Below are 55,639 nucleotides of genomic sequence, written 5' to 3' on the forward strand. Positions count from 1 at the left end.
AGGCGCCAGCTACTGGGTGACGGGGCTTCGCCGCGGCCAGTCCGGCAACCGGGCAGCGACACCCTTTGCCGAAGCGGATGCTGAGCGCGGCCTCATCAAGATCAATCCGCTCGCCGACTGGGACATCGAAACCATCCGCAGTTACGTCACTGCCAACGCCGTTCCTGTGAACCCGCTGCATGCCCGCGGTTATCCCTCGATCGGCTGCGAACCCTGCACCCGCGCCATCAAGCCGGGCGAGCCCGAACGGGCCGGCCGCTGGTGGTGGGAAAACGACGAGAAGCGCGAATGCGGGCTTCACGTCCCAGAGACCGCCAGTTCCATCATCCCGACTTCGAGCAGCGCCGCCTGAGGGCTGGCGCGCTCCTCCCAAGACAAAGATCCTCCCGGAGACTGAAATGCCTCTTACCCATCCGGAAACGGAACTGCACAATCCGCAGAGCACCAAGCCGCCGCTTGACCCGCATTTGAAGGCGCTCGAAAACGAAGCGATCCACATCTTCCGCGAAGTGGCCACCGAGTTTGAACGCCCTGTCATGCTCTACTCGATCGGCAAGGATTCCTCGGTGCTGCTGCACCTGGCGCGCAAGGCCTTCTATCCCGGCCGCGTTCCCTTTCCGCTGCTGCACGTCAACACCGGCTGGAAGTTTGCCGAGATGATCACGTTTCGCGACGAGATCGTGAAGCGCTACGACCTCGACCTGATCGAGCACGTTAATCCGCGCGGCGCTCAGGAGAACGTCACGCCGTTCAGCCACGGTTCGGCGCTCTACACCGACATCATGAAGACCGAGGCGCTGCGCCAGGCGCTCGACGCCGGCCAGTATGACGCCGCTTTCGGCGGCGCGCGCCGCGACGAAGAGGCCTCGCGCGCCAAGGAGCGCATCTACTCCTTCCGCACCCCAGACCACCGCTGGGATCCACGCAACCAGCGTCCCGAGCTTTGGAACGTCTATAACGGCATGGTGCGCAAGGGCGAGAGCGTGCGCGCCTTCCCGCTGTCGAACTGGACCGAGGTCGACATCTGGCGCTACATCCAGGCCGAAGACATTCCGATCGTGCCGCTTTATTTCGCCAAGAAACGGCCGGTCGTCGAACGCGACGGCATGATGATCCTTGCCGAAGACCCGCGTCTCGAACTGCTGCCGGGTGAGGCCAAGCGCGAGGAAGTGATCCGCTTCCGTACGCTCGGATGCTTCCCGCTGACCGGCGCCATCCGCTCCGACGCCACGTCGCTCGACGACATCATCTCCGAACTTGAAACCGCGACCGTATCCGAACGCCAGGGCCGCGCCATCGACCGTGACCAATCCGGTTCGATGGAAAAGAAAAAACGCGAAGGATATTTCTGATGACCGCACCAGCAACCGCGAATGCCGTTCAGGAAGACGCAGCCGCTCACGTTCTGGCGTTTCCGGCGTCCGAATCGGTCCGCGCAACGCGCGACAGCCGCCCCCTTCGCCTCATCACCTGCGGCTCGGTCGACGACGGGAAATCGACGCTGATCGGTCGACTGCTTTGGGATACCAAGGCGGTCAAGGAAGATCAGGCGGCGACGCTGCGGCGTGATTCCAACGGCAAGCAGAACGATCTCGGCCTGCCGGACTTCGCGCTCCTGCTCGACGGCCTGCAGGCCGAGCGCGAACAGGGCATCACCATCGACGTCGCCTATCGGTATTTCTCCACCGACAAGCGCTCCTTCATCGTCGCCGACACACCCGGCCATGAGCAATATACCCGCAACATGGCAACCGGCGCGTCGACGGCCGACCTCGCGGTGTTGCTGGTCGACGCCCGCGTCGGCCTGCTCGAGCAGACTCGGCGGCACGCGACGATCGCGACCCTGATGGGCATCAAGCAGTTCGTTCTGGCGGTCAACAAGATCGACCTGACGGACTATGACCGCGCCCGGTTCGACCAGATCAGCCACGAGTTTCGTGAGCTGGCGCTATCGCTCGGCGTGCGCCAGGTCACGGCAATTCCGCTTTCGGCACTGAAGGGCGAGAACGTCGTTTACGACGGCCGCGCTTCGATGCCCTGGTACGATGGCCCGACACTGGTCGAAGTGCTTGAACTGGCGACGACACGCTCCTCCCAGACCGTCGGCTTCCGCCTGCCGGTGCAGCGCGTCTCGCGCCCGGGCGAAAGCTTCCGCGGCTACCAGGGAACGGTTGCCGGCGGCGCGGTCAAGCCCGGCGACAGCGTCGTGATCCTGCCCTCGGGCATGGTTGCCAACGTCACCAAGATCGTCACCTTCGACCTCGTGCGCAACGCTGCGGTCGCCGGCGATGCCATCACCCTGGTGCTCGACCGCCAGGTCGACGTTTCGCGCGGCGACATGATCGTCGCCATCGACAGCCAGCCGCTGACGGGCCTTGCCTTCGACGCCCAGATCGTTGCGCTGCAGCCTGATGGCATCCAGCCGGGCAAGCGCTACTGGCTGAAAAGCGGCAGCCGCCGCCAGCGTGTGCAGGTGCAGCCGGCAAGCCAGCTGGACCTGAAGACGGGCAAGTGGGAGCACGCAGACCAGTTGCCGATGAACGCCATCGGCAAGGTTCACCTTGCCTTCGACGAACAGGCGATCTTCGACCCTTATGAGCAGAATCGGACGACCGGCGCCTTCATCCTGATCGATCCCGACACCAACAACACGGTGGCCGGCGGCATGATCACGGCCAAGCGCTCGGCGCTCGGCGGCATCCATACGGAAGACGCCCGCGTGATCCTGTCGCTGCCCGCCGATCTCGCCGACCAGCTGATGGCAACCGAGCTGTTTGCGGGTCGTCGCGAGGATGCAGAAGTGCGTCGCGTCAGCGCTGGCCGCGCGAGCGAGATCATCGACACGATCGACGGCTGATCGCCACTCCCCCAAGATCAGAAAGGGCCCACGAGGGCCCTTTTTCCGTTTCTGCTGATCTATTTTTGATGCCTCGCCAGATTGCTCCTACCGCCTCTTCCCGAAACGACCTGCCGCACTACTTCCAAAGAACCGGGAAGGAGGAGCAGCCATGATGCTGGACCATGAACGGGAGGACGTGCCGCGCCGAAGCTTTCTTGGGCGGGCCGTGACGATCGAGGCCTTTGCGCGAAAGTACCGGTTGGACGCTGAGGAAACAAAACGGCTTCAGAGCCAGTTTGGTCCGACGGCCGGTGAGATCGAGTTATTGCAGGCCGCGCGGCGCAACGGAATGCCTGAGGAGTAGCGTTTCGCGCCGCGCCGGATTGCCTTTAAATTACGACCGCTGCTCGATGCTCGGAAGCACCATCGTCAGCGGCGCGGGATCTGTGTGCTGCCAAAGCTGGTATCCGACGACGCTGCCGAGGATGGCAGACCATATGGCGATCTCGCGGAATGTGAATATCGGTTCCTTCAACATCTGAGCCTCACTGGGAGAACGATTGTTGAAGATAATATCGCGCTTATTGTTCACCCTGATAAGACGCCATTCGATGAACAGGCCGTTTCCAATTGAACAATAACGTGACCCGACGTAGGCGGGTGCGGCGTTGGAGACTGCCCCTCACCCGCAGCTTCTGCCACCGCTAGAACGATCGGAAAATGGCCGCACGCGTGACGCCCAAGATGCGATCGTCCCAAAATGGGACACTTGTCGACATTGCTTCACCTTGATTGGCGGTCGCGAATTACTTGGGTTCAAATTCACCGGGGCATTTGTAATTTGGCGCGTCGATCATGATGATCGATAGGGCTGTTTCACCGTTTCCAAACGCCGTGGGACAGTCCGCCTGGCTATGCACCTTGCAGGCTTTGGCCGTGCAACAAGAAAGGGCCCTTGCGAGCCCTCTCCTGTCATTCGAAGCTGCTGCATGTTTCCTTAAATCCTATTCGATTTAACGATAAAAACATGCAGCCATTCAAAGTGCTACAGCGACCTTTGCGCGTCTAATAAGACGCGCGGCGCTGTAGTTCCCGATCAGCGTGTGATGACCACGGGCTCGACGTTTTCGTCTTCCGTGCGGCTTGCGAAGTAGTTGGCAAGCAGCGCGCCGGAAATGTTGTGCCAGACGCTGAAGATCGCGCTCGGCACGGCAGCCACGGGCGAGAAATAGGCATTGGCCAGAGCCGCGCCGAGACCGCTGTTCTGCATGCCGACCTCGATGGCGATCGCCTTGCGCTTGGCAAGTGACAGGCCGGCGGCCTTGGCGGCGAAGAAGCCGAGCAGATAGCCGAGGCCATTGTGCAGAACGACGACCGCGAAGATCAGCAGGCCGGAGCTGGCGATAGCGCCCTTGCTGGCGCCGACGACGGCGGCAACGATCAACACGATGCCCGCAACGCTGACCAGCGGCAATGCCGGCACCGCGGCCTTGACCAGGCCCGGCAGCAGCTTCTGCAAAAGAAAGCCCAACGCCAGCGGCACCAGCACGACCTTGACGATGCTCATGAACATCGCCATCGCATCAACCGGCAGATACTGGCTGGCAAAGGTCCAGACGAGAAACGGCGTGACGACCGGGGCCAGAAGCGTGGTGACGCTAGTGCAGGCCACCGACAGCGCGACATCGCCCTTCGAGAGGTATGTCATGACGTTGCTCGAGGTGCCGCCCGGGCAGCAGCCGACGAGAATGACACCGGCGGCCACTTCCGGCGACATCGGGATGATGGCCGTCAGCAACACGGCCAGCAAGGGCATGATCAGAAACTGTGAGATGACGCCGATGCCGACCTCGAACGGGCGCTTGGCGACTTCCTTGAAATCGTCGAGCGAAATGGTGAGGCCCATGCCGAACATGATAATGCCAAGCAGCGTAACGATATAGGGCGTGATCTGCTTGAAAATATCCGGGAAGACAAAGCCGAGAACGGCGAAGAGAATGACCCAGAGCGCGAATGTGCGCCCGACGAACGCGGAAAACGATGCGACAGCCTTCAAAATTTTACTCCTTGGCGTGATGAGGGCTGTCTAGGCGCCACAACCGGCGGCTTCAACACGCTTCGAACAAAAAACCGTCAGATATCGCAACTTTGTTTCTATCACGTCACGATAGCCGACATAAACCAGACGTCTATGGACATGGACCGCGTCATGCGGATATCAGGCATTGCCCACGCGGCGGCGCGCAGGATCTCAAGGAGACGAAGATGACCACGGATAAAAAACCGGAGACGACCGTGACCGTCGAGAAGCGCATGAACGGCAAATGGTGCTTCGTCGTCAAGTATCGCGGCGTCACCCATCCGGCTCAGGGCAACTTCTCCTCGATGCTGCAAGCGCAGGCAATCGGCCAATCCGTGCTGAAGGCTTTGGAAAAACAACGCTGAAGACGCGGGGGCCGTCGTGCCCCCCACCCAGCGGCACAGTTCGCTTCCAGCTTGTACTTGATCGCGCCACGGCAGCGAGCCCCGCATGGCTGTGCGGCCGTCATCCCGACTGGTGTTTGGCCGCACCGCGCAAACGAACGGCCAGCAGCCGCCTGCGACTACTCCGTCGCCGAGCGAACGATGTTGCAGAGACCGTCGCGCACGATGTCCTTGGAGGTCACCTGTCCGGCCTGGATGTCGAAGATGGCATCGACGCGCGTGCCGGCACCGCGCTTGCGAGCAACGACCCGCAGCGTCTGGATGCGTCCTGAACCGGTCGTTTCCTGGAATGCGTCGACAGTGCCGAGCGACTTGTTGACCTTGATGCCCGAGAACCCTTCGGCGGCAACGCCCTGGGCAAGCCGCTGCAAGGCCGTGTCGGGTTTCAGCTTGGAAAATTCCTGCCAGGTCTTGTAGCTGATGGCCGTCACCAGCGGCACACCGGATACCTTGAAGTTTTTCTCGCAGCTCTGCGCCTGCGCCAGTCCGTGGCTCGCCAGAACCAGCGCCGATGCGACTATTATCCGCCTAAACAACATTCCCTATCCTCTCGACAACGACAATGTAGTTGCCGAGACTACAACCCTTAGTTATCGACCAACAAGTCGAACATCCACCAATGCACCGTTATTCGACGAACGGCGCGTTCACGCCTGCGAAACGCGCACCAGAGGGAATCACGCGCCGCAATAGAACTTCGAGGAGATGTCGAACACGGAGGAGAATGGATAAGCGGCCAGCGCCAAATTAAGGCGGGCCAATCCGTATGCGGAGACGAACTTCACAAGCCCACGACTTGCGTTACCCTGAAGGCGCCCGCAATCGGTCCGCACTCAAAAACGGGCCGAACAGAAAACGAATTAAGGGATTGATTTAGCTGGTCGGAGTGAGAGGATTCGAACCTCCGACCCCCACGTCCCGAACGTGGTGCGCTACCAGACTGCGCTACACTCCGTGACCAGCGGCGCCTCTATAGAACAGGCATTTGGATTGCACAAGCGCCTATTTCGAAAAACCTTCTCGGTCTCGCCAAAAAAGCCGGTACAGTGGAAAACCCCGGCCGAAACCGCGTTCCGCCTCTTGTCCGACACACCCGTCAGGCACACCAGCAATCGACCAGGACAGAAGGCGATTGCTCGTGCTTGAGGCCGCCCCTTGACGGGGATGGCCCGTGTCGATTGTCTGCTGTGTCCGCTTTTTTGCCCGCCATTGCCAAGGAGTGCTGCCGTGTCGCCCATCATCCGTCCCGTGTCGCTTGCCGCAATGATCCTTGCCGGTCTCTTGGCTGGCCCGGCTGGTGCCGATATTGCCGGACCCTGGGGCTTTGAAGTGGATCTTTCCTTCTCGCAGGCCGCCGCGAGCAAACTTCAGGCGCTGAAGGAAGGGGTCGTGATCGCGGCCTATTATTCCGGCGAGCCGGCGGCGGGCGCAGAAGAGCATGCTGATCAGATCGGCATGATCGATCTCGGCGAGGACAGGACCGAGCGCGATGGCGAACCGGCCGTGGTGGCGATCCCCGGCAAGGGCGACATCGAGACGCGGCTGCATTGGGTCAAGGACGGCGAACCTCTCGTCAACATCAACGTCCATTCCGCCCGTCGCAGCGGCCCGGACAACCTGCTCGATTGCGATGTCTATGACGGTCCGCTGAAGGCGATCGCCGGGAGCGCCACCAAGATCGGCTGCAAGCTGATCGGGGAGTAGACCCACAGGAGCCGCCCCTGACCGACACAGCGGAGCGGACAATGCCTGCGCACCGACGAAACTCTAGCGCTTTCGCGTCTCGGCGAAGACCGCGCCCACCAGAAGCCCTCCCGCGGAGCGATTCGCATCGAAATGGAGCAACGGTTTCCCATGCCCGCAGCGGCGGGCGAAGGGACCAGAAACGACTGCAACCGATCACGTTGCGGTGAGGTTTCCGGGGCCAGATAGGGACTTTCTGCAACGCTTCGCATTTTCCTTAGATAGAATGCAGACAGCGGATTTTCTTTGCCGGCTTTTGGCGCTAGAGGCTCAGCGGAAAGCGCGCAAACTCAGGGGATTGGGGCGCGCGCGCCACGCCTACTTCCGAACGAGAGCCAAAGGGACGAAAACATGAACTTCCGCATGATGACGGTGGCAGGCCTCGCGCTTGTGCTCGCAGGCTGCACCACGACGACGGCGATTTCCAGAAACGCAGTTGAATCGCGTTGGCTCGGTCAGCCGGCCGGCGGCTTCTTCGCCCAGTATGGTCCTCCGCTCTCCGACGTCGAAAGCGGCAGTTCCACCGTCTACAACTGGAAGGGCGGCTATAAGACCCGCAAGACCCCGGCCCAGTACGAAACCGGCAAGGACGGCAAGCGCGGCAAGCGTATCTCCTCGGCCCGCACGGAATATCTGAGCTGCTCGGTGCAGCTGACCGTCTCTTCGGACTATGTCATCCGCTCGATCCGCCTGGTCGGTGACCACAAGCGCGCCGACGGCCCGAGCTGGTGCGAAGAATTCCTCGGCGGCGCCAAGGCGGAAAAGCCGGCTGCACCGGCAAGCTGATAACCGGCGCATCAAGGGGCAGACATTTGAAACCCGCCAGCGTCAGTTGGCGGGTTTTCTGCTTCCTTGGAATAGTCCGCCGAAGCCAGCCGCCCTCGGTTATTGCTTCAGGCAGCCGGACTGGCTGCATTTGCCGGCTGAGCAACCTCTGCCGGCCCAGCGGTCAGCGGCATATCCGCAGCCACGACCCGGTCGCGCCCCTCGCGCTTGGCGCGATAAAGCCTTGCATCGGCGCGCGCGCTGAACGCCTGGAAACGTTCACTGCCATCGCGTTGCGCCAGACCGAAACTCGCGGTCACGCTTTCTGTCGCGCCAAGAACAGGAAAACGGTGAATTGCCAGCCGCTCGCGAATACACTCGGCAACCGCCATCGCCGCATCCACGTCCATCCCAGGTAGGAGGATTGCGAACTCCTCGCCGCCAATCCGCGCGACAAGATCTGCTTCACGCACGCTGTCGCGCAATACGCCCGCAAACGTCGCCAGCACTCTGTCACCGGCCGCATGTCCATGGGCGTCGTTGATCGCCTTGAAATGATCGATATCGCAGAGGATCAGGCTGAGCGGTGCACCCGCATTGCGAAACAGCCTTGCCACTCGCTCCTCCAGCCCCCGACGATTGAGGACACCCGTCAGCGGGTCGACATCGCGCTCGCGCCTGAGATCGTCCATGACATCCGTCAGCGCCGCCGCAAGCAGCGCGAAGGCAAGCGCTGTACCCGCCGCCGCGATCAGCAACTGCATCATGTTCCAGAAGAGCGACGCGCCGAAAGCCTCGATGCTGGCGGTCGCGTCAGTGCCAAATGTCAGCCAGGTGCGCGGGAAGAAGTGGATCGCAACGACAGCCACAACCCAGAACAGGACGCGGTCTACAAGGCGACCATGTCGCAGAGCCCGAATGCGCCAGGCGGCGGCCGCAAGGATCAACCCATACCCAAAAGCCTGCACGTAGATCCGCACCAGAAGGTTCGGCCTGATATAGTAGAAGTACCAAAGCAGAGCGGTTATCACACCGATTGCCCCGAGTGCCGCCTTCCAGCCCATGCCGCGACCTGAACGACGCAGGATGGCCTCCGCGGCAGCAAGCACCGCAAGCGTATAGAGCAGGCCAGTCGGGATGGTATTGGCGCCGATATCGAGGGGCAGCAGCATGATCTGCATAAACGCCGCTGTCGCAAACAATAGGCAGGCGGCAGTCAGAAGCAGCAGATAGTGCCGCTTCTTCTCAATCGACCACGCCCATCCAAAGGCAAGGCCGAATAGCACGAACAGTCCCGGCCATGCCGAAGCGATCGCCGATGCCGCCAGAGGTCCATTCATTTTCCGGCTGTTTCCTCCCTGGCAACCAACGCCTCTCACGCGACGTGAAGACGTGCATCCAGACGTTGCGTGCATGAATGCGGCAGACAGATGGAGGAAAGATGAAAGACGCCCCTAGAATTTTAAGGAGACTCGAGGACCGGGCATACACGGCAACGCGACAGCCATCGTCAAGCGCGACGCCGAACTTGGCATCCGGGACGTTGAGAGGACAGAACGCTTGAAAGAAAAATGTGGCTGGGGCGCCTGGATTCGAACCAGGGGATGGCGGTACCAAAAACCGCTGCCTTACCGCTTGGCTACGCCCCAACGAAATTGGCGAGAAATAGTTTCGCCAAATCGAGCGCCTGATTAGCAAAGCTCGTGCCGCGTCACAATGATTAAGTTTGTGGTTCGAGCGGTTTTGTTGGGCTTTGTTCGCCAGCATACACTTCGCCCTCGGCGAAACGCCAGTGCCCGATGCCGCACCGCCCTTCCCTTCCCGACCGTCACCTCCTATTCTCCGGCGCGAATGGAGACCCCAATGAGCCAGTTTCGCGCCCGTCCGCCCGCCGTGCCCAGCATTCTTGTCGATGACGCGGTCGTGCGCATTACTAGGTGGGACTTCGAACCCGGTGCCGATACCGGCCATCATGTCCACGGTCTCGGTTATGTCGTCGTGCCGATGACCGATTGCCGGTTCCTGCTGGAGGAGGAAGGCGGCAGCCGCCGGGTGGATATCGCCAAGGGAGCGGCCTACCGGCGCGAGGCCGGCATGGCGCACAACGTCGTCAATGCCGGCAGCGAACCGATGTCCTTCATCGAGATCGAATACAAGTGAAGGCCAGGAAACGACGCATGCAGGGCCCCGACTTCGATCTCGACTTCAAGCCGGCACATGGCGAGGCCGTGACCGTTGCCGACGGCGTGCAGCGCATCACCGTCAACAATCCCGGCCCTTTCACCTTTCACGGCACCAACAGCTATATCGTCGGTAATCGCTCGGTGGCGGTGATCGATCCGGGCCCGGAGGACGAAGCGCATTTTCAGGCGTTGATGTCGGCGCTTAGGGGCCGCGAGGTGACCCACATCGCCGTCAGCCACACCCACCGCGACCACTCGCCGCTGGCGCGGCGACTGAAGGCCGCGACGGGCGCGGCAATCGTCGGCGAAGGGCCTCACCGTGCCGCCAGACCTTTGCATGAAGGCGAGATCAACCCCTTCGCCGAGAGTTCCGATATGGACTTCTCGCCCGACATCATCCTTGCCGATGGCGGACGGATCGAAGGCGACGGCTGGGCGCTGACGGGGCTCGCCACCCCCGGCCACACCGCCAACCACATGGCATTTGCGCTCGACGGCACCGGCACGGTCTTTTCCGCAGACCACGTCATGGCCTGGGCGACGACGATCGTCGCACCGCCGGATGGCGCCATGGCAGACTACATGGCCTCGCTGGAAAAGCTGCTGATGCGTGACGACCGGCTCTATCTGCCCGGCCACGGCGGGCCTGTCATCGAGCCGGCTTCATTCCTCAGGGGCCTGCGCGCCCACCGGCGCATGCGTGAGCGCGCCGTGCTTGAGCGCGTCCGCGCCGGCGACGGCAAGATCCCCGACATGGTCAAGGTGATCTATGCCTCCACCGACACACGACTGCATGGCGCAGCAGCCCTCTCCGTGCTGGCGCATCTTGAAGACCTGGTCGAACAGGGACGTGTTGAGACCGATGGACCGCCGTCCCTTTTCGGCGACTATCGCCTGGCGCCGGGAGGGGCTGGCTGAGGATGCGGCGGCAAGCGCACAGCTACCGCGAGGACCCGTCGGTGCCGCGCTTTCCCGACGATCGGCCGGTGATCGTCTTTGACGGCGAATGCATCTTCTGCTCGGGCTGGGTGCGCTTCATGCTGCGCCATGACCGGCAAGCGCGCTATCGTTACCTGACGGCGCAATCGCCGCTCGGCCAGGCGCTCTACCGGCACTATGGCCTCGATACAGAGAACTATGAAAGCAACATCCTGATCGAGAACGGTATTGCGCGCTTCAAATCGGACGGATCGATTCGCACGCTTGCAGGATTGGGCCTGCCATGGTCGCTGGTGAATATCTGCCGCATTTTGCCTGCTGCCCTTCGCGATCCGCTCTACGATCTCGTTGCAAGGAACCGCTACCGCATCGCCGGGCGCCGCCAGACCTGCATGGTTCCGACCGCCGACGAGCGCGGGCGTTTCATCGCGTGAAGGACGCAGCGGAAAGTGGCATGGTCCGTCAGCAAAGCCTCTACCGACGAGTTCTCGGCGCTGAATGGGATCGCTTGCCCACGGCGATCCGCACTCTGCATGAGACGTCGGATGGGCAAGCCATTTTCAGGGGGCGTGCGACCATCGAGCGTGGCAAGGGGTCATGGGGCCGCCTCACCGCCTCTGTCTTCGGCTTTCCCGTGGCCGGCGAGAATGTGCCGGTCGAGATCCGTTTCGAGTGCGCCAATGGTCGCGAGATCTGGACGCGGCGGTTTGGAGAGAAGGTTTTGCGCAGCTCCCAGCAAAAAGCCGAGAACCGGAAGGAACGATTGCTTGCCGAGGGTTTCGGGCCGTTCCGGATCCTGTGCGCCTTGGAGCCTGTGGGAAACCGCCTGCATCTCAGGGTTCGCGGCTGGTCCTTCCTCGGCCTCCCGCTTCCAGCGTTGCTGGCGCCAGGTGGCCGGACGTTCGAGGAAGATCGCGATGGCCTGTTCCACTTCCACGTCCAGGTCGAAAGCCCATTGACCGGCTTGATTGTGCGCTATCGCGGCTGGCTCAAGGCGGACGACGAGGCACCATCGCCGATCGCAAACGTGCGAGACCAAAAGCTGCCTCATGGATCTGGTGGCCACGACGCCCTCATGCAGGACTGAAGCGTCTGCCGGTATTCTGCGGATCAATCGCCGGCGATGCCGAGCAGCTCCGCATCGAGCGCCCGCAGGAACTGGTCGGCGAAGGCGGCGCCGATGCCGAGGTCGTGCTGGCCGTAGCGAGACGCGACGCGCAGGTCGACGAACGTCGTTTCCGCTTCTTCGCGCAGGCGGATCAGCACATCGAAACGAAAGCCGGCAATCAGCGTCCGCCATTCTCCCTGAAGCACGACGTCACTGGAACGCCGCCCTGGAAGGGCGCCCTCCAAAGCCAGCTCCGGTCGGGATTCCGGCACGGGTATGTTCTCCGGCTCGGCGGCGGCGTCCGCCCCGGCATTCGGCCGCACCGCCAGATCCTCGAGATCGGCGCGGGCGTTTTCGACGCCGAGTTCCTGCGTGACGCCGACGCGCGTTTTCTCGACGACATTGCGCACACCTTGGAAAACGCGGTCGAGCGCACCGTCGTATCGTCGTCCGGTCAGGCCGGGATAGGCGATAATCTGCGCTTCGCGGTCCTCGGGCGTCACAGCCGGATTGCGCTTCAGCCAGCTTTCCTCCGTCTGCGGCACCTTCAGCCAAGGCGGCGGCGTCACTGTGTCGGTGCTGACATCATAGATCGCCGGCCGGGTCAGGTACTGCGCGATGCCGAAACCGATGAAACCGAGCGTGGGCGCCGCATAGACAAGGGCCGAGGCGGAGGCGATGCCACCGATCGCGGCCACCTGCCAAAGCCGCGCGAGCCCGACTACGGCAAGCAGGACGCCGAGCAGTGCAAAAGCACCGGAGAGCCCGACCAATCCAAGGAAATGCGGCGTCGTCAACGGGCCGAACCGGTGCGCCAGCAGGGACAGCGCGAAGATCGCAAAGGCTATGCGGGCAAAGCGGCGCGCCCAGTGGGCGGCATAGGAATAGGGGCGCTCGTACCGGACCATCATATAACGGAATCAATCCCCTGCATCGAAACAGACCAGCATTCTTAGACCATGGCCGGGGCCGTGAAAACAGGCAATAGGATGCGGCTGGAGACCTGGGCCGCGCGCCTGCAGCCACTTGCCGCAAAATCGCCATTCTCGTTAACCACCTATCAGAAACTGGAAATATGCCCGTACGCCGGCAAAAGTCGTCGCGAATCGTCAATCGGGGGGCAAGGGCCGACGCTGGGAACGCATCCGGCACGGCAAGATGGAGAGACATCATGGTCGCATCGCAAGCAGCCGTGGCAACAGCCACCCACGCAGCACCGCCTCCGCCGGCTGACGCCCGCATTCCCATGGCGCTGCTGGAGCTGGAGCTTTCGCTCGACGGTTTCTCCGGAAGCAAGGACGATTTCACCGCCTTCATCCGCACGGTTGCCGACAACGTCGGCGGCGAGTTTCTCTTTGCCTTGCCCGCTTCCGGCCTGGTCGACGATTGCCTGAGCATCGCGGTCCTTCGGCTCGGCGGGACCGAGGGCGACGCGTCGCCAATCCTGTTTGTCTGCCTCGAAGAAGAGGGCTCGACGATCCGGCTCGAGCACCCCGGCGAGAACACCCAGGATCTGAAAAGCTTTGCCGAATCCTTTGTCGGCGTGCTTGAGCGCATGTGACCATCCGGACTTGCCGAAAACGGATTGACGGTCGCCCAACGGCTGCCCCATCATGTCTTCATGCGATCGAATCGTGAATGCAAAATCCGTGTTGTGCGTTTCTGCCCTTGGCTTGTAGCTGCGCCGAAGCCTCGGCCCTCGATTGCACGATCCACCCTACCGATCTTTACAGCCATACCCGAAAAAATCAGGGTGGACACGACGGCCCGCCATGCGGCAGAGCTCTGTCCTGCAGGCGGCGGTAAAGACCTGAGCGACCGGTGTACCCAACAGCCTTCTGACAAAAGCTGAGGTTCGGGCACAAGCAAAGCCGGTCTTTCGCCGAGCCGATCTGCATCCGCTCAGGAGGCATGAATACGATGAAGACCAAACTGCTGACCCTTGCCGCCATCGGGCTCTTGCTTGCGGCCTGCCAGACGATGACGCCGGAAGAGCGGCGCGCCGCCGACGGCAACACCTGCGCCTCCTACGGCTTTCGGCGCGGCACCGATGCATTCGCCACCTGCCTGCAACGCATCGAGCTCGACCGCCGCGCCGAGCGGCGCAGCTACCGCTATGACAATGATGTGATGATGTGGGGTTGGAACCGGCCGGTCGTCATTGCACGCCCGGTTATCGTGCAGTCTAAGTAGCTCTGAAACGAGATGCCTACAGCGCCGCGCGTCTTGATAGACGCGCAAAGGTCGCTGTAGCACTTTGAATTACTGCATGTTTTTGTCCTTAAATCGAATAGGATTTAAGGAAACATGCAGTCGCCCCGGGCACCCTTGACCGGGGCGTTGAGGTTATGGCCGGTATCGATGCCGCCTCACGCCTTGCCGTTGATCGCCGCCTGTGCGGCGGCGAGCCGGGCTATCGGCACGCGGAAGGGCGAACAGGAGACATAGTCGAGGCCCGCTTCTTCGCAAAAGCGGATCGAGGCCGGATCGCCGCCATGTTCGCCGCAGATGCCGAGCTTGAGGCCGTTCTTGGTCCGGCGTCCGCGCTCCGTGGCGATCTGGATCAGTTCGCCGACACCGTCGAAATCGAGCGAGACGAAGGGATCCTGCTCGATGATGCCCTTCTGCTGATAGGTCGCCAGGAACTGCGAGGCGTCGTCGCGTGAAATGCCGAATGTCGTCTGGGTCAAGTCGTTGGTGCCAAACGAGAAGAAGTCGGCGGCTTCCGCAATCACATGGGCGCGAAGTGCCGCGCGCGGCAGCTCGATCATGGTGCCGACGAGATAGTCGATGTCGATGCCGGCTTCGCCGATCACCGCCTTTGCCACCGCATCGATGCGCTCCTTGACGTAGTCGAGTTCGGCGCGCAGGCCGACGAGCGGCACCATGATCTCAGGCACGACGGCAGCGCCGGTTTCGCGCGCGGCTTCGACCGCCGCCTCGAAGATGGCGCGAGCCTGCATCTCGGCGATCTCCGGATAGGAGATGGCCAGACGGCAGCCACGATGGCCGAGCATCGGGTTGAACTCGTGCAGCTGGTCGACGCGCTGACGCAGGGCTGACGGATCCAGTGACAAAACACCGGCAACATCAGCGATTTCCTCATCCGTCTTCGGCAGAAATTCGTGCAGCGGCGGGTCGAGCAGACGGATTGTCACCGGCAGCCCGTGCATGATGGAAAAGAGTTCGACGAAGTCCGAACGCTGCATCGGCAGCAGCTTGGCGAGCGCCAGCCGCCGCCCGGCTTCGTCTTCCGCCAGGATCATCTCGCGCATGACATTGATGCGGCCATCCTCGAAGAACATGTGCTCGGTACGGCAAAGGCCGATGCCCTCGGCACCAAAAGAGCGGGCGGCGCGCGCGTCGGCCGGCGTTTCGGCGTTTGTGCGCACGGTCATGCGGCGGCTGGCGTCCGCCCAGGCCATGATCTTTCCAAAATCGCCCGAAAGCTCCGGCTGGAGCATGGCGATCGCGCCCTTCAGCACTTGGCCGGACGAGCCGTCGATGGTGATGATGTCGCCCTTCTTCAGCGTCACGCTCGGCGTGATCAGCAATTCGTTGCGCAGATCGACGCGGATGCCGCCCGCACCGGAAACGCAAGGGGTGCCCATGCCGCGCGCAACCACCGCGGCGTGACTGGTCATGCCGCCGCGCGTGGTCAGAATGCCTTCGGCGGCGTGCATGCCGTGAATGTCTTCCGGACTGGTTTCGATGCGCACGAGGATGACCTTGCGGCCTTCCTTGTCGGCCTGGACGGCCTCTTCCGAGGTGAAGACCATTTCGCCGGTTGCAGCCCCCGGCGAAGCCGGAAGGCCGGAGCCGATGATATCGCGGCGCGCGTGCGGATCGATCGTCGGATGCAGCAACTGATCGAGCGAAGCCGGATCGATGCGGGCGACCGCTTCGTTCTTCGAGATCAGCCCCTCGTCCGCCATGTCGACGGCGATCTTCAGGGCGGCCTTGGCCGTCCGCTTGCCGGAGCGCGTCTGCAGCATCCAGAGCGTGCCGCGCTCGATGGTGAATTCGAGGTCCTGCATGTCGCGATAATGCCGCTCGAGCTTGTCGCAGATCGTGCGGAACTCGGCAAAGGCCTCCGGCATCAGCTTTTCAAGCGATGGCTTGTCGGAGCCGGACGCAATGCGGGCCGCCTCGGTGATGTTTTGCGGCGTGCGGATGCCGGCAACCACGTCTTCGCCCTGGGCATTGACGAGGAACTCGCCGTAAAGCTCGTTCTCTCCGGTCGAGGGGTTGCGGGTAAACGCAACGCCGGTCGCCGACGAATTGCCGAGATTGCCGAAAACCATCGCCTGGACGTTGACCGCGGTGCCCCAGGCCGCCGGGATGCTGTGCAGATGGCGGTAGGTGATGGCGCGCGGGTTCATCCAGCTGGAGAACACGGCGCCGATGGCGCCCCAGAGCTGGATTTCCGGATCCTGCGGAAACGGCTCGCCGAGCGTTTCCTCGATCGCGTCCTTGTAGCGTGTGATGACATGTTGCCATTCGACCGCGGAAAGTTCGGTATCCTGCTCGTGGCCGAGGCGGGCCTTCTCGTCTTCAAGGATCTCCTCGAAGATATCGTGGTCGACGCCCATGACGACGTCGCCATACATCTGTATGAAGCGGCGGTAGCTGTCCCAGGCAAACCGCGCATCGCCGGCGTCGTGACCGAGCGCATGCACGGACTGATCGTTGAGGCCGAGATTGAGGACAGTGTCCATCATCCCCGGCATCGAGGCGCGGGCGCCGGAACGCACGGAAAGCAGCAGCGGACGGTTGGTGTCGCCAAAAACCCGGCCGGTGACTTCCTCCATCCGGCGAATGCCTTCGCGGACCTGGTCGTGCAGGCCCTCGGGTATTTCGCGGCTATTGTCGAAATAGCTGTTGCAGGCATCGGTGATGATGGTCAGCCCCGGCGGCACCGGCAGGCCCAGACTGCACATTTCCGCAAGGTTTGCACCCTTGCCGCCCAGCCTGTCACGATCACCCGCACGCCCTTCGGCCTTGCCCCCACCGAAGGTGTAAACCCATTTCATCATGCCTGATCTCCACCCAAAAACAGTCTTTTATGACGATTTACAGTATATGCTTCAGCCTGGAAATGCACCCGCCGAAGATTTATGCTGCATTGCATCATTTTTCCGACTGTCGAACGCACTGCGGCGGACTTCGAGGCTCAGCGGATCGTCGCGCGCACCATCTCCCCCTTGATGCAAATCAGAGGCCTGGCGCCGGGGATCGCCGTTCGCGAACTGTCGACCCAGGAGGCCGTCGCCATCACCCGATAATCAATGAAACTTGCCGCATCGAATCCGAGGTGAATGTCGAGTGCCTTGCCGGAGATCTCCACGGTCTCGGACTGCGAGGTCTTCTCATAGATCAGCCGCGCCCGCAGGGCGTCGACATCGAGCCTCACCTGTCCGACGTGCCCCTCGATCGAAACATCAGCTGCCTTGCCCTTGAGCGCCACACTCGAAAACTCCCCCTCAAGCGCGGCTTGGAACGCCGGTTGCTCCACAGAGATTGACGCTCCCTTTTTCAGGTTGGCGCGAAATGCGGTCCTGCACTCCTCCAATTCCGGCCAGGAGGGCGCTGCCACAACGATGTAAAGGGTCGAACCTTCGACGCGCATACGGGTCTCCGATACGCAATCGCTGTAGAACCAGCTGGAATAGAAGGGGGCAAACCAGCCGGACCGCCTGCTCTCGACCGAGGCGCTGAAGGGCAAAGTCTCATCGCTGGTGAGTTCGATTGCGCTTGCGTCGCCGGTGGCGACGATCGCCGTGACGCCGGTGATATCGATGTCCCTCGCCGATGTCTCGGCATTGCTCGCCAGGGCGAGGAGAAGGATGGGGGCGAGAACCATTGCTGGCGGTCCGATCAACATTTGACGCTCCATTCGTGCGGTCTGGCACCATCGCCGGACCGGAATAGCTCGCCTGAAATCGAACGCAGTCGCGACCTTGATCGCGTTTCGGGTCGACCCTGAACGCAATCAAGGGCATCATCCTGCTATCCGCCCACCTCCCTCCCGAAGAATTCTTCCGCTCATGCTGTTTGTACCGCTCCCCTTCGTCGTTTCCCTGCTGCTGATGATCGTGATTGTCCGGATGTTTTGGCAGCGCGGCGAGGCCATGACCTTCGAGCAACGCCTGTTCCTGCTGCTCGTGTGCGCTTATGCACTGCAATCCGTGCTGATCGGCATCCGATGGGGCTACGAAATCCGTACCATCCTCTTGGCACAGGCGATGCTTGCGACGTTCAACGCGGCGCTGGCATGGGTTTGCTTCAGCAGCCTTGCGAGCGATGGTCCGCCACGCCTGGGGCAAATCGCCTGGCACCTCCTGCCCCCGCTCATCGTCGGGGTCATGATGTTTGCCTGGCGCGATGCGGTCGGCACGGCGATCACCCTGTTCTTTCTCGGCTACGGGTTTGCCTTGCTCTGGCTTGCGCGGCGGGGCCCGAACGCACTGGTCGCCTCGCGGCTCGACGGCGTGCTTCGCTCATACCGATCGCTCAAGTTCACCGGGTGGGCGCTGATCGCCTCAGCGCTTAGCGACGTCGCCATCGGCTTCGACCAGCTGCGCAATGGAGGTGCCTATTCCGGCGCGATCGTTGCGGCAGGCAACGTACTCGCCCTGCTCATTCTCGGCACCGCCGCCTCGATCGCCAGCTTCGACACATCGACAGACAGCGGACGGGGGGACGCAGCGCCTTTGCCGCAAGAGCGCACTGCGACTGAAGAAGATGCCGAGATCGTGCGAAGCATCGACGACCTGATGCGCAGGAAAGCGCTCTACAAGGATCTCGAGCTCAACCTCTCGCGGATCGCCCGCAAGCTCGGCGTGCCGGCCCGGCGGATTTCCAATGCCATCAACCGGATCCACGGCATCAGCGTCTCGCAATATGTCAACAACTACCGGGTGGAGGAAGCCTGCCGGCTGCTTTCGGCGACCGACGAGGCAATCACGCAGATCGCCTTCGAGGCCGGCTTCCTGACGAAATCGAACTTCAACCGCGAGTTCCTGCGCGTCACCGGCCAGAGCCCTTCTTCGTGGCGCGAAGAGCAGCGCGTGCCCGAATTTCGCGAAGCGGCATAGAGCCTACTGCACGTTTCCTTAAATCGTATTCGATTCAAAACATGCAGCAATCCAAGGTGCTGCAGCGACCTTTGCGCGTCTAACAAGACGCGCGGCGCTGTAGTTTACCGCGTGGCGCTGACGCAATCGGCCCAGGACTGCACATTGCAGCATCCATCATAAATATCTAATATTACGAAGCGATGAGGGGCACATCGGCGAATATCCCGTCATGGCGATCCGTTTCAGTCCTGTGGGCTTGGAGGCAGGTCATGAAATGTCGTGCGAAACTGCGCTTTTCGATGCTGTCATTTCTGCTTTTGTTGTTTGCTGCGAGCCCAGTGTTCGGCGACAATGGCGGCAAGCGGCTGGCTCTGATCGTTGGCATGAGTAACTACGCGATCGCCGGAAGCTTGCCGAACGCGACCCGCGACGCCGAAGCCTTCAGCGGCTTCCTGCAGAGCAAAGGCTTTGAAGCGGACCTCGTGCTGAATGCAGACCGCAAGAGCTTTGCCGAGGCGCTCTCGCGCTTCGCCCGCAAGATCGGGCCGCAGGATATTGCACTGTTCTATTTTGCCGGCCACGGCATGCAGCTCCATGGCGAGAATTTTCTGATCGGCACGGATGCCAGGCTCGAAAGCGAGTTCGACGTGCCGGCGGAAACCGTGGCGCTGTCCGAGATCATCAATGCACTCGAAAAACGCGCCCGGATATCCCTGGTGTTCCTCGACGCCTGTCGCAACAATCCGCTCGCCAACAAACTGAATGTCGACGTCGATGGCGCCACGCGTGGCGGCGCCACCCGCGGACTTGCACCGATCGAAACGCAAGGTGCCGGTACACTGGTCGCCTTTGCGGCCGCCCCGGGACAGGTCGCTGCCGACGGCACCGACGGGCATTCACCCTTTACCCGCGCCCTGATCGCCAACCTCTCCGGCCCCGGGCTTGAGGTTGGCACCGCCTTCAAGCGCGTGGTTCGCGATGTGCGCAAGGACACGGGCGGCAAACAATCACCGCAGATCCTTTCGTCCCTGTCGCTGGAATTCTACTTCGGGCCGGAAACACCGACGGCGGCATCGACGCAGACGGCCCCCTCGACTGCCGTCGATCCGGCAGAGCTTGAAGCCGAAGCCGATTTCAAAAAGGCGCTTCGTGTCGGTACGCCGCGCATCTGGCGCTTCTTCGTCGCCAAGCATCGCACAGGCGAATATGCCGAACTTGGTAGGCAGGCATTGGCGCAGATCGACCCGGCGACAGCGCGGGGTCAAAATTCAACGCCGCAGACGATCGAGAGCCGGTTGCTTCCGAGCAAGGAAGCGCGGAGGAGCGTGCAGCTGGCGCTCGCGGCGACGGGGCTTGAGATCGGCACGGCCGACGGCGTCTTCGGCGAGCAGACCCGCACTGCCATCCGGCAGTACCAAAGCCGGAACCAGCAGCCGAGCAACGGCTTTATCAGCGAACGCACCGCCAAGGCACTTGGCATCGCCGTTTCGCAGGATATCGACGGCGTCTACAGCGCCACCAAGGCCCGCGAATACAAGATCGATGATTTGAGAGGGCTGGAGACCGACGGGCGGGTTCTGAGGGCAGTTGAATGCCTACCTCGCTACGACACTGTCTATGGTGCCTTCCAGGGGCATCTCTACGTCGTCGTGCGATACCTCTATGTCCCTGCCTCAGTCGCACAATATTGGGCCAAGAGTTGCGGCGCACATCTCGCTACAATCACTTCGGACGCAGAGAACGAGTTCGTCGCCTCACTCTTCAACAGCGACGAGAACTTCTTCAACACCGGATACGATCCGAATGGCGGCGTCAGCTACAAGATGGGTCCGTGGATCGGTCTCGTTCAAGCGTCCCAGGGCAGAGAGCCGCGCGGCGGATGGGGCTGGGACGACGGCGAGCCGCTGACGTACTCGAAATGGTTTGCCAACATGCCGAACGAGCACAAGAAGGGCGACGATGTTGGCATGTATTATGCTCACCGCGAAGGCAGAGCCGATCTTAAATCGCTGCGGGTAACGACTTGGGACGACATGGGTCCGCAAGACGCGACCGGGAGCTTCCTGCTTGAGTTCGAGTAGAGTTACACCACTTCCCTCAGCCGCTCTGCCGTCTGCAGGTCGACGGAAACAAGCTGCGACACGCCCTGCTCCGCCATGGTGACGCCGAACAGGCGGTTCATGCGGGCCATGGTGATCGGGTTGTGGGTGATGATGACGAAGCGGGTTTCGGTCGATGCCGCCATCTCGTCCATCAGGTTGCAGTAGCGCTCGACATTGTGGTCGTCGAGCGGCGCGTCGACTTCGTCAAGAACGCAGATCGGCGCCGGATTGGTGAGGAAGACGGCGAAGATCAACGCCATTGCCGTCAGCGCCTGTTCACCGCCCGACAGCAGCGTCATGGTCTGCGGCTTCTTGCCCGGCGGACGGGCAAGGATTTCAAGGCCGGCTTCAAGCGGGTCGTCGCTCTCGATCAATTGCAGCTCGGCCGTGCCGCCACCGAAGAGATGGGTGAAAAGCCGTTGGAACTGGGCGTTGACCACGTCGAAGGCGACGATCAGCCGCTCGCGACCCTCACGGTTGAGGTTCTGGATGGCGCTGCGCAGCTTGCGGATCGCTTCGATGACGTCGTCGCGTTCCTTCAGAAGCAGAGCGAGCCGCTCGGAGAGCTCCTTCTGTTCTTCTTCGGCCCGAAGGTTGACGGCGCCAAGACGCTCCCGCTCGATCTTCAGCCGTTCCAGCTCGCGCTCGACATTGCGCATGTCCGGCAGCGCCTCGTCGACGGCAAGCCCGGTCAGCCGCATAACCTCATGCGGAGCACAGGAGAGCGCCTCCTGGATGCGTGCCTCGATCTCGACCCGGCGCTCGCGGCCGGATACCAGCCGCTCCTCGGCGCGGCCGCGCTTTTCGCGCGATTCTGCCAACTCCGAAAGCGCGGTTGCGGCCATGCGGTCTGCCTCGCGCTGGCGACCCTCGGCCTCGGCCAGGATATCGGCGGCCTCGCGACGTGAAGCCTCGGCCTTCTGCAATTCGTTCATCAGCGCGCGCCGCTTGTCCTCGAACTCGTCGGGCGCATCCATCAGCTCCTCGACCTCGTCGCGCGCTTCCGCCTCGCGATCCCTGAGGGTGGCTATATGTTCTTCGGCGCTTGCCGCCCGTGCTTTCCAGGTCTGGCGTTCGCCTGATATCGCAGTGATCCGGCGCTGGCGCGCCTCGTTTTCGCGCGCAAGTCCGTCATGGGCCGCACGCCTTTCGGCAACCGCTGCCCGGTCGGCGGCGACATCTGCCGTTTGCGTGCGCAATTTCAGCTCAAGTTCTGAAAGGTCGGGCGCATCGGCAAGCGCGTCGTTGGCGGTCTCGATCTGCTCGGCGACCTCTTCAAGCTGGCTTTCAAGCTGGCTCTTGGTTTCGGCAACAACCGCGCGGCGACGCGAGAGATCGCCGGATGCGCGCTCGGCAGCGGCCAGCGCATCGCGCGCTTCGCCGAGCTGGCGCGTGATCATGCGCTGGGCGTCGCGCGCAAGCCTCAGCCGTTCATCCTCGGCGCGGATGCGCGAGCCGGCAGCGGCAAGATCAGCCTCGGCACGGCGGAGCGACTCGCCGGCGTCGTCCGCCTCAGTATCGAGTTCAGCAAGGCGGTTCTTCTGGGCCAGCCTTAGTGCTGCAGCACTTGGCGCTTCGGAACCGGTCACGTGGCCATCCCACCGCCAAACCGAGCCCTGCTTCGTCACCAGGCTCTGGCCGGGTTTCAACAGCGGCATCAGCCGCTCGGCCTCTGCCTCGCTGTCGACAATGCCGACCTGGCTCAAGGCACGCGTCAATGCCTGTGGCGCGCGAACGTGCTCGATGAGTGAGCGCGCCCCTTGCGGCAAGGCGGCATCGCCGGAATGATCGCCCGGTGTACGCCAATGGGCCGGTGCTGCGCTATCGAGCGGCGAATCGAGATCATCGCCAAGCGCTGCGCCAAGCGCCGTCTCGAAGCCGCGGTCGACCTTCATCTCCTCGACAACAGCCGGATAGTCGCCACCACCGGCCGCTTCGAGCATGCGACGGATCGTGCGCGCCTCGGTCTCGATGCCGTTCAGGATGGCCCGCGCCCGATCGACTGGCGGGCGGGCGTCGGCCTCGGCGCGGCGGGTTTCGGCGAGGGTCTCTTCGATGGCTGCGACAGTCGCCTCGGCCTCTTCTAGGGCGGCCTCGGCCACTTCGACCTGGCCCTGTTTTTCGTGCGGGTCGGGCAGCGTCGACATCTGCCGGTCGAGTTCGTCAAGATCGCGGGCCTGGTCGGAGAGCTGGCGCGCCAACCGAGCCTGCCGCTCCGAGAGATCGCGCAGCGCCCGCTCAAGCTGGTTGCGACCGGCCTGTGCCTCGGCACGCTCGGCCGTCAGCCGGCTGAGATCTGCTTCGCTCATGGAGAGCTTTTCGTTCGCTTCCTCGAGCCGTTCCCGGGCTTCGCTTGCCCGGTCGTCCGCCTCGGCGAGCAGTTCGCGCAGTTCTTCATCTTCTTCGTCGAGGCGAGCGAGAATACCGGCATTGTCGGCAACCAGGCGCTCCTCGCGGGCGATATCCTCGGCAAGCTGGGCCAGGCGACGCTGCAGCTCGTCGCGACGGCGCAGGATACGGCCAGCATCCTCCTCAAGCTGCGAACGGGCGATCTGCAGCCGCTGCAGTGCGGCCGCCAATTTCGCCTCGCTCTCGCGCAGCTCCGGCAGTTTCAGGCTGGAAATCGCCTGATCCTTGGCGGCCTGCATCTGGGCCTGCGCCTTTTCGGCGACGAGTGCCGTCACCTGGTTGAGTTGGCTGGTCGCCTCGGCTTCGGCTTCCTTGGCCTGAACCCAGCGGATGTGGAACAGGATCGCCTCGTGCTTGCGGATATCGGCAGAGAGCATCTTGAAGCGACTGGCCTGGCGCGCCTGCCGTTTCAGGCTCTCGATCTGGCTTTCGAGCTGAGAGGTGACGTCATCAAGGCGCTCGAGGTTGGTTTCGGCGGCTTTCAGCCGCAGCTCGGCCTCATGCCGGCGCGAGTGCAGGCCGGAAATACCGGCCGCCTCTTCCAGAAGCTGGCGCCTGGCCTGCGGCTTTGCCGCAATCAGCTCGCCGATGCGGCCCTGGCCGACCATCGACGGCGAGCGAGCGCCGGTGGACGCGTCGGCAAACAGCAGCTGCACATCCTTGGCGCGCGCTTCCTTGCCGTTGATCCTGTAGACCGAGCCCTGTTCGCGCTCGATGCGGCGCGTCACCTGGATTTCGTCGCTGTCGTTGAAGGCGGCAGGCGCGGTGCGATCGCTGTTGTCGAGGTAGAGGCCGACTTCGGCGGTGTTGCGCGCCGGGCGATTGCCGGAGCCCGAGAAGATCACATCGTCCATACCGGACGCGCGCATGTTCTTGTAGGAGTTCTCCCCCATAACCCAGCGCAATGCCTCGACAAGGTTCGACTTGCCGCAGCCGTTCGGGCCGACGATGCCGGTCAGACCGCGCTCGATGATGAATTCGCTGGGTTCGACGAAGGATTTGAAGCCAAGCAGGCGAAGCTTGTTGAACTTCATGCGGCAAACGCTGGCGCGGAACGCCCCTCTTCACCCGGCCCCAGGGCATGAAAAACGGGCGCACGGCTGCTGCCGTCGCCCGTTTTCAGGAAAAGCGAAGGATCAGAGCTTGCTGTCGATGAGGGCCGACATGACGTCAACCGACATATCCCCAGAATAGTGCTCTCCATTGACGAAGAAGGTCGGCGTCGATTGTACGCCAAAGTCCTTTGCGCCCCGCTGCATAACTGCGTTCACATCATCCAGAAGTTTTTGGTTCGTCAAGCAGGACTCGAAGCTCTCCTGTGTAAAACCGGCAAGTTTGGACATCTGCAGCAATGCGTCGCGACCATTCTGAGCGGCAGCCCACTGCTGCTGCTGCTTGAACAGCATCGAGATCATCGGGAAATACTGGCCCTCTGGGGCGCAGCGCGCCAGCATGAAGGCGGCAGCAGCGCGCGGATCGAACGGGAATTCGCGCAGGACGAAACGAACCTTGCCGCTGTCGATGTACTTCGTCTTGATCGCTTCGAAGGTGTTGTTGTGGAAGGCGGCGCAATGCGGGCAGGTCATCGACATGTATTCGACGATCGTTACCGGGGCGTTGGCATCGCCGACCGCCATTTCCGGCAGCGCTCCGGGCTCGAGCAGCTTGGCCATGTCGACGGAGCCTTCCGAGCTCGGCAGCTCGACCTTTGCCGGAGCGGCGGTCGACTGGGCAACTTCGGTGCCGGCGGGCTTGGCTTGCGCGGTCGTTGTCGGAGCAGCCGTCGTCGAAGCGGTCGTCATCGCGTCGGCCGGCTTGGCGTCGGCCTTGGCGGCCGTTTCCGTGGTTTCGGTCGGGGTCGCCGAAGCCTGCTCCTTCTTCTCGTCGCTGCAGGCGGCAAGCACAAGAGCGACGGTCGCGATGGCAACACCGCTGAGCAGGCGTTTCGAAAGGTTCATTGCGGAAGCGGACATGAATTTTACCCGTGTTCGGAGGGAATTGCAGTGCGGATTCGATATCTTGCCGCGCGCGGGGCGGCAAGGGGCAGCGTTTCAACAGAATTCAAAGAATTGTGACCGCCTGATGGTGCTGGCCTAACGCCGGCGTGGAGACATGACTGCGGTCCCGAGCCGTCGCAGCGCCGCCTTCAGCTCTTCGCTCTCGATACCCTCGACCATGGTTTCGAGTTTGCGGGCCGGTTCGCCGGAAAGCGGGCTTGGCTTGCGATTGCGTTTTGGCGGCGGCGATACCGGCTTTTGCACGATCCGCAGCTGGCCGATGGCATAAAAGCCGAAGAAGCCGTTGATACGCTGGATCAGCTCGCCCTGTGCATGGGTGAGGAAAAGCGCACGCGCGCCCTCGCAGGCAACGGTGAGCACGCCGGGCTGATGGCCGCCCTCGCCGGCAATCTCCGAGGCGCGTCGCGGCCAGGCGATCTTTTCCGGCCGGGTGCAGTCGGCAAAGTCCGCGCCGGCGATCTCGTCCCAGGAGCCGAGCAGCATGGTGTTGATGCCGGCGCGCTTGGCGAGCACCGGATCGATCAGGCCGTTGGCGACCTCGCTGATCTGGACCACACCCCTGCGGGACTTCTGTTCACTCACGAACGCGACTTTCTGTATGCAATGTCGATTGAGCCTTGATGCGCCGGCTCGCCTTCTCCAAGTATAGGCCGGAAAAGGAACTTCCGGCAAATCATGGCAAATACGATCACGGCGGCGAAGGCCGCTCCGCTTCTTCTTGAATGGTACGACCGGCACCACCGCGAGCTTCCGTGGCGGGTCTCGCCGTCGATGGCGCGGCAAGGCGTGGTCGCGAACCCATACCATATCTGGATGTCGGAGGTCATGCTGCAGCAGACGACCGTGCAGGCGGTGAAGGCCTATTTCGAGAAGTTCCTGACCTTGTGGCCGGCGGTCGAAAATCTCGCCGCCGCCGACAATGAAGACGTGATGAAGGCCTGGGCCGGCCTCGGCTACTACGCACGGGCGCGCAACCTGAAGAAATGCGCCGAGGCCGTCGCCCGCGATCATGGCGGCCGGTTCCCGGACACGGAAGAAGGGCTGAAGGCCCTGCCCGGCATCGGCGACTATACGGCCGCCGCCGTCGCCGCCATCGCCTTCAACCGCCAGAGCGCCGTACTTGACGGCAATGTCGAGCGGGTGATCTCGCGGCTCTATGCCATCGAAACGCCGCTGCCGGCGGCCAAGCCGGAAATGCGTAGCCAAGTCGCGGCCTTGACGCCCACCGACCGGCCCGGCGATTTCGCCCAGGCGATGATGGATCTCGGCGCGACGATCTGCACGCCGAAGCGCCCCGCCTGTTCGCTCTGTCCCTTCCGGCCACACTGTCTGGCGCTTTCCGTCTCCGACCCCGAGACTTTTCCGCGCAAGGCAAAGAAGAAGGACAAGCCGCTGAGGCTCGGCGCCGCCTTCGTGGCGATCGATGCCCGCGACACGGTCTATCTGCGCAAGCGCAGCGAAACCGGCCTACTCGGTGGCATGACCGAAGTGCCCGGCACGGCGTGGACGGCGCGGCAAGACGGCGAGACTTCAGTCGAGGCCCAGCCCTTTGCGGCGGCCTGGGAAGACTGCGGCACGATCACCCATGTGTTTACGCATTTCGAGTTGCGCCTGTCGGTCTACCGGGCCAATGTCGCGCGCGCCGAGACCGGAAACGACGGCTGGTGGGAGCCGGTCGCTTCGCTGAAAACCCAGGCGTTGCCGACGGTTATGAAGAAGGCGATCGCCCAGGCGATACCAGATGCCTTCAAGGCCGAGCGCGTCTAGCGTAGACGCGCGGCGCTGTAAAAGTTCGTAAAGAGGAACAGGTTCATGAGCAGCATCGAAATCCGCCACATCGTCTTCGACATCGGCAGGGTGCTGATCCACTACGACCCGAATCTGCCTTTCAGCCGCATCATTCCCGACGAGGCCGAGCGGCAGTGGTTCTTCGCCAATGTCTGCTCCCACGACTGGAACATCGAGCAGGACCGCGGCCGCTCCTGGGAAGAAGCCGAGGCTCTGCTGATCAAGGATCACCCTGAACGGGAAGAGCATATCCGCGCCTTCCGCAAGCACTGGCAGGAGATGGTCCCGCACGCCTATGTCGAAACGGTTTCCCTGATGGAGAACCTGATCGCCGAGGGGCGCGACGTGACGATGCTGACCAACTTCGCCTCCGATACGTTCCGCGAGGCGCTGCAGCTCTATCCGTTCCTCACCCTGCCGCGCGGCGTCACCGTGTCGGGCGATGTCGGCCTGATCAAGCCGGATGTGGCGATCTACGAGACTCATGCCCGCAACTTCGACCTCGATCCGCCAGCGACACTGTTCATCGACGACAGCATGCCCAATGTCGAGGGCGCGCGCCTCGCCGGCTGGTACGCGGTGCATTTCACCGACCCGGAGAAGCTGAAGGCCGATCTCGCGGCCTATGGCATCCAGCGCTGACATGGCAGCGCGCCAATAGCTGGAAGTCCCCGAGGTTGAGGGAAACATACAAACGCCCGGAAACCTTGCGGATTCCGGGCGTTTAAAGCTCTCCTTCCGGGACTGAAGGTACAAAAACCGGGCAGAGGGCTTTTCGAAGGACCTGGCGGAACTGGTTGATCAGTTCAGTTTTGCCAGGTCATTTCGAATGACGGTTCTGAGTTCGTCGATGGGCTTCAGGATGTTCCCATCTTCGAAGTGCCAGAATGTCCATCCATTGCAGGCATCCAGACCCTGGACCTTGGCGCCCAGGCGATGAATGGAGCCGGCCTCGCCACCGGAGGCAAGCGTGCCGTCGGCGCGCACGATGGCACTATGACGCCGCCTGGCGTCGGTCAGGACGGTGCCGGGCTTGATCAATCCGCTTTCGATCAGCGTATTGAATGCCACGCGCGGCTCGGCCTTCTTGCCGGTCATCACAGAAAGCATGGCCTTGCCGAGCGGCTCGACGGCGTCGATGCGCGCCGATGCCGCGTCGATGTAATCCTGTTCGCGCTCGATACCGACGAAGTGACGGCCGAGGCGCTTGGCAACGGCGCCGGTGGTGCCGGAGCCGAAGAACGGATCGAGGATGACGTCGCCGGGCTTGGTCGATGCCATCATGATGCGGGCAAGCAGCGCTTCCGGCTTCTGGGTCGGGTGCACCTTCTTGCCATCGTCGCCCTTGAGGCGCTCGTGACCCGAGCAGATCGGAAACAGCCAATCGGAGCGCATCTGCACGTCGTCATTGGCCGCCTTCATTGCATCGTAGTTGAAGGTGTAGCCCTTGGCGCTGGCGTTCGGCGTCGCCCAGATCAGCGTTTCATGGGCGTTCTGGAACCGGCGGCCCTTGAAGTTCGGCATCGGGTTGGTCTTGCGCCAGATGATGTCGTTGAGGATCCAGAAATGCAGGTCCTGGAGGATGGCGCCGACGCGGAAGATGTTGTGGTAGGAGCCGATGACCCAAAGCGTTCCGGTCGGCTTCAGCACGCGACGGCAGGCAAGCAGCCAGGCGCGGGTGAAGGCGTCATAGGCTTCGAAGGAAGCAAACTGGTCCCACTCGTCATCGACGGCGTCGACGACCGACTGGTCGGGGCGGGTCAGCATGCCGCCAAGCTGCAGGTTGTAGGGCGGATCGGCGAAAACGACATCCACCGAATTGTCGGGAAGCGCATTGAGCGCTGCCACGCAGTCACCCTTGATGATGGAATCGAGCCAGCCCAGCGGACGGGTGGAACGGGAGACTTCGGCAAGCGAAACAACTGATGACATGGACAACTCGCAAATACGCTTACTCGGGACGGACTATGGAGCGTATGGTTACCGAAGATGGTTACCAAAGCCTGAAGGTCATCAGGAAAAATTTTGTAATTGCGATGCATAGCCAACCGCTTGGCATGCCGATGGCCCTCAAGCCTCGTGGAAGGCGCGGCTGTCGACCGGCGCCTGATGCCGCTCGTTCATGCCATAGTCGCGAACGACTGACGCGATGCGCAGACGGTAGTCGGCAAAGACGCCGTGACGGCCGGCCTCCTGGGCGGCGCGGTGCTCGGCGCCGTTGCGCCATTCCTTAACGGCGGCCTCATCGCGCCAGAACGAAAGCGACAGGACCTTGTTCGGATCGGCAAGGCTTTGAAAGCGCTCGATCGAGATGAACCCGTCGATGCCGTCCAGCAGCGGGCGCAGGTCGGCGGCGATGCCGAGATAGGTATCGCGACGACCCTCGGCCGGCAGTACTTCAAAGATAACGGTGATCATGAGCTCAGTCCCTTCCAGCCGGTGACGAAACGTTTTTCAGGAAGATGCGATCCTCCTTCAGAATAAAACGCTCTTTGCGCGCGAATGCGTAGTTCTCGCTGCCCAGAGGGTCGGCGGCAAGCCGGGCGCGATAGGCCTCATAGGCAGCAAGGCTGTCGATATTGTAGACGCCATAGGCGGTTGTCGCCGAACCTTCGTGCGGCCCGAAATAGCCGATCAGGTCGGCGCCGCAGCGCGGGATCGCCTCACCCCAGTTGCGGGAATAGGCGGCGAATTCCTCCTTCTTGAAGGGGTCGATTTCGTAGCGGATGAAGCAGGTGATCATCTTGAGTTCCTCGTGTTTGTCTTTCGATGAACCCACTATGCCCGCTTGCCGGCCTTTGATGCTTCGATTACCATCGAAGTATGAAGGAAGGTCCAGACATCGCACTCATCGGCTCGCTGATCGGCGACCCTGCCCGCGCCAACATGCTGACCGCGCTGATGGCCGGGCGCGCACTGACGCCGACAGAGCTTGCGGCCCATGCCGGCATCACGCTGCAGACGGCGAGTTCCCATCTTTCCAAGCTCGAGGCCGGGGGCCTGCTGACCCAGCGTAAACAGGGCCGTCACCGCTACTACCAGCTGGCCGAAGACGAGGTCGGGCTGATGCTAGAGAACCTCATGGGATTTGCCGCCAGCCGCGGCATGAACCGGCATCGCCCCGGGCCCAGGGATCCGGCCCTGCGCAAGGCCCGTGTCTGCTACAACCACCTAGCCGGTGACTACGGCGTGCGCATGCTCGACAGCCTGATCGCGGCGAAACAGATCGAGGTCGCCGGCGACGATCTCGCCTTGACCGATACGGGCCAGATCCGCATCGAGGCGCTCGGCATAAGCTACGCATCGCTGAAGAAATCCCGCCGGCCAATCTGCCGAACTTGCCTCGACTGGAGCGAGAGACGCTCGCATCTGGCAGGCTCGCTGGGCGAGGCGCTGCTGACGCTGTTCATCGACAAGGGCTGGGCAAAACGCGAGAACAACAGCCGCGCCATCCGCTTCACCGATAGCGGCGAAAGGGCCTTTTCAGACCTCTTCCCGCAGTGAACACGGGTCCGTGCCTGCTCGCACCAGAACATCCCTAAAACCGCTATCGGCAACGCGGCTACAGAGGCCGGCCCATTCGCATTCGACACAGACCGCCGCGGCCTTTCCGTCGGCGACTGATCTGTCGAGGATGTTCGCGATGGCCGCGAGTGCAAGACTGTCTCGCCGTGCAATGCTGTCTTCCCGGCAATGGGCACCGGCGTCACACAACATCGGCACGCAAATATCGTCCGGGCCGTCGACAACCGTGACGCTTTCACCTGACGACAGGCGTTCGGCGATCCTGACATAGTTGCGCGTGAACGTGGGCGTGTAGCCCTCGCCCACGAAGGTCAGCAGGCACAGCAGATGGTGCCCGCGCAGCCGGACCGTCAAAGCAGGTCCGTCGGCTTCTGCACATAGCGCTGGACGGCTTTCAGCACGGCCGCCGCAAGTGCCGACTTCAGCACCGCGCCGAGCACGAAGGGCGCAGCACCGAGTGCGATTGCCTGTTCGAAACCGATCAACGTCGCAAGCCAGGCGGCGCCAACTGCAAGGCACAGCATGTTGGCGGCGAAATGGGCGGAGAAGCTCAGGACAACGCGATCGCCGGTCCAGCCGCGCTGTGCCAGCCAGCCGGCGATACCAGCGACCAAAGGAAAGGCGGCGAGATAACCGGCCGTCGGCCCTGCGAAATGGGCAAGACCGCCGGCGCCATTGGCAAGAACCGGAAGCCCGAGCATGGCCTCAGTCAGCCAGGTAAGGACGGTGGCAACGCCAAGCCGCCAACCATAGATGACGCCGATCATCGTGATGGCAAAGGTCTGCATGGTCACCGGCACCGGGACCATCGGCACGCTGATCTGCGAGGAGAGCGCGAGAAAGCCGGTGCCGAGAAGCACGAACAGCGCCTTGACCGGCCAGGCTTTACCGTCGAGGCGGAGCGGATCGAAGAGGGGCGCGTGGGCGGAAGCGAGATTGGACATCTGGGTCTCCGTGGGTTGCATTCACGATTATAGATAATTTTTTATTCTATCTATAAGATGGCCGCACTAGCCCCGACTGACGTACCAGTCAATCCGAGACCGACAACGGCGCGCAAAATCGCACGTCGATTCCATCAACAGACTGAAAAACAAGGCAAATAAATTATCTATAATTTTGCGCCCATGGCGGCGACCCAAGCGTAACGGTTGCGCTCAAAGACCTATCCGACGATGGAAAACGCCTCTCGCGTCTCGCCGGCAGCTGCCTTGACCGGCGTCTTGCCAATCCAGCCGACATGGCGCGCGAGGATTTTGGCTGCCTCGTCGCCCCGCCCTTCCCGCAAGGCGGCAAGGATCGCGCGGTGGTCATGGTCGGTGCGCGCTTCCCAGCTGCTCCTCCAGGCCGAAAACAGAAAGCGGGCGCTGGCGGCATGCAGGTCGTCGATCGAGGCGAGCAGTCGCGGCATGCCGCAGGGCTCCAGGATCAGCCGATGGAAAGCGCGGTTGGCAGCCTCCCAGGAACGGACGTCGCGCGACGTGTCCGCGGCGACCGTTGCCGCCTCGGCACGATCGAGGATGGCAGCGGTCAGATGTGGGATCGCATGGCGCAGCGCCAGCACCTCGAGAACCGCCCGCATTTCGGCGACCTCGCGGACTTCCTTGAGGTCGAACGCCGCAACACGAACGCCGCGACGTGGCTCGCTGACGGCAAGCCCCTGCGCCTCCAAAAGCCGGAACGCTTCGCGCACCGGCACGTGGCTGGCGCCGAATTCCTCGGCGATGTGATCCTGGCGCAGGCGCTCGCCCGGCGTCAGCACACCCGAGATGATCCTCTCGGCCAGTACCCGGCTGATGCGGCTTGCGATCGTATCGTCCCGTTGCTTGTTCATCGGCTACAGATAGAGGTGCCGGCAGGACCTGTCGAGCAAGCGACTGCGGCCTTTCGACGATTTCCAAAGGTTGAGATTTCGGCCGCCATCGTATAAACCTTCGGCGTACAAAAGCACGCGCCGCGAAAGCGATCTCCCCCTGCCTGTGGCGCCTCCTTCTCCCAGGGAAACTGACCTAAATGAACGGTATCGACCTCATCATCTTCGATTGCGACGGCGTTCTCGTCGATTCGGAAATCATCGCCTCGGAAGTCGAGGCGGCCCTTTTGACCGAAGCAGGCTATCCGATCAGCACCGAGGAGATGGCAGAGCGCTTTGCCGGCATGACCTGGCAGAACACGCTGCTGCAGATCGAAAAGGAAGCGAGCATCCCGCTTTCGGCCTCGCTCATCAGCAAGGTCGACACGATCCTCGACGAACGCCTCGCGCGCGATCTCAAGATCATCGAAGGCGTCAAGCCGATGCTGGCGCAGCTGACGCTGCCGCACTGCATCTGCTCCAACTCGACCTCGGCGCGGCTCGCGATGATGCTCGGCAAGGTCGGGATCAAGGATCATTTCGGCCGCCATATCTATTCCGCCCGCGACCTTGGAGCGGACCGCGTCAAGCCGAAGCCGGACATCTTCCTGCACGGCGCCAAGCAGATGGGCGTCGCCCCTTCCCGCATCCTGGTCATCGAGGACTCCGTTCACGGCATCCATGGAGCGCGCGCAGCGGGCATGCGCGTCGTCGGCTTTACCGGCGGCTCGCACACCCATCCCTCGCATGCCGACCAGCTGACCGATGCCGGCGCCGAAACGGTGATTTCCCGCATGTCGGCGCTGCCGGGCGTGATCGCCGCTCTATCCGAGTGGTCGGAGTCGATGACGGCCTGATCCGGCAAAGCCGGGCGCTAGCCGCTACAGACCCTTTCGCTCCGGATGTTCACCGGGGCGGGAAAAAGCTCTCGGCCATCACGGCGGGCGTCCGATTAGGCGCCGAGGGACAGGATGTCACATTGATGTGCCATGGCTGTCCCTCCGAAGATCTCCCCGGTTTTCGCACCGCGCACGAGGGCCATATCAGCCAAGCCCCTCAGGGGTATTTCTAGGAGGAAACATCATGCGTCTTTCAATGTTGACGGGCCTGACCCTGGCGGCCAGCGTTGCCTTCGGGCCGTTCGCCTTTGCCGATATCACCGTTGGCGTCATCACGCCGCTCACCGGCCCGGTCGCGGCCTATGGCGAGCAGGTCAAGAACGGCGCGGAAGCTGCCGCGGAGGAGATCAACAAAGCCGGCGGCATCAACGGCGAAAAGATCGTGCTGAAGATGATGGACGATGCCGGCGACCCGAAGCAGGCCGTATCGGTAGCAAACCAGGCTGCTGGTGAAGGCATCCACTTCGTCGTCGGTCCGGTGCTTTCAGGCACCTCGATGGCGGCGTCCGACGTTCTCGCCGAAAACGGCATCCTGATGATAACGCCGACGGCGACCACGCCCGATCTGACCACCCGCGGTCTGTGGAACGTGCTGCGCACCTGCGGTCGCGACGACCAGCAGGCTGAGGTTGCCGCTGCCTATGTGGTCAAGAACCTTAAGGACAAGCGCGTCGCCGTCCTGCACGACAAGGCTCCCTACGGCAAGGGCCTCGCCGACGGCTTCAAGAAGGGGATCAACGCAGGCGGTATCACCGAAGTCGTCTACGAAGGCCTCAACCCGGGCGACAAGGACTTCAGCGCCATCGTCACCCGTCTGAAGGCGGAAAAGGTCGATGTCGTCTACTTCGGCGGCTATCATCCGGAAGGCGGCCTGCTCGCACGCCAGATGCGCGACCAGGGTGTGACAGCGCAGATCTTCGGCGGCGACGGCCTGTCGAACACCGAGTTCTGGGCGATCGGCGGCGACGCTGCGACCGGCACGATCTACACCAACGCAAGCGACGCGACCCGCAACCCGGCGTCGGCTCCGGCCGTCGAGGCACTGAAGGCGAAGAACATTCCGGCCGAAGCCTTCACCCTTAACGCCTATGCGGCAGTGCAGGTCCTGAAGGCCGGCATCGAAAAGGCCGGCTCCGCCGAGGATGCGACCGCCGTTGCGACCGCGATCAAGTCCGGCGAAGCGATCGACACCGTGCTCGGCAAGCTCACCTACGGCGAAGCTGGCGACCTCACCTCGCAGGCTTTCTCGCTCTACAAGTGGGAAGGCGGCAAGAGCGTCGCTGCCGAGTAATCCGGTACAGTCACCAAATGAAAACGCCGGGGCTTGCCCCGGCGTTTTTCGTTTCAGGCAGCTGCTACAGCGCCGCGCATCTTAATTAGACGCGCAAAAGTTGCGTAGCACTTTGAATTGCTGCATGTTTTTATCCTTAAATCGAATAGGATTTAAGGAAACATGCGGCAGAGCCGCTTACTTCTTGCGCTTTGCCGGCGGACCTTCGTCGAAGCCGACGAAGACCTTGGCGTTGGAGCCTGCGCCGGCCGGGAGCGCGACGTCCGTCTTGGTGAAGACGAACTGCGTCGAGCCGTTTGCCGGGATCTCAACGACATGCTGCGTCAGCTCGGAATAGAGCGTCTTGTCTTCGTCGACCGCTGCGACGCGGATCGGCATTGTGATCTTGCCGGGACCGCCTGCGGGACCGCTGACGACCCGACCCTGAACCACGACGGTCACCGTGAGCGCGGTTTCGCTCTGCACGCATTGCCGCGTCGTATCGGCGAGCGACGCCTGATAGATGACCTTGGTCGGATCGTCCTTGCCGCCCTTGGCGTAGGTGCGGAACGACGAGGTGCCTTCTCTCAAAACCACCTGCGGGCATGCAGCCTGGACAACGGCCGGCGTAGCTGCTGCGGCACTGCCGCCCGCATCGATCGCTCCGCCGGATTGCGTCTTGTTACAGCCGGCGAGGATCGCGAGAAAGGATATTGCGAGGACAGGCCGGGATACTTTGCCAAACACGTTGAACAACCTCTACTGAACCGGTTGAAACTCCTTGACCGAAATCTCGGCCGGAAGGCCTTTCATGGCCTTCGGGCATCGTCTATAGCAGCGGCGAATTGAAAAATCGATCGGGTCAGCCATCTCGATCGGAATTTTCCGAAACGACGCTCGGGCCGGAAATTTGCATTGGTGACAAGAATGCGTGGGGACTTTGTCAAGGACTGACGCAATAAGACAGACGCGCTGCGGCCGGTTCGCATAGGGTCGCCGCGATCCGAAGGCAAGACGAAGGACTAGGATGGTGAAGTATATCTCGACGCGCGGCGAGGCCGCCCCTCTCGGCTTCTGCGATGCGCTGCTTGCGGGCCTTGCGCGCGACGGCGGTCTCTACCTTCCCAGGGAATGGCCGACGCTGTCGAAGAAAGAAATCCGGGCGCTGCGCGGCAAGTCCTATCAGGATATCGCCTTTGCCGTGCTCGAGCCCTTCATCCACGGTGAGATCCCCTCAGCGAAGTTTCGCGAGATGATCGACGAGGCTTACGCGACCTTCCGTCATCCCGCCATCGCGCCTCTCGTCCAGACCGGCCCCAATGCCTTCGTCATTGAGCTGTTCCACGGCTCGACGCTTGCGTTCAAGGACGTGGCGATGCAGCTGCTGGCCCGCCTGATGGACTATGTGCTCGCCGAGCGCGGTGAACGGGCGACCATCGTCGGCGCGACTTCGGGCGATACCGGAGGTGCTGCCATCGACGCCTTTGCCGGTCGCGAACGTACTGACATCTTTATCCTCTTCCCGCATGGCAAGGTCTCTGCCGTTCAGCAGCGCCAGATGACGACATCGAAGGCCGGCAACGTCCACGCCATCGCCGTGAAAGGCAATTTCGACGATTGCCAGAACCTGGTCAAAGGCATGTTCAACGACGCGGTCTTCCGCGATCGCGTCAAGCTTTCGGGCGTCAACTCGATCAACTGGGCGCGGATCATGGCCCAGATCGTCTATTACTTCACGACGGCGATCGCGCTCGGCGGCCCGGACCGCAAGATTTCCTTCACTGTGCCAACAGGCAATTTCGGCGATATCTTCGCCGGCTACGTCGCCAAGCGCATGGGCCTGCCGATCGACAAGCTTGTTGTCGCCACCAATGAAAACGACATTCTCGCCCGCACGCTGAAGACCGGCCGCTACGAAATGCGCGGGGTCAAGGCGACCACGTCTCCGTCGATGGACATCCAGATCTCGTCCAATTTCGAACGGCTTCTGTTCGAAGCCAACGATCGCGATCCGGCCGAAGTCCGATCCGCGATGGACAGCCTCAAGCAATCAGGCTCCTTTGCCATCCGCGAAAAGGCGCTGAAGGCGATCCGCAAGGAGTTCCAGGCCGGGCGCGCCTCCGAAAAGGACGTCGCCAGGACCATTGCCAAGACCTTGGAGAAAACCGGCTACCTGCTCGACCCGCACAGCGCCATCGGCGTCTTCGTGGCGGCCAAGCACGAGAAGGCGTCGGCCCCAATGGTGACGCTTGCAACCGCCCATCCCGCGAAATTCCCCGACGCCGTAAAATCGGCAAGTGGTATTGACCCGGCGCTTCCGACGTGGCTTGCTGACCTGATGAACAGGGAGGAGCGTTTCGATATCCTGGATGCGGATTTGAAGAGCGTCGAGACCTTTATCGGCGAGCGCACCCGTCTCCAGGGGTAAGAACGAGAAGAAACGTATGATGAAAGTTGAGTGCACCCGGCTCCCTTCCGGGTTGACGGTGGTAACCGAGCAGATGCCGCACCTTGAAAGCGTGGCGCTCGGCGTGTGGATCAAATCGGGCTCACGCAACGAAACCGTGGGCGAACACGGCATCGCTCATCTGCTTGAGCACATGGCTTTCAAAGGCACCGGCCGGCGCACCGCCCGCCAGATCGCCGAGGAAATCGAGAATGTCGGCGGCGAAGTCAACGCCGCGACCTCGACCGAAACGACATCCTATTACGCACGCGTCCTCAAGGATCACGTGCCGCTGGCCGTCGACATCCTTGCCGACATCCTCACCGAATCGAGCTTCGACGAGGAAGAGCTGCGCCGTGAAAAACAGGTGATCCTGCAGGAGATCGGCGCTGCCGACGACACGCCCGACGATGTCGTCTTCGATCGTTTCGCCGAAACTGCCTATCGCAACCAGACGGTCGGACGCCCGATCCTCGGCACGCCGGAGACGGTGATGTCGTTCTCCGCCAACCAGATCCGCCAATATCTCGGCCGCAACTACACCACCGACCGGATGTTCGTCGTCGCGGCCGGCGCCGTCGAGCACGAGGCTTTCGTGCGCCAGGTCGAGGAGCGCTTCTCGACGCTGCCGCGCACGCCGCTGGCAACGCCGGTTCTCGAAACCGCGATCTATACTGGCGGCGAAAGCCGCGAGACCCGCGACCTGATGGACGCGCAGATCCTGCTCGGGTTCGAAGGCAAGGCCTATCACGCCCGCGACTTCTACTGTTCGCAGATCCTCGCCAACATCCTCGGTGGCGGCATGTCTTCGCGCCTATTCCAAGAAGTGCGCGAGCATCGTGGCCTCTGTTACTCGGTCTATGCCTTCCATTGGGGCTTCTCCGATACCGGCATCTTCGGCGTGCATGCGGCAACCGGCGGCGAGAACCTGCCGGAGCTGATGCCCGTGATTGTCGACGAACTGCGCAAGTCGTCGATGAACATCGAACAGCAGGAAATCGAGCGCGCCCGCGCCCAGATCCGCGCCCAGCTGCTGATGGGCCAGGAAAGCCCGGCCGCACGCGCTGGCCAGATCGCCCGCCAGATGATGCTTTATGGCCGCCCGATCCCGAACGACGAACTGATGGAGCGCCTGTCTGGCATTACCATCGAGCGTCTGACCGATCTGGCAGGTCGCCTGTTCTTCGACACCGCCCCGACGCTGTCGGCGATCGGACCACTCGAACAGCTGGCGCCGATGAACGACATCCTGTCGTCACTGACAGGAAAAACCACCGTCGCGCACGCCGTCGCAAGCTGATCCGGACCACCGGATCTCGGCCGGGACTGCCATGGCGCCCGGCCGGCGAAGTGTTTGCGACTTTTCGTAAAATCGGATTCGATTTGTGCGCAAAGTTGTGCAACGCTCGGATTTGCGACAGCGCAAAGGGCGCCGTGCGCCGGGCGGTTAAGGATCTTCCGCGCGTTCAACTGGAAGGCCTCGGAGGCACATATGACACGATCGGTTTTTCGGTTCCTGTCGCGACAGCCCGAGACGATCGAGATCGCCAACCAGGATTACCTGCTCCGCCTCCCCCGTTACGCCGATTATCGCCAATGGTACCACCTTCGAAGCGAGAGCCGCGGCTTTCTGGAACCGTGGGAACCGACCTGGCGCGCCGACGAAATGACGGAAAGCGCCTTTCGCGGCCGCGTCATCCGCAATGAGCAGGAATTCGCATCCGGCCAGGCCGTACCGCTTTTTCTTTTCCACAAGCCCGCGGAGACCCTGCTCGGCGGGATCACCATCGGCCACATCCGTCGCGGTGCCGGGCAAAACTGCATGATCGGCTACTGGATGGGCGAGCGTCATGCCGGCCACGGCCACATGTTTGCCGCCCTCAAGCTTGCGATTCCCTACATCTTTTCGAGCCTTGAGTTGCACCGTATTGAAGCAGCCTGTATTCCGGAGAACTCAAGAAGCATCCGGCTCCTTGAAAAGGCCGGTTTTGAGCGTGAAGGCTACTTAAGACAGTACTTGAGGATTAACGGGCAATGGCGTGACCATGTGCTTTTCTCTCTCCTGTCCGATGATGCCGTACCGAACAGGAAATTGCCCCTTTGATGCCTCTAACCCGCTCGCCCTTCGCATGGTCAGCCTCGAAGCTGGCAGCGTTTCTGATCGCTCTCACGACGCTGTTCTGCGCCTTTAGCGGCATTGCCCATGCTCTTGAGCCGGTCAAGATTTCACGCGAAGACACCGCACTCGACCTGACCGCGACGACCGAGATCTATAGCGGCCGCAGCGAAGCCTTCCAGGTTTCGACGGCGCCAGGCGCTGACGGTATCGTCCGGCGCATCGAAGTGCGTTCCAGCACCGAGAACCACCAGGGCGACTGGGCGGTTTTCGCGCTCGCCAACGTTTCGGGCGAACAGCTCGACCGCGTGATCGTCGCGCCGCATTTTCGCCTGGTGAATTCCAAGCTCTTCTGGCCCGACCTCGGGTCGCAACGCATGCTGTCGATCACGCCGAGCGAGGGCTTTGCGCTCGAACGGCTGCCGAGCGACGATTCGGACGTCTTCCAGATCACGCTCAACCCAGGCGCGGTCATCACCTTCGTCGCAGAGCTGGCGACGCCTGAGCTGCCGCAGATCTACCTCTGGCAACCGGACGCCTACAAGGACACGGTCAACGCCTTCACGCTCTATCGCGGCATCGTTCTCGGCATCGCCGGCCTGCTCGCGGTGTTCCTGACGATCCTGTTCGTGGTCAAGGGAACCTCGATGCTGCCGGCAACGGCAGCACTCGCCTGGGCGGTGCTTGCCTATATCTGCGTCGATTTCGGCTTCTTGTCCAAGCTCATCAGCGTCACGGCCGGCGACGAGCGAATATGGCGAGCGGGAACCGAGGTGTTCCTCGCGGCAGGCCTGGTGATCTTTCTCTTCACCTATCTCAACCTCAATCGCTGGCACCAGCATCTGGGTTATGCGACACTCGCCTGGATCCTCGGCCTTGGCCTGCTCTTCGGCGTTGCGGTCTATGATCCGGCAATCGCATCGGGTATCGCCCGCCTCTCATTCGCACTGACGGCAACGGTCGGGATCGTGCTGATCGCCTATCTCGGCTTCAACCGTTACGACCGCGCCATCCTGCTGGTCCCCGCCTGGCTGCTCATTCTGGTCTGGCTGTTCGGCGCGTGGCTGACCGTCACCGGCCAGCTGGCAAACGACATCGTCCAGCCAGCACTTGGCGGCGGCCTCGTCCTGATCGTGCTCTTGATCGGCTTCACCGTCATGCAGCACGCCTTTGCCGGCGGCGCCTACCAGCAGGGCCTGTTCTCCGATCTTGAGCGCCAGTCGCTGGCGCTGACGGGTTCCGGCGATACGGTCTGGGACTGGGATGTGGCGCGTGACCGCGTCGTCACCATTCCCGATATCTCCCTGCAGCTCGGTCTCTCCATGGGCTCGATGCACGGCCCCTTGCGCAACTGGTTGCCGCGCCTGCACCCCGATGACCGCGATCGCTTCCGTGCCACGCTCGACGTCCTGCTCGAACACCGCCGCGGCAAGCTCAACCACGAATTCCGTGTACGTGCAGAGGATGGCCATTATCACTGGCTGTCGATCCGCGCCCGCCCGGTGCTTGGCGCCAATGGCGAGATCATCCGCTGCGTCGGCACGATCATCGACATCACCGAGCAGCGCAACTCGGTCGAACGTCTGCTGCACAACGCGCTGCATGACAATCTGACCGGCCTTCCCAATCGTCAGGTCTTCCTCGACCGCCTGCAGGCCATCCTGCTGATGGCCGACACCACGACCGCACGCCCGACCGTTCTGGCGATTGATATCGATCGCTACAAGCAGGTCAACGACCTGCTCGGCATTGCCGCCGGTGACAACATCCTGATCGCACTGACGCGCCGGCTGCGCCGGCTGCTGCGCCCGCAAGACACGCTCGCGCGCCTCGGCGGCGACCAGTTCGGGCTGATCCTGATGTCGGAGCGCGACCCGGCCAAGGTCGCCGATTTCGCCGACGCGGTCAGCAAGGCGATCATGGTGCCGCTCAACTATGGCAACCGCGAAATCAACCTCACCGCGTCCATCGGCCTCGTCTCCTGGCTCGACCAGGAGCAGAGCGCTGCCGGCCTGATCGACGACGCGGAGCTTGCGATGTTCCGCGCCAAGAAGGAAGGCGGCAACCGCGTCGAGCCTTTCCGTCCAGCCTTTAGAACCTCCGGCTCGGATCGCATGCAGCTCGAAGCCGATCTCAAGCGAGCGATCGAGCGCAAGGAACTGTCGCTGGTCTACCAACCGATCGTGCGGCTCAGCGACGCCGAGATTGCCGGTTTCGAGGCGCTGATGCGCTGGGATCACCCCAAGCGCGGCAATGTCTCGCCGACCGAGTTCATCCCGATCGCCGAGAATTCCGACCTGATCAACCAGCTCGGCATGTTCGCATTCGACAAGGCGACCAGCGACCTCACGGAATGGCAGATCCAGACCGGCGATCTGCCGATCTTCGTGTCGATCAATCTCTCCAGCGCGCAGCTGCTCAACAACGAGCTCTATGACGACGTTCGTGCCGTGCTGAACAAGAACCGTTGCGACCCGGCCAAGGTGAAGATGGAGCTGACCGAATCTCTTGTCATGGAGAATCCGGAGCAGGCGCGGTTGGTGCTTGAGAAGCTGAAGGAAGCCGGCTTGAAGCTGGCGCTCGACGACTTCGGCACGGGCCACTCGTCGCTCTCCTATCTCACCCGCTTCCCCTTCGATACGATCAAGATCGACAAGGCGCTGGTGCGAGACCCGAGCGATAAGCGCGGCATTCTGCTGCGCTCGGTGATCACCATGGCACGCGAACTCGACATGCAGGTTGTGGCCGAAGGCATCGAGTCCGAGGAAGACGCTATCCAGCTTTCACAGATGGGCTGCGACTACGGCCAGAGCTTCCTGTTCGGCCCGCCGATCGGTTCGGAGTCGATCCTGCGGCTGTTGAAAGAGCGATTTCCGCTGATGAAACGGGCTTAAGCTCCACAAGGGTGCGCCACTGCAAGGCTGCGGATACACGCAGCCTCGGATGTCTCATGGACGAATCTGATTGAGGCAATCTGGATTACAGTTCATGGCCGGATCTTCGGCGCCGGGTATCAGGCGTGGCCGGCCTCGATCGACAGCATCGCCGGGCTGACGCCCATCAATGCCAGAGCGCGATCGTATTTGTCGCCGAGCGCCTTGTCGAAGATCAGCTCTTCGCGCGCCGGGCAGGTCAGCCAGCCGTTCTGGGTGATCTCCGCCTCAAGCTGGCCGGGACCCCAGCCGGCATAACCCAGCATCATCGTCGCCCGGTGCGGCCCCTCCCCGCGCGAGATCGCACGGACGATGTCGAGCGTGGCGGTCAGGCAGATATCGTCGCTGACCGGAATGCTGGAATCGCTTAAATAATCGTCAGAGTGCAGCACGAAACCACGCCCGGTCTCGACCGGGCCGCCCGCCTGAATCTGGAAATCGCGGGTCATCGCCGGCAGACGGATTGCCTCGTCCTCGTCGAGGATTTCGAGGTGCATCAGCACATCGGGGAAGGTCAGCTGCTGCGGCCGGTTGAGGATGAAGCCCATGGCGCCGTCGTCCGAATGGGCGCAGATGAAGATGACGGTGCGGGCAAAATTCGTGTCAAACATCCCAGGCATGGCGATCAGGAACTGACCGTCAAGGAAACCGCGTTCCCGTTTCTTCTGTGCCATGGGTATCGCCATAATGCGGACAGCCTACCAATTCGTCGCGAAATGAAAAGCGCTTCAACGTCGCGACCGCCAAATAATGCACGTACCGCGTTTACCCTGTTCTGCTTGATCAAACATTTATGATCTCCGCGCCCAAAGGGGCGTCTGGAGCGTTGCCGGCAAAAGCGATATTGCTTTGGCCATGATCAAACGTCCCACATATCAGAACATGGTCCAGCGCATCGGCACGGCAAGCCTTCTCCTCGCATTTTTTCTGCCTGCCAGCGCCCAGGCGGCGACCAGCGAATGGATGACATCAACCGGCGGCATGATCCGCATTGTTGCCGCGCCATTGCAAAAGGATGGCACGATCCCGGCGACGCTCGAGGTCAAGCTGAACCCCGGCTGGAAGACCTATTGGCGCGAGCCCGGCGCTAGCGGCATTCCCCCGCAGATCACGCTTGATCCGGCCGAAGGAGTCGTTCTTGAAAAGATCGGCTTTCCCGTGCCCAAGACCTTCGACGACGGGGTGGTGCGCTATGTCGGCTACGACAAGTCAGTCGCCTTCCCCTTGACGCTGAAGCGCCTGCACGGCAAGGGAGACGTGAAGATCCGCGCCTCGGTGTTCCTCGGGATCTGCGAGGACATCTGCATCCCGGTGCAGGGCGAACTGAATCTGACGCTCAAGCATGACGACTTCGACAACCCGCTCGATGCCGCCCGCATCGACGGTGCAGTCGCCGCCCTGCCGGAACCGCCCTCCGAGGATTTCAAGGTGACAACCGCCGTTTATGACGAGCACAAGGCAGCGGTGCGCCTCTCGTTGAAGCTACCGCCGGACACCGGCAAGGAGCACCGCGAACTGTTTCTTGCCGGCGCCTCAGGCGTCTCCTTCGGCAAGCCGGCAATCACTCAGGCGGAAGGTGCGGAGCTAAAGGCCGAGATCCCCGTTCGGCTCTCCGGCAAGGATAAGACGCTGAAGGGAAAGCCGGTCATCCTCACCGTGCGCGCCGGCGGGCGCAGCATGGAAACGACCCTTGCCTTTGATTGATGCGCCTCTATAGTCTTGCCGGTTTCAGGCGGTTGGGTCCAAAAACAATCGCCGGAGACACCCGGACGCACAACTCAAGCCGCGACAACGCCCTGCCGGAACGCCGGTCTGGCCATGCGCGCAACGCAAGGAGAATGCCGTGACCATTGCCGTCGGAGACAAGCTGCCCGCTGCTACCTTCAAGGAAAAGACCGCCGATGGTCCGGTGGAAGTGACGACCGAACAGCTTTTCAAGGGCAAGCGCGTCGTGCTCTTTGCCGTGCCGGGCGCCTTTACCCCCACCTGCTCGCTCAACCATCTGCCCGGCTATCTCGAAAACCGTGACGCGATCCTGTCGCGCGGTATCGATGATATCGCCGTGGTTGCCGTCAACGACCTGCATGTCATGGGTGCCTGGGCGACATCGTCGGGCGGCATGGGCAAGATCCACTTTCTCTCGGACTGGAATGCCGCGTTCACCAAGGCACTCGGCATGGATATCGATCTGTCCGCCGGCACGCTCGGCGTCCGCTCCAAGCGTTATTCGATGCTTGTCGAAGACGGCGTGGTGAAGACGCTCAATCTTGAGGAAAGCCCGGGCCAGGCGACCGTATCGGGCGCCGCCGCGATGCTGGAGCAGCTCTAGGCTTAGACGTCACTGCGAATGAAAAACGGGCCATGCGGCCCGTTTTTCATTTTGCGAGAGGATCCGGACGGCGCCCCTTCTTGTAGGGCTCCATGCCCTTGCGGGCGAGTTCGTCGGCGCGCTCGTTTTCCGGATGGCCGGCATGGCCCTTAACCCAGTGCCAGGTGACTTTATGGCGGCGGTTGGCCTCGTCCAGCGCCTGCCAGAGTTCGCCGTTCTTCACCGGCTTCTTGTCCGCGGTCTTCCAGCCGTTTTTCTTCCAGCCGTGGATCCACTTGGAGATGCCGTCCATCACATATTTGCTGTCGGTATGCAGGTCGACCTCGCAGGCGTTCTTCAGCGCATCCAGCGCCGAGATCGCCGCCAGAAGCTCCATGCGGTTGTTGGTCGTTTCCGCCTCGCCCCCGCACATATCCTTTTCCACCTCGCCGTAGCGCAGCACCGCGCCCCAGCCGCCCGGCCCGGGGTTGCCCGAGCAGGCGCCGTCCGTAAAAATATCAACGTGTTTCATGCAGAGGTCTCTTCGATCCGGAGGCCGTATTCGGCGCTGGAAACGATCGCCCGGTGGAACCGGATCTTCGTCAAATATTCGAGCGGATCCTTCTTCACCACCAAGGCGCCGGCCGGCGTCATCAGCCAGTCGTAGAGGCGCGTCAGGAAGAAGCGCAGTGCCGAACCGCGGCAGAGCAGCGGCAGGGCTTCGACCTCATCCGCCGTCAGCTTGCGCACGCTCTCATAACCCGAAAGCAGCGCCATGCCCTTGGTGATATTGTAGGAGCCGTTCTTTTCGAAGCACCACGAGTTGAGGCAGACCGCCACATCGTAGGCGAGATAATCGTTGCAGGCGAAATAGAAGTCGATCAGGCCGGAAAGCTGGTCGCCGAGGAAGAAGACATTGTCGGGGAACAGATCGGCATGGATGACACCATCCGGCAGCGATTTCGGCCAATGGCTCTCGAGATGCGCAAGCTCGGCGGAAATCTCGTCCTTAAGGCCGGTCTGCACCTCGTCGGCGCGCGCCTCGGAATTGACCCATAGCGGCCGCCAACCGCCGACCGAAAGCGCATTGGTGCGCCTCAGGTCGAAGCCCTGGCTAGCGACATGCATCTCAGCCAACGCCCTGCCGACCTCGCGGCAATGCTTGGCCTCCGGCTTGCGAAGCCACATGCCTTCGAGGAACGAAATCATGGCGGCCGGACGGCCGGACAATTCGCCCAGCAGTTCGCCGTCGGAGCGCGGCAGGGGCAGCGGACAGGAAAGCCCGCGATCGGCCAGATGATGCATCAGCCCCAGGAAGAACGGCAGGTCACCTGCGTTCACCCGCTTCTCGTAGAGCGTGAGGATATAGGCGCCCTTTGTCGTGTGCAGCAGGAAGTTGGAGTTTTCGACCCCCTCGGCGATGCCCTTGTAGGACGTCAGCTGGCCGACGTCATAGGCCTCGAGAAAGGCGCTCAGGTCGTCTTCCGTGATATCGGTGTAAACTGCCACGGTCGTTCACTTTCAAATGCGGGCAAGATATGCGGGTTATTCGCCGTTGACGAAGGCCATGTCGGCGGCGGTCAGCGGCACGTGCCGGATCTCGCGGTTGACGAGGAAGTTCTCATTTTCCTCGACGGTGTCGGCAAGTTCAACGACGGCGTCGTAGCGCTCGCGGAACGCCTCGATGATCTCGTTGACGATGACCTCAGGCGCCGATGCGCCGGCAGACAGGCCGACGGTCGAGATTTCGCCGATCGAATCCCAGTCGATTTCCGCTGCCCGCTGCACGAGAACGGACTTTTTCGCGCCGGCTTTCAGCGCCACTTCGACCAGGCGCTTGGAGTTCGACGAGTTCGGCGCACCGACAACCAGGAACAGATCGCAGCCGGGTGCCGCCTGCTTGACCGCTTCCTGGCGGTTGGTGGTGGCATAGCAGATCGAGTCCGCAGCCGGCGCAGTCAGATTGGGGAAGCGCTCATGCAGCCGCTTGATGACCCCGGCAGTGTCGTCGACGGAGAGTGTGGTCTGGGTAACAAAACCGAGATTTTCCGGATCCGGCGGCATATAGACGTCCGCATCCTCGATCGTCTCGACGAGCGATACCGCGCCTTCCGGCAGTTGCCCCATGGTGCCGATGACTTCGGGGTGACCGGCATGGCCGATCAGCACCACGTGGCGGCCCAGCCGGTTGTGGCGCATCGCCTGCTTGTGCACCTTAGAGACCAGCGGACATGTGGCGTCGAGATAGAAGAGATTGCGTGTATCGGCATCCGCAGGCACCGATTTCGGCACGCCATGGGCGGAAAACACCACCGGCTGCTTGCGATGCTCCGGCGGGATCTCGTCGAGTTCCTCGACGAAAATGGCACCCTTGGCTTCCAGCCCTTCGACCACATAACGATTATGCACGATCTCGTGGCGAACATAGACCGGCGCGCCGAATTCCTTCAGCGCCAGGACGACGATCTGGATCGCCCGGTCGACGCCGGCGCAGAAACCGCGCGGCCCGCAAAGGCGAATGGTGATCGGGGATTTTGCCGCGGATGATGCCATGGATCAGGATGCCAGTAGAACGAAAACAAGGGCTGCAATCGCCGGGCCGCCCTGGATCAACAGGATGCGCGGCTTGACGGACCACGCGCCATATATAGCGGCAACGATCACGCACACAAGGAAGAACACCTTCAACTCGAAGGCAAATGACGCCTCCGGCTGCAGAAGAGACCAGAAAAGACCAGCCGCGAGAAAGCCGTTGTAAAGCCCCTGGTTGGCGGCGAGCACCCGGGTCGCTTCCGCCTGCTCCACCGTCATGCGGAACACCGAACGTCCCTCAGGCCTCGTCCACAGAAACATCTCCAGCACGAGAAAACCGAGATGCAACAGCGCCGTCAGCGCGATCAGGATCGTCGATATCAAACCCATTCCACATGTCCCCCAACTGCGTCGGTCAGGGATAGCACGGCGCTACAGCCTGTTTCCTTAAGTCCTATTCGATTTAAGGATAAAAACATGCAGCAAATCAAAGTGCTACAGCGACCTTTGCGATAATAAGACGCGCGGCGCTGTAGAGGCCCGCCTATGGCTTGCGCCGCATCAGAAAAACGCCGCTGACGACGACCAGGGCTCCGGCAAGACCGTACCAGGTCAGCGCGTATTGCAGATGGCTGTTCGGCAGGTCGAACTGGGTAACGCCGCCGATCGGAAGCCCACCCGGATTGGGCGTAGCATCGGCGTCGACGAAGAACGGTACGACCTTCTCGGCGGGAAGCCCGACCGAAGATGCCATCGTGTCGAGGTCCTTCCAGTAAAAGATATTCTTGGCGAGGTCATTGTCCGGGACCAGCGACGACGGCTTTTCGGCGAGCTTCGGCCTTGCGAGGCCATGGATGGCCACGGACGCCGGAAGCTCGCCCGCGAGACGGGTCGACGAATCCTTCAGTTCGAAGGGAACGAAACCGCGGTTGACGAACAAGGCACGGCCGTCCTCGATATTCAGCGGCGTAAAGACATAGTAGCCGGTGCGACCGTTGTAGGTCGCGAAGAAGTGCCGCTCCTTGCTGTGGTCGAAGGTGCCGGAAACATTGACGGTGCGATAATCGATATCGCCGCCTTCGGCTGAAATCTTTTCGACCTCGGCAAGCGTCACCGGCGGCGCCGACCGCCGTTCAGCGATCGCTTGAAGCAGGCCCTCTTTCCAGTGCAGCCGCTGCATCTGCCAGGTGCCGAGCGAAATGAGGATGGCGAAGACGATAGCGAGCACGGCGAATGCGCCGAGGCGCGCAACAAGGCTGCCCTTCTTCCTGGTCTCGATCTCAGCCACGGTCGATCTCGCCGGGCCGCGCGTTGTTGCGATACTGCAGGTTGATAAGGATGCCCTTCAGCATGCGCGTCAGGCCGAGGCTGAGCACGATCGCCAGCGGTATCCAGAGCAGGAAATGCAGCCAGAGCGGTGGATTGAGGTTTACCTCCATCCACAGTGCCGCACCGACGACGATGAAGCCGACAATCAGGATGACGAAGACGACAGGACCATCGCCGGAATCGGCGAAACGATAGTCGAGATCGCAGCTGGCGCAGGCGGGCTTTACCGTCAGGAACCCATCGAACAGCTTTCCCTGGCCGCATCGCGGGCAATGGCCTTTGATACCTGCCATGACCGGGTCGACCGGCGGATAGAGGGCTTTGTCGTCACTCACGGATTGATCTCGATCGGGGTGTTGTTGGGAACCAGGTCCCAGATTTCATCCATTTCGGCATTCGTAACCGCAATGCAGCCGTCCGTCCAATCGCACATCTGCGTCATAAACGCCAGCCAGCCGAAATAATTGCGCTGGCCGTGGATCATGATCATGCCACCGGGGTCGACGCCCTTAGCTGCCGCTGCCTTGATATCCTCGGGTCTCGGATAGGAGACGTGCATCGACAGGTGATAGCCGCTCTTGTCGTTGCGCCAATCGAGGACATAGAGGCCTTCCGGCGTTCGCCGGTCACCTTCGCGTTCCTTGTGACCGATGGGATTGCCGCCAAGAGCGACCGAATACTGGCGCAGCATCTCTCCACCCCGGTAGAGCTGCAGGATGCGCTTCTCCTTGTGCACCACCACGCGGTCGGCCGGATCGCCGGCAGAGGCTGAAAAGCATCCTGCCAGAAGCCAGGCCGTCGTCACCGCAGCCACGCGAATATTCATGTCGGCTCGCCCCATCGATTCCGCCGTAATGCAAACAAAAAATAAGGCGGCTGCATGGTCGCAGCCGCCTTATCGAGAAGAGCTTGCGCTCAAATCTTCTTACATGTGAGCGACCGGCGCGCCCCAACCACCCCAGATGTAGATGGAGAAGAAGAGGAACAGCCAGACGACGTCAACGAAGTGCCAGTACCAGGCCGCCGCTTCGAAGCCGAAGTGCTGCTTCGGCGTGAAGTCGCCACGCAGCGCGCGCAGCAGGCAGACGAGCAGGAAGATCGTACCAACGAGAACGTGGAAGCCGTGGAAGCCGGTCGCCATGAAGAAGGTCGCGCCGTAGATCGAGTCCTTGAAGGCGAACGGAGCGTGAGCGTATTCGTAGGCCTGGACGTAGGAAAACAGCACGCCGAGCACGACCGTCAGCGACAGGCCGTAGACGAGGCCCTTGCGGTCGTTGTGGAGCAGTGCGTGGTGCGCCCAGGTGACCGTCGTGCCGGAAAGCAGCAGGATGACGGTGTTGTAGAGCGGCAGATGCCAGGGGTCGAGAACCTCGATGCCCTTCGGCGGCCAGACACCACCGGTGAAGGCGGCGCGGGTTGCCTGAATGGCTTCGCCCGGGAACAGGCTGGCGTCGAAGTAGGCCCAGAACCAGGCGACGAAGAACATCACTTCCGAAGCGATGAACATGATCATGCCGTAGCGCAGGTGCAGCGAGACGACGCGGGTGTGGTGACCCTCGTGCGCTTCCTTCACCGTGTCCGACCACCAGCCGTACATGGTGTAGAGAACGACTGTGAGGCCGATGAAGAAGACCCACGGATTGGCAAGGTCAGCGCCGAACAGCTTGAAGGAGCCGCCCGAGAGATAGCGCATGTAGCCGACACCGCCGAACGCCATGACGAATGCGCCGATCGAGGCAAGCAACGGCCAGGGGCTCGGGTCGATGATGTGGTAGTCGTGATTCTTCTGATGTGCATCGGCCATGTCAGTAATCCCCGATAGGTCTTTCTCTTGTCGCCCTTTCGGCATAGCCGAAACGGGCCTCCAGTCAAAGTTTGTTCTCAGTTTCGCCCGTCTTCACCTGTGCGACCGGCTTCGACGGCTCGCGTGGGTAGAAGGTGTAGGAAAGTGTCAGTGTCTTGATGTCCTTGGTCTCTACCGCCTTGACCATGTCCGGATCGACGAAGAATACCACCGGCATCTCCATCTCCTCTCCCGGCTGCAGTGTTGTCTCGGTAAAGCAGAAGCATTGAACCTTGTTGAAATAGGCACCGGCCTGCATCGGCGTGACGTTGAACGTCGCCTGCCCGGTCGTCGGCTTCGACGAAAGGTTCTTGGCGCGGTACATCACCTGTACCGTCTCGCCGATCCGCACATCGATGTCGCGTTGAACCGGCCTGAACTCCCACGGCAGGCCGCCGGAGGTATTGGCGTCGAAGGTCACCTTGACCTTTTCGTCGAGAATGACATCCGATGCCTGCTCGACGCGCTGCGTCGTGCCGTTATAGCCGGTGACGCGGCAGAACATGTCATAGAGCGGCACGGCCGCATAGGCCATGCCGGTCATGCCGACGACGAAGGCAATGCAAGTACCGACGATAGCGCCGTTGGAGCGCTGCTTCTGCTGAGGGTCCTGAGAGGTCGTCATATCGCGCTTCCCTCAGTTGACCATGCCGTTGCCGAACTTGATCAGCGTGACGACGTAAAAGAGGACGACCAGGCCAGCCAGCACGATACCGAGCGCAATGTTGCGGCCGCGGCGGGACTTCTTCTGGGCTTCGTTCAGCTTGACGGTTTCCATCAGGCAACACTCCCGGCATTCAGCCAGATATTGACGATCAGGTGATCCGCCATCAGGGCGGAGAAGATCACGAACAGATACATGATCGAGAAGGCGAAAAGCTTCTTGGCGGGCAGCATGCGCTCATCCGCCTCAGGCATGCGCAGCACGCCGATCGAATACCAAACGAAGCCCAGGCCTAGTGCCGCTGCAACCGCGCCATACCCGATGCTCGCAAAACCGAGCAAGGTGGGACAGATGCCGATCAGGGCCGTCAGGACTGCATAGATGACGATCTGCTTCTTGGTGGTTGCCTGGCCGCAGACGTTGGGCAGCATCGGCACGCCGACGGCGCCGTAGTCGCCCATCTTGAACAGCGCCAGCGCCCAGAAATGCGCTGGCGTCCACAGGAAGGTGATGAGGAACAGGACGATGCTTTCCACCGATACGCCGCCGGTCACGCACGCCCAGCCGATCATCGGCGGGAAGGCACCGGCAGCACCGCCGATGACGATGTTCTGCGGCGTCGAGCGCTTGAGCCACATCGTATAGATGACGGCGTAGAAGAAGATGGTGAAGGCGAGCAACCCGGCTGCGAGCCAATTGACGGCGAGCCCGAGGATGATCACGGAAAAGGCGGAGAGCGTCAGGCCGAAGGCGAGGGCTTCCTCGGGCAGGATCTTGCCTGCAGGGATCGGGCGCTTGGCCGTGCGGGTCATGACCGCGTCGATGTCGGCGTCATACCACATATTGAGCGCGCCTGAGGCGCCGGCGCCAACAGCGATGCACAGGATGGCGATGAAACCAATGAAGGGATTGATATGTCCGGGTGCAAGCACGAGGCCTGCAAGCGCAGTGAACACAACGAGCGACATGACGCGGGGTTTCAGAAGCTCGAAATAATCGCGTGCAGAGGCCTCGGACAGGCGCGGTGCACCACCCCTGCCAACTGCTTCGTGATTGTCGATGACCGTCATGTCTCGTCCTTGATCGTCTTTTGCCCATACGGGCCGTCTTTTGCCGGTTCTCCGGCGGGGTGAAGCCGCCGGGATCGGCGGCTTCTGTTTCTTTCCCATCACTTGATGCGCGGGAGTTGTTCCCACTGGTGGAACGGCGGCGGCGAAGACAGCTGCCATTCCAGCGTGTTCGCACCCTCGCCCCACGGATTGTCGCCAGCGACGCGCTTCTTTGCGAAGGCTTCAGCGACACAGAAGAGGAAGATCAGCACGCCGACGGCTGCGATGTACGAGCCGTAGGACGACACCATGTTCCAGCCGGCATAGGCATCCGGATAGTCGATGTAGCGGCGCGGCATGCCGGCGAGACCCAGGAAGTGCTGCGGGAAGAAGATCAAGTTCACACCGATGAACATGACCCAGAAGTGCAGCTTGCCGAGGAACTCGGAGTACATGTAGCCGGTCATCTTCGGGAACCAGTAGTACCAGGCAGCGAAGATCGCGAACACGGCGCCGAGCGACAGAACGTAGTGGAAGTGAGCAACCACGTAGTAGGTGTCGTGCAGCGAACGGTCGAGACCGGCGTTGGCGAGCTGAACGCCCGTGACACCACCGACGGTGAACAGGAAGATGAAGCCGATCGCCCAGACCATCGGGGTCGTGAAGCGGATCGAACCACCCCACATCGTCGCGATCCACGAGAAGATCTTCACGCCGGTCGGAACAGCGATAACCATCGTCGCGAAGACGAAGTAACGCTGCGTGTCGAGCGACATGCCGACGGTGTACATGTGGTGCGCCCACACGATGAAGCCGACGGCGCCGATCGCGACCATGGCGTAGGCCATGCCGAGGTAGCCGAAGATCGGCTTACGCGAGAAGGTGGAAACGATGTGGCTGACGATGCCGAAGCCCGGCAGGATCAGGATGTACACTTCCGGGTGACCGAAGAACCAGAACAGGTGCTGGAACAGGATCGGGTCGCCGCCGCCTTCAGGCGCGAAGAAGGCCGTGCCGAAGTTGCGGTCGGTCAGCAGCATGGTGATGCCACCTGCCAGAACCGGCAGCGAGAGCAGAAGCAGGAAGGCGGTGATCAGAACCGACCAGGCAAACAGCGGCATCTTGTGCAGCGTCATGCCCGGAGCGCGCATGTTCAGGATCGTGGTGATGAAGTTGATCGCGCCGAGGATCGACGAGGCACCGGCGATGTGCAGGCCAAGGATCACAAGATCCATCGCCGGCCCGGGCATGCCTGATGTCGAGAATGGTGGATAGATCGTCCATCCGCCCCCCGCACCATAGGCGCCTGCCGGACCTTCGACGAACATCGAAAGCAGAACCAGCAGAAAGGCCGGAATGATCAGCCAGAAGGAGATGTTGTTCATGCGCGGGAACGCCATGTCCGGCGCGCCGATCATGATCGGAACCATCCAGTTGGCGAAGCCCCCGATCAGCGCCGGCATGACCATGAAGAAGATCATGATGAGCGCGTGCGCGGTCGTGAACACGTTGAACATGTGCTTGCCGCCGTCGATGGCAGCATCGCCCTCGAAGCCGTAAACCATCTGCGCCAGACCGTGGAAGATCTGGATGCCCGGTTCCTGCAGCTCGGCGCGCATGAACACCGACAGCGTGCCGCCGATGATGCCCGCGATGATCGCGAAGATCAGGTAGAGCGTGCCGATGTCCTTGTGGTTGGTTGACAGAAACCAGCGCTGAAAGAAGGTCAACGGCTTGTGCGCGTGGTCTGCGTGACCATGATCGGAGTGATCATGGCGTTGGTCGTGATGAGCGGCTGTTCCAGCCATGGGTCGAGCTCCCCTTCCGATTACTGTGCGGCGTTGGCAGCGACGTCAACGGCCTTGGCCGCGCCGTCGATGGACGCCATGAGCGCCTTGTTCGCATCGCCGATATTGGTTGCGGCGGCAGCGAGCCAGGCGTCGTATTTTTCCTGCGAAACAACGCGGATGGCGATCGGCATATAGGCGTGGTCCTTGCCGCAGAGCTCGGAACACTGGCCGTAATAGAGGCCTTCGCGGTCAGCCTTGAACCAGGTTTCGTTCAGGCGGCCGGGAACGGCATCGATCTTAACGCCGAAGGCAGGCATTGCGAAAGCGTGGATGACGTCGGCAGCCGTGACGAGCACACGAACGGTCTTGCCGACCGGAACGACGACTTCGTTGTCGACGGCGAGCAGACGCGGGTATTCGGCCTTGTCTTCCTTGCCGAGACCCGCACGATCTTCTTCCTTCATCAGCAGACTGTCGAAGGAGAGCGGGCTTTCGCCGACTTCATATTCATAGGACCAGTACCACTGGTTGCCCGTCGCCTTGACCGTCAGGTCCGGATTCTGCGGCGGCGTCAGCTGCGCGGTCAGAAGCTGGAAGGACGGGATCGCCAGGAATAGCAGGATGATGACCGGACCAACGGTCCAGACAACTTCGATAGCGGTGTTGTGGCTGGTCTTGGAGGGAACCGGGTTGACGCTCTCACGGAATTTGACCACCACGACAATCAGCAGCAGGAGGACAAAAAGAGTGATCGGAATGATGAACCACAGGGTATAGTGCTCAAACCACGTGATCTCTTCCATAATGCCCGTCGCAGCCGTCTGAAAGTTCGTCTGCCAATCGACAGGCTTGTCAGCGAAGGCGCTCGAAGCAAAAAGCAGACAGGCAAGCGCTGCCATAACTGCATAAGCCTTATTTTTCACAATATGTCTCCCCAATGCGCTTGATCAGGATCAAACCGGAACGCAGAATCCCTGCGATACTGCAGCGCTTCAAACCACAGTTTGCCCAACGCCGCAACATCTGTGCAATCAACCCCATGCGGCATTTTTGCACAAATGCGACTTTTCTCACAGGCACCCCTCGGAACCCCCAGCGAATCGACTTATATGTCCCGGTCTGCGCCACTGACGGCGCTATCACGCCACATCAGCGCGACAATGGCGCTCCGCGAGCCCAATTTCCGCCATATGGCGCTGGAATGTACCCCACAGGGCTTTTCATTTTCTCCCGCGCGCTTCAAGAATAGCCCTGATGATTCGACGTTTTGAGGTTTACATGGGCCTGCCCCTTTTCTCCCGACTGTCGGCTCTTGCCGCTCTCGGATTTGCCGTCCTCGCCCTTCCTACGGCGAGTGCTGCCCAACAACCCGCTGGCGCGCCCGGAACGGTCAAGTCCAACCATGGCGCATGGTCGATCGTCTGCGATCAGCCGGCAGGTGCGTCAACCGACCAATGCGCCCTGATGCAGAACGTCATCGCCGAGGACCGGCCGGAAGTCGGCCTCTCGGTCGTCGTGCTGAAGACCGCCGACCGCAAGGCGAAGATCCTGCGCGTTCTGGCGCCGCTCGGCGTGCTGTTGCCGAACGGCCTTGGCCTCAACGTCGACGGCAAGGATATCGGCCGC

58 protein-coding genes and 2 tRNA genes (2 of these 60 only partly in view) are annotated in these 55,639 nt (G+C 62.0%); 27 read left to right on the forward strand and 33 right to left on the reverse strand.

Annotated features, from left to right (window positions below):
* The 4 genes from IB264_RS06585 to IB264_RS06600 form a co-directional block, all read left to right on the forward strand.
* Positions 1 to 352, forward strand: partial view of a phosphoadenylyl-sulfate reductase gene (locus IB264_RS06585; protein WP_025426225.1) — the 3' portion only. It extends 404 nt beyond the left edge of the window; the window shows 352 of its 756 coding nt (coding positions 405–756); its start codon lies beyond the left edge, outside the window; it ends in the stop codon at positions 350 to 352.
* Between the two features lie 46 nt (positions 353 to 398).
* The gene (gene cysD, locus IB264_RS06590) at positions 399 to 1,352 is read left to right on the forward strand and encodes a sulfate adenylyltransferase subunit CysD (protein WP_025426224.1); all 954 of its coding nucleotides are present in this window, start codon (positions 399 to 401) and stop codon (positions 1,350 to 1,352) included.
* On the forward strand, positions 1,352 to 2,857 hold the full coding sequence (gene cysN / locus IB264_RS06595) for a sulfate adenylyltransferase subunit CysN (RefSeq protein WP_025426223.1): 1,506 nt from the start codon (positions 1,352 to 1,354) through the stop codon (positions 2,855 to 2,857). The genes cysD and cysN overlap by 1 nt, the downstream gene beginning before the upstream one ends.
* A 151-nt stretch (positions 2,858 to 3,008) precedes the next feature.
* Positions 3,009 to 3,203 carry a hypothetical protein gene (locus tag IB264_RS06600; RefSeq protein WP_107026871.1) on the forward strand — a complete coding sequence of 65 codons (195 nt, stop codon included), beginning with the start codon at positions 3,009 to 3,011 and terminating at the stop codon, positions 3,201 to 3,203.
* Positions 3,204 to 3,233: 30 nt separating this feature from the next.
* Here the strand turns inward: IB264_RS06600 and IB264_RS06605 are convergent, their stop codons facing one another.
* Together IB264_RS06605 and IB264_RS06610 are read right to left on the reverse strand one after the other, a co-directional pair.
* Positions 3,234 to 3,377 (reverse strand): hypothetical protein, encoded by a 144-nt coding sequence (locus tag IB264_RS06605; RefSeq protein WP_164474926.1) that lies wholly within the window; start codon positions 3,375 to 3,377, stop codon positions 3,234 to 3,236.
* A gap of 558 nt (positions 3,378 to 3,935) precedes the next feature.
* The gene (locus tag IB264_RS06610; RefSeq protein ID WP_025426221.1) at positions 3,936 to 4,895 is read right to left on the reverse strand and encodes a bile acid:sodium symporter family protein; all 960 of its coding nucleotides are present in this window, start codon (positions 4,893 to 4,895) and stop codon (positions 3,936 to 3,938) included.
* A 209-nt stretch (positions 4,896 to 5,104) separates the two neighbouring features.
* Here IB264_RS06610 and IB264_RS06615 point away from each other — a divergent pair, with 209 nt between their 5' ends.
* A complete protein-coding gene (locus IB264_RS06615) occupies positions 5,105 to 5,284 on the forward strand; it encodes a hypothetical protein (RefSeq protein WP_025426220.1) in 180 nt (59 codons plus the stop codon).
* 158 nt (positions 5,285 to 5,442) lie between these two features.
* On the opposite strand, the gene IB264_RS06620 is transcribed toward IB264_RS06615, so the two are convergent.
* Together IB264_RS06620 and IB264_RS06625 are read right to left on the reverse strand one after the other, a co-directional pair.
* Positions 5,443 to 5,862, reverse strand: a complete 420-nt coding sequence (locus IB264_RS06620; RefSeq protein WP_057211502.1) for a hypothetical protein — start codon at positions 5,860 to 5,862, stop codon at positions 5,443 to 5,445.
* 339 nt (positions 5,863 to 6,201) lie between these two features.
* Positions 6,202 to 6,278 (reverse strand) — tRNA-Pro (locus IB264_RS06625).
* Between the two features lie 272 nt (positions 6,279 to 6,550).
* Here IB264_RS06625 and IB264_RS06630 point away from each other — a divergent pair.
* Both IB264_RS06630 and IB264_RS06635 read left to right on the forward strand, forming a co-directional pair.
* Entirely contained in the window at positions 6,551 to 7,027 is a 477-nt protein-coding gene (locus IB264_RS06630; protein ID WP_025426218.1) for a hypothetical protein, read from the forward strand.
* Between the two features lie 390 nt (positions 7,028 to 7,417).
* Positions 7,418 to 7,852 (forward strand): hypothetical protein, encoded by a 435-nt coding sequence (locus IB264_RS06635; protein WP_025426217.1) that lies wholly within the window; start codon positions 7,418 to 7,420, stop codon positions 7,850 to 7,852.
* 107 nt (positions 7,853 to 7,959) lie between these two features.
* Here IB264_RS06635 and IB264_RS06640 read toward each other — a convergent pair whose 3' ends face one another.
* Positions 7,960 to 9,171: a diguanylate cyclase gene (locus IB264_RS06640; protein WP_025426216.1), complete on the reverse strand. Its 1,212-nt coding sequence runs from the start codon at positions 9,169 to 9,171 to the stop codon at positions 7,960 to 7,962.
* A gap of 234 nt (positions 9,172 to 9,405) precedes the next feature.
* Positions 9,406 to 9,480 (reverse strand) — tRNA-Gln (locus tag IB264_RS06645).
* A 214-nt stretch (positions 9,481 to 9,694) separates the two neighbouring features.
* Between IB264_RS06645 and IB264_RS06650 the strand changes: the two genes are divergently transcribed.
* From IB264_RS06650 to IB264_RS06665, 4 genes are read left to right on the forward strand one after another with little or no spacing between them, the layout of a single operon-like run.
* Positions 9,695 to 9,991, forward strand: coding sequence for a cupin domain-containing protein (locus IB264_RS06650; RefSeq protein WP_025426215.1), 297 nt, complete (start codon positions 9,695 to 9,697; stop codon positions 9,989 to 9,991).
* 17 nt (positions 9,992 to 10,008) lie between these two features.
* Positions 10,009 to 10,932 (forward strand): MBL fold metallo-hydrolase, encoded by a 924-nt coding sequence (locus tag IB264_RS06655; RefSeq protein ID WP_025426214.1) that lies wholly within the window; start codon positions 10,009 to 10,011, stop codon positions 10,930 to 10,932.
* A 2-nt stretch (positions 10,933 to 10,934) separates the two neighbouring features.
* Positions 10,935 to 11,387, forward strand: a complete 453-nt coding sequence (locus tag IB264_RS06660) for a thiol-disulfide oxidoreductase DCC family protein (protein ID WP_025426213.1) — start codon at positions 10,935 to 10,937, stop codon at positions 11,385 to 11,387.
* A 20-nt stretch (positions 11,388 to 11,407) separates the two neighbouring features.
* A complete protein-coding gene (locus tag IB264_RS06665) occupies positions 11,408 to 12,040 on the forward strand; it encodes a DUF4166 domain-containing protein (protein WP_025426212.1) in 633 nt (210 codons plus the stop codon).
* Between the two features lie 23 nt (positions 12,041 to 12,063).
* Here the strand turns inward: IB264_RS06665 and IB264_RS06670 are convergent, their stop codons facing one another.
* Positions 12,064 to 12,972, reverse strand: coding sequence for a DUF1499 domain-containing protein (locus IB264_RS06670; protein WP_025426211.1), 909 nt, complete (start codon positions 12,970 to 12,972; stop codon positions 12,064 to 12,066).
* A gap of 260 nt (positions 12,973 to 13,232) precedes the next feature.
* Between IB264_RS06670 and IB264_RS06675 the strand changes: the two genes are divergently transcribed.
* Together IB264_RS06675 and IB264_RS06680 are read left to right on the forward strand one after the other, a co-directional pair.
* Complete coding sequence (locus IB264_RS06675) at positions 13,233 to 13,622, forward strand: hypothetical protein (RefSeq protein ID WP_025426210.1); 390 nt, start codon at positions 13,233 to 13,235, stop codon at positions 13,620 to 13,622.
* Positions 13,623 to 13,972: 350 nt separating this feature from the next.
* Positions 13,973 to 14,254 carry a hypothetical protein gene (locus IB264_RS06680; RefSeq protein ID WP_025426209.1) on the forward strand — a complete coding sequence of 94 codons (282 nt, stop codon included), beginning with the start codon at positions 13,973 to 13,975 and terminating at the stop codon, positions 14,252 to 14,254.
* Between the two features lie 176 nt (positions 14,255 to 14,430).
* On the opposite strand, the gene ppdK is transcribed toward IB264_RS06680, so the two are convergent.
* Both ppdK and IB264_RS06690 read right to left on the reverse strand, forming a co-directional pair.
* Positions 14,431 to 17,097 (reverse strand): pyruvate, phosphate dikinase, encoded by a 2,667-nt coding sequence (gene ppdK / locus IB264_RS06685; RefSeq protein WP_025426208.1) that lies wholly within the window; start codon positions 17,095 to 17,097, stop codon positions 14,431 to 14,433.
* 137 nt (positions 17,098 to 17,234) lie between these two features.
* Positions 17,235 to 17,945 (reverse strand): hypothetical protein, encoded by a 711-nt coding sequence (locus tag IB264_RS06690; RefSeq protein WP_025426207.1) that lies wholly within the window; start codon positions 17,943 to 17,945, stop codon positions 17,235 to 17,237.
* A gap of 163 nt (positions 17,946 to 18,108) precedes the next feature.
* On the opposite strand from IB264_RS06690, the gene IB264_RS06695 reads away from it, so the two are divergent.
* Complete coding sequence (locus IB264_RS06695; protein WP_025426206.1) at positions 18,109 to 19,158, forward strand: AraC family transcriptional regulator; 1,050 nt, start codon at positions 18,109 to 18,111, stop codon at positions 19,156 to 19,158.
* 251 nt (positions 19,159 to 19,409) lie between these two features.
* Complete coding sequence (locus IB264_RS06700; RefSeq protein WP_025426205.1) at positions 19,410 to 21,221, forward strand: caspase family protein; 1,812 nt, start codon at positions 19,410 to 19,412, stop codon at positions 21,219 to 21,221.
* Between the two features lie 2 nt (positions 21,222 to 21,223).
* Here IB264_RS06700 and smc read toward each other — a convergent pair whose 3' ends face one another.
* The 3 genes from smc to IB264_RS06715 all read right to left on the reverse strand — a co-directional run bounded on the left by smc (position 21,224) and on the right by IB264_RS06715 (position 26,251).
* Positions 21,224 to 24,685, reverse strand: a complete 3,462-nt coding sequence (smc, locus tag IB264_RS06705; RefSeq protein ID WP_025426204.1) for a chromosome segregation protein SMC — start codon at positions 24,683 to 24,685, stop codon at positions 21,224 to 21,226.
* A 102-nt stretch (positions 24,686 to 24,787) separates the two neighbouring features.
* Entirely contained in the window at positions 24,788 to 25,624 is an 837-nt protein-coding gene (locus IB264_RS06710; protein WP_081788840.1) for a DsbA family protein, read from the reverse strand.
* 120 nt (positions 25,625 to 25,744) lie between these two features.
* Positions 25,745 to 26,251 carry a DUF721 domain-containing protein gene (locus tag IB264_RS06715; protein WP_025426202.1) on the reverse strand — a complete coding sequence of 169 codons (507 nt, stop codon included), beginning with the start codon at positions 26,249 to 26,251 and terminating at the stop codon, positions 25,745 to 25,747.
* A gap of 93 nt (positions 26,252 to 26,344) precedes the next feature.
* On the opposite strand from IB264_RS06715, the gene mutY reads away from it, so the two are divergent.
* Together mutY and IB264_RS06725 are read left to right on the forward strand one after the other, a co-directional pair.
* Positions 26,345 to 27,436 (forward strand): A/G-specific adenine glycosylase, encoded by a 1,092-nt coding sequence (gene mutY, locus IB264_RS06720; RefSeq protein WP_025426201.1) that lies wholly within the window; start codon positions 26,345 to 26,347, stop codon positions 27,434 to 27,436.
* A 45-nt stretch (positions 27,437 to 27,481) separates the two neighbouring features.
* A complete protein-coding gene (locus tag IB264_RS06725; protein ID WP_038575950.1) occupies positions 27,482 to 28,099 on the forward strand; it encodes an HAD family phosphatase in 618 nt (205 codons plus the stop codon).
* A gap of 159 nt (positions 28,100 to 28,258) precedes the next feature.
* On the opposite strand, the gene IB264_RS06730 is transcribed toward IB264_RS06725, so the two are convergent.
* From IB264_RS06730 to IB264_RS06740, 3 genes are all read right to left on the reverse strand, one after another.
* Positions 28,259 to 29,389, reverse strand: coding sequence for a site-specific DNA-methyltransferase (locus tag IB264_RS06730; RefSeq protein WP_025426200.1), 1,131 nt, complete (start codon positions 29,387 to 29,389; stop codon positions 28,259 to 28,261).
* A 138-nt stretch (positions 29,390 to 29,527) separates the two neighbouring features.
* Positions 29,528 to 29,875: an antibiotic biosynthesis monooxygenase gene (locus IB264_RS06735; protein ID WP_025426199.1), complete on the reverse strand. Its 348-nt coding sequence runs from the start codon at positions 29,873 to 29,875 to the stop codon at positions 29,528 to 29,530.
* A gap of 4 nt (positions 29,876 to 29,879) precedes the next feature.
* Positions 29,880 to 30,200, reverse strand: a complete 321-nt coding sequence (locus IB264_RS06740) for an NIPSNAP family protein (RefSeq protein WP_025426198.1) — start codon at positions 30,198 to 30,200, stop codon at positions 29,880 to 29,882.
* An 80-nt stretch (positions 30,201 to 30,280) separates the two neighbouring features.
* Here IB264_RS06740 and IB264_RS06745 point away from each other — a divergent pair, with 80 nt between their 5' ends.
* Entirely contained in the window at positions 30,281 to 30,961 is a 681-nt protein-coding gene (locus tag IB264_RS06745) for a helix-turn-helix transcriptional regulator (protein ID WP_025426197.1), read from the forward strand.
* Here the strand turns inward: IB264_RS06745 and IB264_RS06750 are convergent.
* The 3 genes from IB264_RS06750 to IB264_RS06760 form a co-directional block, all read right to left on the reverse strand.
* Positions 30,941 to 31,336 (reverse strand): DUF1284 domain-containing protein, encoded by a 396-nt coding sequence (locus IB264_RS06750; RefSeq protein ID WP_025426196.1) that lies wholly within the window; start codon positions 31,334 to 31,336, stop codon positions 30,941 to 30,943. The genes IB264_RS06745 and IB264_RS06750 overlap by 21 nt on opposite strands.
* Positions 31,333 to 31,926, reverse strand: a complete 594-nt coding sequence (locus tag IB264_RS06755; RefSeq protein ID WP_025426195.1) for a biotin transporter BioY — start codon at positions 31,924 to 31,926, stop codon at positions 31,333 to 31,335. The genes IB264_RS06750 and IB264_RS06755 overlap by 4 nt, the downstream gene beginning before the upstream one ends.
* Positions 31,927 to 32,147: 221 nt before the next feature.
* A complete protein-coding gene (locus IB264_RS06760) occupies positions 32,148 to 32,816 on the reverse strand; it encodes a GntR family transcriptional regulator (protein WP_025426194.1) in 669 nt (222 codons plus the stop codon).
* Between the two features lie 179 nt (positions 32,817 to 32,995).
* Here IB264_RS06760 and IB264_RS06765 point away from each other — a divergent pair, with 179 nt between their 5' ends.
* Both IB264_RS06765 and IB264_RS06770 read left to right on the forward strand, forming a co-directional pair.
* Entirely contained in the window at positions 32,996 to 33,691 is a 696-nt protein-coding gene (locus IB264_RS06765; protein ID WP_025426193.1) for an HAD family hydrolase, read from the forward strand.
* A gap of 226 nt (positions 33,692 to 33,917) precedes the next feature.
* Positions 33,918 to 35,024, forward strand: a complete 1,107-nt coding sequence (locus IB264_RS06770) for an ABC transporter substrate-binding protein (protein ID WP_025426192.1) — start codon at positions 33,918 to 33,920, stop codon at positions 35,022 to 35,024.
* A 177-nt stretch (positions 35,025 to 35,201) separates the two neighbouring features.
* On the opposite strand, the gene IB264_RS06775 is transcribed toward IB264_RS06770, so the two are convergent.
* Entirely contained in the window at positions 35,202 to 35,750 is a 549-nt protein-coding gene (locus IB264_RS06775) for a hypothetical protein (protein ID WP_025426191.1), read from the reverse strand.
* A 280-nt stretch (positions 35,751 to 36,030) separates the two neighbouring features.
* Between IB264_RS06775 and thrC the strand changes: the two genes are divergently transcribed.
* From thrC to IB264_RS06795, 4 genes are all read left to right on the forward strand, one after another.
* Entirely contained in the window at positions 36,031 to 37,431 is a 1,401-nt protein-coding gene (thrC, locus tag IB264_RS06780; RefSeq protein ID WP_025426190.1) for a threonine synthase, read from the forward strand.
* A 16-nt stretch (positions 37,432 to 37,447) separates the two neighbouring features.
* Positions 37,448 to 38,749: a pitrilysin family protein gene (locus IB264_RS06785; RefSeq protein ID WP_025426189.1), complete on the forward strand. Its 1,302-nt coding sequence runs from the start codon at positions 37,448 to 37,450 to the stop codon at positions 38,747 to 38,749.
* 192 nt (positions 38,750 to 38,941) lie between these two features.
* Positions 38,942 to 39,553 carry a GNAT family N-acetyltransferase gene (locus tag IB264_RS06790; protein WP_025426188.1) on the forward strand — a complete coding sequence of 204 codons (612 nt, stop codon included), beginning with the start codon at positions 38,942 to 38,944 and terminating at the stop codon, positions 39,551 to 39,553.
* Positions 39,553 to 42,459: an EAL domain-containing protein gene (locus IB264_RS06795; RefSeq protein WP_025426187.1), complete on the forward strand. Its 2,907-nt coding sequence runs from the start codon at positions 39,553 to 39,555 to the stop codon at positions 42,457 to 42,459. The genes IB264_RS06790 and IB264_RS06795 overlap by 1 nt, the downstream gene beginning before the upstream one ends.
* A gap of 119 nt (positions 42,460 to 42,578) precedes the next feature.
* Here the strand turns inward: IB264_RS06795 and IB264_RS06800 are convergent, their stop codons facing one another.
* Positions 42,579 to 43,172, reverse strand: a complete 594-nt coding sequence (locus IB264_RS06800) for a YqgE/AlgH family protein (protein WP_371412230.1) — start codon at positions 43,170 to 43,172, stop codon at positions 42,579 to 42,581.
* A gap of 181 nt (positions 43,173 to 43,353) precedes the next feature.
* Between IB264_RS06800 and IB264_RS06805 the strand changes: the two genes are divergently transcribed.
* Positions 43,354 to 44,202 carry a protein-disulfide reductase DsbD domain-containing protein gene (locus IB264_RS06805; protein WP_025426185.1) on the forward strand — a complete coding sequence of 283 codons (849 nt, stop codon included), beginning with the start codon at positions 43,354 to 43,356 and terminating at the stop codon, positions 44,200 to 44,202.
* A gap of 139 nt (positions 44,203 to 44,341) precedes the next feature.
* Positions 44,342 to 44,827, forward strand: a complete 486-nt coding sequence (locus IB264_RS06810; RefSeq protein WP_025426184.1) for a peroxiredoxin — start codon at positions 44,342 to 44,344, stop codon at positions 44,825 to 44,827.
* 46 nt (positions 44,828 to 44,873) lie between these two features.
* Here the strand turns inward: IB264_RS06810 and rnhA are convergent, their stop codons facing one another.
* The 13 genes from rnhA to coxB all read right to left on the reverse strand — a co-directional run bounded on the left by rnhA (position 44,874) and on the right by coxB (position 54,936).
* On the reverse strand, positions 44,874 to 45,338 hold the full coding sequence (gene rnhA / locus IB264_RS06815; RefSeq protein WP_025426183.1) for a ribonuclease HI: 465 nt from the start codon (positions 45,336 to 45,338) through the stop codon (positions 44,874 to 44,876).
* Positions 45,335 to 46,315, reverse strand: a complete 981-nt coding sequence (locus tag IB264_RS06820) for a homoserine kinase (protein ID WP_025426182.1) — start codon at positions 46,313 to 46,315, stop codon at positions 45,335 to 45,337. The genes rnhA and IB264_RS06820 overlap by 4 nt, the downstream gene beginning before the upstream one ends.
* Before the next feature lie 36 nt (positions 46,316 to 46,351).
* A complete protein-coding gene (gene ispH / locus IB264_RS06825) occupies positions 46,352 to 47,359 on the reverse strand; it encodes a 4-hydroxy-3-methylbut-2-enyl diphosphate reductase (protein ID WP_025426181.1) in 1,008 nt (335 codons plus the stop codon).
* 3 nt (positions 47,360 to 47,362) lie between these two features.
* A complete protein-coding gene (locus IB264_RS06830) occupies positions 47,363 to 47,728 on the reverse strand; it encodes a DUF1304 domain-containing protein (protein ID WP_025426180.1) in 366 nt (121 codons plus the stop codon).
* A 154-nt stretch (positions 47,729 to 47,882) separates the two neighbouring features.
* Positions 47,883 to 48,626 carry an SURF1 family protein gene (locus IB264_RS06835; protein ID WP_025426179.1) on the reverse strand — a complete coding sequence of 248 codons (744 nt, stop codon included), beginning with the start codon at positions 48,624 to 48,626 and terminating at the stop codon, positions 47,883 to 47,885.
* Positions 48,619 to 49,002, reverse strand: coding sequence for a DUF983 domain-containing protein (locus IB264_RS06840; RefSeq protein ID WP_025426178.1), 384 nt, complete (start codon positions 49,000 to 49,002; stop codon positions 48,619 to 48,621). The genes IB264_RS06835 and IB264_RS06840 overlap by 8 nt, the downstream gene beginning before the upstream one ends.
* Positions 48,999 to 49,493 (reverse strand): murein L,D-transpeptidase family protein, encoded by a 495-nt coding sequence (locus IB264_RS06845; RefSeq protein WP_025426177.1) that lies wholly within the window; start codon positions 49,491 to 49,493, stop codon positions 48,999 to 49,001. The genes IB264_RS06840 and IB264_RS06845 overlap by 4 nt, the downstream gene beginning before the upstream one ends.
* 99 nt (positions 49,494 to 49,592) lie before the next feature.
* The gene (locus IB264_RS06850) at positions 49,593 to 50,471 is read right to left on the reverse strand and encodes a cytochrome c oxidase subunit 3 (protein WP_025426176.1); all 879 of its coding nucleotides are present in this window, start codon (positions 50,469 to 50,471) and stop codon (positions 49,593 to 49,595) included.
* Between the two features lie 64 nt (positions 50,472 to 50,535).
* Complete coding sequence (locus IB264_RS06855) at positions 50,536 to 51,135, reverse strand: cytochrome c oxidase assembly protein (protein WP_025426175.1); 600 nt, start codon at positions 51,133 to 51,135, stop codon at positions 50,536 to 50,538.
* A 12-nt stretch (positions 51,136 to 51,147) separates the two neighbouring features.
* Entirely contained in the window at positions 51,148 to 51,288 is a 141-nt protein-coding gene (locus tag IB264_RS06860) for a hypothetical protein (protein WP_025426174.1), read from the reverse strand.
* Entirely contained in the window at positions 51,288 to 52,244 is a 957-nt protein-coding gene (locus IB264_RS06865) for a heme o synthase (RefSeq protein ID WP_025426173.1), read from the reverse strand. Before IB264_RS06865 ends, IB264_RS06860 begins: the two co-directional genes overlap by 1 nt.
* Positions 52,245 to 52,342: 98 nt before the next feature.
* A complete protein-coding gene (gene ctaD / locus IB264_RS06870) occupies positions 52,343 to 54,031 on the reverse strand; it encodes a cytochrome c oxidase subunit I (protein ID WP_025426172.1) in 1,689 nt (562 codons plus the stop codon).
* A gap of 20 nt (positions 54,032 to 54,051) precedes the next feature.
* Positions 54,052 to 54,936 carry a cytochrome c oxidase subunit II gene (gene coxB, locus IB264_RS06875; protein WP_025426171.1) on the reverse strand — a complete coding sequence of 295 codons (885 nt, stop codon included), beginning with the start codon at positions 54,934 to 54,936 and terminating at the stop codon, positions 54,052 to 54,054.
* 355 nt (positions 54,937 to 55,291) lie between these two features.
* Between coxB and IB264_RS06880 the strand changes: the two genes are divergently transcribed.
* Positions 55,292 to 55,639, forward strand: the 5' portion of a protein-coding gene (locus IB264_RS06880) for an invasion associated locus B family protein (RefSeq protein WP_025426170.1). The gene runs 183 nt beyond the window's last position; 348 of the gene's 531 nt are visible here — the first part of the coding sequence; it begins with the start codon at positions 55,292 to 55,294; its stop codon lies beyond the right edge, outside the window.

The organism is Ensifer sp. ENS11 (assembly GCF_014851895.1).
In the GTDB taxonomy this organism is placed as follows: Bacteria; Pseudomonadota; Alphaproteobacteria; order Rhizobiales; family Rhizobiaceae; genus Ensifer; species Ensifer canadensis.

Bases quoted from the DNA above. Each gene is read 5' to 3' on its own strand.
- cysD (WP_025426224.1), top strand. From the start codon at position 399: ATGCCTCTTACCCATCCGGAAACGGAACTGCACAATCCGCAGAGCACC.
- cysN (WP_025426223.1), top strand. From the start codon at position 1,352: ATGACCGCACCAGCAACCGCGAATGCCGTTCAGGAAGACGCAGCCGCT.
- IB264_RS06600 (WP_107026871.1), top strand. From the start codon at position 3,009: ATGATGCTGGACCATGAACGGGAGGACGTGCCGCGCCGAAGCTTTCTT.
- IB264_RS06605 (WP_164474926.1), bottom strand. From the start codon at position 3,377: ATGTTGAAGGAACCGATATTCACATTCCGCGAGATCGCCATATGGTCT.
- IB264_RS06615 (WP_025426220.1), top strand. From the start codon at position 5,105: ATGACCACGGATAAAAAACCGGAGACGACCGTGACCGTCGAGAAGCGC.
- IB264_RS06620 (WP_057211502.1), bottom strand. From the start codon at position 5,862: ATGTTGTTTAGGCGGATAATAGTCGCATCGGCGCTGGTTCTGGCGAGC.
- IB264_RS06635 (WP_025426217.1), top strand. From the start codon at position 7,418: ATGAACTTCCGCATGATGACGGTGGCAGGCCTCGCGCTTGTGCTCGCA.
- IB264_RS06640 (WP_025426216.1), bottom strand. From the start codon at position 9,171: ATGAATGGACCTCTGGCGGCATCGGCGATCGCTTCGGCATGGCCGGGA.
- IB264_RS06650 (WP_025426215.1), top strand. From the start codon at position 9,695: ATGAGCCAGTTTCGCGCCCGTCCGCCCGCCGTGCCCAGCATTCTTGTC.
- IB264_RS06655 (WP_025426214.1), top strand. From the start codon at position 10,009: ATGCAGGGCCCCGACTTCGATCTCGACTTCAAGCCGGCACATGGCGAG.
- IB264_RS06660 (WP_025426213.1), top strand. From the start codon at position 10,935: ATGCGGCGGCAAGCGCACAGCTACCGCGAGGACCCGTCGGTGCCGCGC.
- IB264_RS06665 (WP_025426212.1), top strand. From the start codon at position 11,408: ATGGTCCGTCAGCAAAGCCTCTACCGACGAGTTCTCGGCGCTGAATGG.
- IB264_RS06670 (WP_025426211.1), bottom strand. From the start codon at position 12,972: ATGATGGTCCGGTACGAGCGCCCCTATTCCTATGCCGCCCACTGGGCG.
- IB264_RS06675 (WP_025426210.1), top strand. From the start codon at position 13,233: ATGGTCGCATCGCAAGCAGCCGTGGCAACAGCCACCCACGCAGCACCG.
- IB264_RS06680 (WP_025426209.1), top strand. From the start codon at position 13,973: ATGAATACGATGAAGACCAAACTGCTGACCCTTGCCGCCATCGGGCTC.
- ppdK (WP_025426208.1), bottom strand. From the start codon at position 17,097: ATGATGAAATGGGTTTACACCTTCGGTGGGGGCAAGGCCGAAGGGCGT.
- IB264_RS06690 (WP_025426207.1), bottom strand. From the start codon at position 17,945: ATGTTGATCGGACCGCCAGCAATGGTTCTCGCCCCCATCCTTCTCCTC.
- IB264_RS06695 (WP_025426206.1), top strand. From the start codon at position 18,109: ATGCTGTTTGTACCGCTCCCCTTCGTCGTTTCCCTGCTGCTGATGATC.
- IB264_RS06700 (WP_025426205.1), top strand. From the start codon at position 19,410: ATGAAATGTCGTGCGAAACTGCGCTTTTCGATGCTGTCATTTCTGCTT.
- smc (WP_025426204.1), bottom strand. From the start codon at position 24,685: ATGAAGTTCAACAAGCTTCGCCTGCTTGGCTTCAAATCCTTCGTCGAA.
- IB264_RS06710 (WP_081788840.1), bottom strand. From the start codon at position 25,624: ATGTCCGCTTCCGCAATGAACCTTTCGAAACGCCTGCTCAGCGGTGTT.
- mutY (WP_025426201.1), top strand. From the start codon at position 26,345: ATGGCAAATACGATCACGGCGGCGAAGGCCGCTCCGCTTCTTCTTGAA.
- IB264_RS06725 (WP_038575950.1), top strand. From the start codon at position 27,482: ATGAGCAGCATCGAAATCCGCCACATCGTCTTCGACATCGGCAGGGTG.
- IB264_RS06730 (WP_025426200.1), bottom strand. From the start codon at position 29,389: ATGTCATCAGTTGTTTCGCTTGCCGAAGTCTCCCGTTCCACCCGTCCG.
- IB264_RS06735 (WP_025426199.1), bottom strand. From the start codon at position 29,875: ATGATCACCGTTATCTTTGAAGTACTGCCGGCCGAGGGTCGTCGCGAT.
- IB264_RS06740 (WP_025426198.1), bottom strand. From the start codon at position 30,200: ATGATCACCTGCTTCATCCGCTACGAAATCGACCCCTTCAAGAAGGAG.
- IB264_RS06745 (WP_025426197.1), top strand. From the start codon at position 30,281: ATGAAGGAAGGTCCAGACATCGCACTCATCGGCTCGCTGATCGGCGAC.
- IB264_RS06755 (WP_025426195.1), bottom strand. From the start codon at position 31,926: ATGTCCAATCTCGCTTCCGCCCACGCGCCCCTCTTCGATCCGCTCCGC.
- IB264_RS06760 (WP_025426194.1), bottom strand. From the start codon at position 32,816: ATGAACAAGCAACGGGACGATACGATCGCAAGCCGCATCAGCCGGGTA.
- IB264_RS06765 (WP_025426193.1), top strand. From the start codon at position 32,996: ATGAACGGTATCGACCTCATCATCTTCGATTGCGACGGCGTTCTCGTC.
- IB264_RS06770 (WP_025426192.1), top strand. From the start codon at position 33,918: ATGCGTCTTTCAATGTTGACGGGCCTGACCCTGGCGGCCAGCGTTGCC.
- thrC (WP_025426190.1), top strand. From the start codon at position 36,031: ATGGTGAAGTATATCTCGACGCGCGGCGAGGCCGCCCCTCTCGGCTTC.
- IB264_RS06785 (WP_025426189.1), top strand. From the start codon at position 37,448: ATGATGAAAGTTGAGTGCACCCGGCTCCCTTCCGGGTTGACGGTGGTA.
- IB264_RS06790 (WP_025426188.1), top strand. From the start codon at position 38,942: ATGACACGATCGGTTTTTCGGTTCCTGTCGCGACAGCCCGAGACGATC.
- IB264_RS06795 (WP_025426187.1), top strand. From the start codon at position 39,553: ATGCCTCTAACCCGCTCGCCCTTCGCATGGTCAGCCTCGAAGCTGGCA.
- IB264_RS06800 (WP_371412230.1), bottom strand. From the start codon at position 43,172: ATGGCACAGAAGAAACGGGAACGCGGTTTCCTTGACGGTCAGTTCCTG.
- IB264_RS06805 (WP_025426185.1), top strand. From the start codon at position 43,354: ATGATCAAACGTCCCACATATCAGAACATGGTCCAGCGCATCGGCACG.
- rnhA (WP_025426183.1), bottom strand. From the start codon at position 45,338: ATGAAACACGTTGATATTTTTACGGACGGCGCCTGCTCGGGCAACCCC.
- ispH (WP_025426181.1), bottom strand. From the start codon at position 47,359: ATGGCATCATCCGCGGCAAAATCCCCGATCACCATTCGCCTTTGCGGG.
- IB264_RS06830 (WP_025426180.1), bottom strand. From the start codon at position 47,728: ATGGGTTTGATATCGACGATCCTGATCGCGCTGACGGCGCTGTTGCAT.
- IB264_RS06845 (WP_025426177.1), bottom strand. From the start codon at position 49,493: ATGAATATTCGCGTGGCTGCGGTGACGACGGCCTGGCTTCTGGCAGGA.
- IB264_RS06850 (WP_025426176.1), bottom strand. From the start codon at position 50,471: ATGGCCGATGCACATCAGAAGAATCACGACTACCACATCATCGACCCG.
- IB264_RS06855 (WP_025426175.1), bottom strand. From the start codon at position 51,135: ATGACGACCTCTCAGGACCCTCAGCAGAAGCAGCGCTCCAACGGCGCT.
- IB264_RS06860 (WP_025426174.1), bottom strand. From the start codon at position 51,288: ATGGAAACCGTCAAGCTGAACGAAGCCCAGAAGAAGTCCCGCCGCGGC.
- IB264_RS06865 (WP_025426173.1), bottom strand. From the start codon at position 52,244: ATGACGGTCATCGACAATCACGAAGCAGTTGGCAGGGGTGGTGCACCG.
- ctaD (WP_025426172.1), bottom strand. From the start codon at position 54,031: ATGGCTGGAACAGCCGCTCATCACGACCAACGCCATGATCACTCCGAT.